Origin of the sequence: Flavilitoribacter nigricans DSM 23189 = NBRC 102662 (assembly GCF_002646595.1) — a bacterium.
In the GTDB taxonomy this organism is placed as follows: Bacteria; Bacteroidota; Bacteroidia; order Chitinophagales; family Saprospiraceae; genus Flavilitoribacter; species Flavilitoribacter nigricans.
This window is the reverse complement of the sequence record NZ_PDUD01000024.1, coordinates 230,687-288,357: the sequence shown is the minus strand read 5'-3', so window position 1 is coordinate 288,357 and position 57,671 is coordinate 230,687. Positions and strand designations below refer to the sequence as shown.

Genomic DNA, 57,671 nt, shown 5'->3' with positions numbered 1-57,671 from the left:
AATACCTGGGGTGGATCTATGAATTTCCCAGAGACGGAGAATGGATAAACTTTTTCAAGGAAGATTCAACGAAAGTGGCCAGTGTTTTCCATGTTAGAGATAGTATGCTGAATGGCAAATCGATTCAGTACTTCCTGAGTGGACAAAAACAGAGTGAGTACGAATTTAAAAATGGACACGAAGTCGGATATGTAAGATATTGGAATGAAAATGGCGTATTAACCGTAGAACATCAATATGGTTACCAAGATTACGGACATTTCTTCTCGTCAGAAAGGATTGGTGAATGGAAGGATTGGAATGATCAAGGAAATCTAATTAGCGTAAATCAATTTCAGGACAATGAGTTGCATGGAAAGCAATTAGAATTCTACGAGAATGGTGAAATCAAAGTCGAAGAGTTTTACAAAAATGGAAAGAGGGATAGCACCTGGACAATATATCATTCAAACGGTTAGCTATTCAAACGACTTAAATACGGAGAAGGGGAATTTGTTGAAGATAATCCAGCTTTTGAATATCACCCAAACGGTCAGATAGCTGGAAAAGGGAATTTAAAGGACGGACGAAAGGAAGGTCTGTGGAGTTATTTCTACGAAAGCGGAGAAAAGGAATCCGAAGGGAAATATGGTACTTATGTTCTTTCCCATGATCATGGAGACATATATTTTTATCATAAACAGGGCGTCTGGAAATATTGGTTTCCGAAGGGAAAACTAAAAGCGTTTGGAACGTATGATAATGTGCAGATTCAGGATATGAGTTTTGGAGACGATCCGCAAACAGGAAAAGGGGTAAGAAAAAACGATTGGAAGTACTTTGATGAAAAAGGAGTTGAAATTACGCATAAGGAATTCATCGCAAGGGGATGGGAGATAATTGATTATTGAAAGCGTAAAACGGGAGCAAAGACTATGATGTTCAAGGACCTGAAGTCGCATAGTGTGTAGTCAGACAATTGCAAGTCTGGTTTATAGAAAAATTGGTGGATAGAATATTTGCTTGCGTCTATTGCATTTCCGGTAGTCACTGGAATTTATCAATTTCGGCCTCGCTAAAACACAACGATCATGATCCGAGAAAAAATCCTGGCCGCCTACGAAACCATGGCTGAGCGCTACAACGAACTCATTGACCACAAACCGCACAACGCTTACTACGATCGGCCCAATACCCTGAGCCTGCTCCCGGAGGTAAATGGCAAAAGCGTTCTCGATGCCGCCTGCGGCCCGGGGAAGTATGCCGAAATATTGTTGTCCCGGGGAGCCGAAGTGACCGGTTTCGATCTCAGTCCCCGGATGGTGGAGCTGGCGAAAGAGCGTAATGCGGGTACAGCCGGCCGTTTTTATGTGCATGATCTGACCCGGCCGCTGGATAAGTGCGTCGACGGATCATTCGATGTCGTACTCTGTGCCCTGGCTATGCACTATATCGAGGACTGGACTGCCACGATCCGGGAATTTTATCGGGTGCTCAAACCCTCCGGACAATTGATCCTCTCCATCGAACATCCCTTTTTTGAATACCTGTATTTTAAATCCGAGACCTACTTCGCCACCGAGGCGGTCCGCTGCACCTGGTCGGGTTTTGGGAAGCCCATCGAGGTCAATAGCTACCGTCGCCCCCTTTCGGCCTGTATTGGCCCCCTGACGGAAAATGGATTTTACCTCGACAAATTGCTGGAGCCCAAACCGGTGCCCGAATTCGAAAAGCTCGACCCGAAACATTTTAAGGAACTCAATGAATTTCCCGCCTTTATGTGTCTGCGGGCCATCCGTCGGGACTAATCGTATAGCGCCGAGACCCAAAGGGTGATCGTTTGCTCCGCCCAGTTGACGACCACCGGCAGGTCTTCCGGACAAATGCCAGATGGGATGATCCCCTTGTTCCGGAATCCCTTGAAAAGATACAGGTCCATCAGCCAGGGATAGGTACTGGCATTGTGTTCGAAATAGGCGATCGTTTGCTGCTGGATGCGCTCCCAGGAAAACCAGTTGTCGGCGTCGAACTCATAAAACCACAACGCGAGGGCGTAGGCGGCAGCCGGAGTGGAGTTGCTATACTGGTCTATGTAGGCGGTCCGGATATCGGTGAGCATCGCTTCGGCAGCTTTCGCGCCTACAGACCGTTCCTGCAGCAGGTCGGTCAGTTTTTCGAGTACGAATTGGCGCAATTCCTTTTCATCCCGGGCTATAGATTCAAACTCCTGCTGATCTTCCAGCGGGAAACGGAAGAATTCCAATGCCCAGTTGCCTTCGTAGATCGTACCGCTTTCGTACATACTTCCGCGGAAGGCTTCAGCCGCACTCACCCCAAAACTATAGACGAGATCCTGCAGCGTACCCGTTCCCACCCCGGCGATCCGGTCAATTTCGGCCAGATCGCTGAAGCGGCGGCGCGGCAGCTCATTGCGAACGCGCAGGATCCGGGCGGCCAGTGTGCGTCCCATAGTTTTACCGGGGCCGTCCGCCGGATCGTCACGGATGGTGCCATCGAGGATCATATCTACGTTGCGGGCCCGGTTAAAAAATCCGATGATGCGGTTTTGGATCCAGAGGGGAATATCGGGATGGGAAGTGGTGGACATTTTTTTAAAGGAAGATAGCGGTGTTTGGGTATAAAAAGCCAGAAAAAAGTGAGAATTAAAGGTAATTTAATATTTGTCGGCGCGATTGAAAAGGTGATCACTCGCTTACATCGAAACAGGACATTAACTTTGATCCCAGCTAAAAGTATTAAACATGAAACTCCTTGCGCCGTTCTTAATTTTTCTAGCCTTACTCATCACCAGCTGTAGCGACCCGTCCGCTTTTTCCGGAACGATACAAATATCCGGTGAGGACGATTGGAAACGGATGGTATATCTCATAGATCCTATAGGTTTTGACGGTATTGGCAAAAGCTATACCGGCACTATCATCGATTCGGCAGTCATCGCGTCCGACGGTAGCTTCGCCTTCCAATCCATGCCCGATGCCCCGGAGCCCATCCTTCTGCAAGTTGCGATCCAGCAGCAAGGGGAGCGATTTCTAAATAAACTGGGACACGAAAATCCCGATACGGACAACTACTTTCCGATCCTCTGGAAGAACGGCGGTCAGCTTCGCATCTCCGCCGAAGCCGCCCATTTTCAGCGAAGTTTTAGTTTGGAAGATCCCACTCCCGAGAATGCGGCACTCCTGGAACTGAGAAACATCCGGCAGCAGGCGCACCAAGACTTTTTGGCCAGAGCGGCGGACGAACACGATGAGAGCGGACTGCTGGATGCTGAAAAAGCTCAGATGAACTATCGCCAGGCCCTGATGCAATTTGCGCAGGAGACCGACCATCTATTGCCGGCGTTGACGGCCATCCGCTGGGCGAGTATCGAGGGAGACTACGAAAGAATACCGGAATTTATGGTCGCGCAATGCGAGCGGTGGCAGGCGGCCCGGCCGGACCATCCCTGGGTAAATCAGTTGTGCCGCTACGGCAACCGGGAGATCCTGCCCGTGTTGAAGGGCGATATTGTTCCGAATTACGCCATGCCGATGCTTTCCGGCGATACGGTTCAGCTACATAGTTTGCTGGGCGCACGACTCACCATCTTGGACCTTTGGGCTTCCTGGTGTGCACCCTGTCGCCTGGAAAACCGGAACGTTCTGGGGCCGCTCTGGGAGCAATACCAGGAGCAGGGCCTGCAGATCATTGGCTATGCGCTGGATGCCAGTCAGAAGGTCTGGAACGGAGCTATCGAGAAGGATGGTGTCGGTCGCTGGCTGCACGCGTCTCACCTGCAGGGAGATGATTCCCCGTTTTTTGAGGTACTACGCATTCGGACCATACCAGCCAATTATCTGATGGATGGCAGCGGAAAAGTTGTCGCTAAGAACCTGCACGGCGAAGAACTCACCCACTTTGTGCAGGACTACCTGGGAAATGGAAAGTAATCGAGCGCCGCAAAGCGGATCACCGGCTAATTCACATTGAATTAGCCGGTGACCGGTATTGCCGCTTATTCGTATTTCAAAGCCCGCACCGGATTACTGCGTGCTGCTTTCAGGGCGTGGTAGCCGGTAGCCAGAATAGTGATCAGGGCTACAATACCAAAGGCTACGGCATACAGCCAGAAGTTCATGGAAGTGTGGTAAGAGAAAGTCTCCAGCCACTGGGACATGAAATACCAGGCGGCTAGGAAGGCCGGGATAGTCGCCAGCGCCACCAGGAATACGAAGTTCCGTGTCAGCAGGTAAATAATATCCGAAGTTTTGGCACCCAGTACTTTGCGGACGCCGATCTCCTTGGTCCGCTGTTCGGCGGTGAAAGAGGCCAGGCCTAACAGACCCAGACAGGCGATCAAGATCATCAACACGCTGAACAGGGTAAAGATGCGAGCCCGGATCTGATCAGCCTCGTAGAGTTCCATGAAGGACGCATCGACAAAATCAAATTCCAGGGGTTGGTTGGGGAATACGTCCTGCCACTGGGTTTGAATGAAGCCCAGGATCTCCGACATTTCACCCGGGGTCTGTGGGTTGATCCGGATGTGCATTTCCCGGTTATTGGCTCGTGGGATGAATAGCAGGGATTCGATCGGATCGTAAAGCGATAATTGATGGAAGTCCTTCACCACGCCGATCACCTGGAGCATCGGCAGGGTATCATTGGTGCCAAACTGGACGCGCCGACCAATGGGATCGTCCCACCCAAAACGTCTGACCATCGCTTCGTTGACCAATATGGCCTGGGTACTGTCGGTGCGATAGTCCGGGCTAAAGAACCGGCCCTCCGCCAGTTCAACGCCCAGGGTTGGGAAAAATTCGTAGTCCACCGCGTAGAGGTCTACTCCGAAAGTTTCCATGGTGCCCTGTGAGGTCTCGACGTTCATAACGTTTTTACCAAAACCATCCCCCGGGGTAGTGGAGGCCGTACCGATGGCCGTGATCTTTGGATTTTTCAGCAGGCTTTCGCGCAGGGTAGGATATTTTTCCCGGGCTTCGGGGCCCTGCAGCGAAAAGGAAATGACATTCTCCTTATCAAAACCCAGATCCTTCTGGCGGAGGTAACTCATCTGATCGTAAATGATCCCCGTACCGATGAGCATGAAGATGGTAATGGCAAACTGGACGGATACCAGCGCTTTTCGCAATTGCGGATTGCCGCTGCCTTTACCCAGCGATCCTTTGAGCACCGCAATGGGCCGGAAGGAAGACAGGTAGAATGCCGGGTAGCTGCCCCCGATAATGCCGGTCAGGACCATCACGCCCAACGCACCGAGCAGTACCGGTCCGGAAAAGAGCAGGCTCCGGCTAAGCTCCATGTCGAAAGCATGGTTGAATACCGGAAGTACCAACAATACCAGCAGATAACTGAGCACAATGGCCACCAAAGTAAAGATCAGGGATTCCGAAAGGAACTGAGCGACCAATTGTTTCCGGTCGGACCCGAGTACTTTGCGCACCCCCACTTCCGTAGCGCGTTTGGTGGCCCGCGCCGTGGCCAGGTTCATGTAGTTGATGCAGGCAATGAGCAGAATGAACAAAGCTACAGCCCCGAAAATATACAGGAAGCCGATCTCACCGGTTGGCTCCGGTTCTCCCTCGAAATCAGATTTCAAATGGATATCGGTCAGGCCGATCAGTTCGTAGCGGACCTTAATATTGAGTTCGTCGAAAATGACCGCCACGTACTTTTCGATCACCTCGGGTAGTTTGGCGGTAAATGAGGCCGGACTGATCCCTTCCCGCAGCAGTACATAGCTGTAAATACCGAAGCCACCCCAGTTGCCGGAGTTCGGATCATTCAGACTGGGAATGGAATTGCTGGAGATCATCGCGTTGGCGATCAGATGGGAATGACGGGGCATATCTTCGTAAATGCCGGTAACCGTGTAGGCCCGGCCGCTCTCCGTTTCCAGCACTTCTCCCATCGGATCGTTATTTCCGAAAATGCGTTCGGCGGTTGTCTGGGAAAGGGCGATGGACATGGGTTCCTTCAGGGCCGAGGCCGCTTCTCCGCGGAGGAAATTGAAGGTAAATACATCCGTGACGGTGGTGTCTACCAGAAACACTTTCTCTTCAAAGAAGACCTTATCCTGATGTTCCAGCTGAGTGCGGCCGTTGGGAATGAAGCGCACGTATTCTTCCACTTCCGAGTAGTCGGCTTTGAGTTGGGGAGCCAGTGGGGTCTGGGTCGTCGACCAGCGAAAAGCATCGTCGGGCTCGGTAATATCCGTGGAGACCCGGAAGATGCGATCTTTCTTTTCGTGGTACTGATCGAAGCGATTTTCCTCGGTAATGTAAAGTAAAATGAAGAGGGTGGAGGCAATGCCGAGGGTCAGGCCCAGGATATTCAGAAAAGTATAGCCAGGCTGACGCAGCGCATTACGCAATGCGAGTTTCAAATAATTTTTGATCATGTCGTCGGGTGTGTTTTAGGGTGCACGGAGCACCGATATTACAGTAAGGACGACACAAATTATCAAATAGTTGCAAACAAAACGAATTAATTACGAATTAATTCGTAGATGATTTAAATTTTGTTTCTGCTATTGCTGCCTTAACATTGGCAACACGTTTCACTTAGCCGGCGCTTTCATAGATAAACTCCTGTGTATAGTTGAATGGGAACGGATCCGGCAGTGGAGTTGGGTATGTAAATTGTTGCACGGTAAGCTCATCCAGCTTGATTCGCCAGATTGTGGGATGAAAGAATTGCTCGTCCCCCTGGTGCAGGCCGGCGATCACGACGGTTTGGGCATCTTCCCAGTAGCCGTCCTCAAAGCGGCAGGGTGTGCCGCAGAAAAGCAGGCGCTGGCGGATGCCCCTGTCTAGGTCCTCGATCGCAGCTTCCGAATCCGGACTCATGCCGTAGATGGTCTGGGTGCCGTCATCATTCTTTTGCATGATCACGTCCCGGGCGTAGATGTCGAGATTAAAGCGGCCGCCGGGAGCGTAGATCATCCAGTTATCGGGGCGATCTTTGAGCGGAAAGATATCGGCAAACGGTACTTCCAGCAGGCTGTCTATTTTCCACCGGTTCGACAGACTAAATGCGCTCAGTCGCCAGTCCTCAATATGCGGTGCGTAAAAGTTAAACCAGCTTTCCAGTTGGTTTCTGGCTTCCGGCGTCAGACTGATCTTGGGTTCTACTACACTGATCTCTTCACCCACCACCCAGTAGGGGACCGGGCAGCTCAGCAATAATTTGGGAACTCCACCTTCGATTTGTCCTTCCAGTGCCTGGGCATCGCGGATCTCTCCACCGCTCAGACGGATACCCGCATTGGTACGGGCAACTTCATTGCCGGCGGCATTGAGAATAACAAAAGTGGAATCAGTAGTTAGCTGGTAATCAAAATCCGGCGGCCAGATCGGGGTGATCAATTCATTGGAGCCTTCGCTCTGTATGCGAAAGCAGTTATTTATTAACAACAGTTTTCCGATCAACAGCGCTTCCATTTGTGCGGTTTCCCCGGGTTGGGCAATCCGTCGCGGAAAGTAGGGACCTTCCGTCTGTACATCTGTACTTTCAATTTGTTGTCCGCAATAGGCCAGCAATAAAGCCAGGGCAATTAATACAAAAAGTGGGGTCCTGTTTTTCATAAGTCGAGTATTTGGGTGTATTTTTAGGGTTACCAGAAAGTGTCTGGTAAAGGTCGGCCGTACCCGATCCGTATCTTATAAACCTGAAGTTTAACCCATTAAGTTCGATCAAAAAACAAATCATGCAATCACCCGAAGCCCTGGTCAATGCGGTGCAGTCCGGAAATATGGAACAGGTAAAAATGCTCGTTGAGCAACAACCGGAACTGATCCATTCCCAAACCAACGCCGGTATCCCCATTACTCTGCTGGCCGCCTATTATCGAAAGACACCGATCTTTGAATGGCTGATGAGCCGGCGGGATGATCCCAATATCTACGAGGCGGCCGTTGCCGGGCAGCAGGAACGGGTAGAAGCGCTACTGGAGGCATCACCGGAACTACTCGATGCCCACGGTTCGGATGGCTTCACTCCTTTGGCACTCACCTGTTATTTCGCACAGTATCCGATAGCCAAATTGCTGGTGGACCGGGGCGCCGACGTCAATCTCATCGCCAGTAATGGAAGCCGGATCGCTCCGCTGCACTCGGCGGTAGCGGCCAACAGTCTGGAGATCACCCGACTGCTGCTGGAAAACGGCGCTGAGGTTGGACTCAGTCAGCACGGAGGGGTGACGGCATTGCACACGGCGGCACATCGCGGCAATGTTCCCATCGTTGAGCTACTCCTGGAACATGGCGCTGATCCTACACTTAAAATGGATGACGGCCGCACGCCGCTGGATTTTGCCCGGGCCGATGGCCACCAGGAGGTCGTGAAAATACTCACTGCGGCTAGTGAATGATCATTACTTTTTGTCGGAAGGTCCGGGCTTCGGTGACCAACTCCAGAATGTAAAGCCCGGGAGGAATATTTCCGAGATCTAGAGAAATATTCCTTCCGGACGAGTTCGATACATTATGGGTAATTACTGGTTTGCCCTTCGAATTGAATATTTTGACTATACCCTTTTCCCCTAGCGGAGCGGGCAGTAATAAACTAAATCGTCCCCGGCTCGGATTGGGGTAGAGTTGCAGCTGTCGGTCAATGACCGCGTTTGCTACGGCATTGGTCAGGTCGACCGTAATTTCTTCACTCGCCCGGCTGCAGCCCGCAGCATCCACAATCGTGACGGTATAATCTCCCGGTTCCAGCCCACTGAGGTCTTCTACTACCATCCCATTGCTCCAGAGATAGCTATAAGGCGGTGTTCCACCGGAAACAGTAAGATCGATCGCTCCGTCCGGACCGTGCTGTACTTCGGAAGTAATGCGGATATCTTTCAGTTCTACCTTAACCGATTGGAGATAGGCACAACCGTTGGAGTCCAGCAAATGCAGTGTATATTCCGTGCTTTGCTCCGGTCTTGCTGTGGGCGCGGGGCAATCGGTGCAACTCAGTCCGGCCGCCGGTGACCACTGGTAAGCGATATCGTAATCCGATGCGAAAGTAATACTCCAACCCGTAAGCCGGCCCCTGGCAGTAGACGGTCGTGCCGAATCATCAATCACCACCAGTCGGTAGGTCCCATTGGTGCGAAAATTTCCGGATAAAAAAGCGGACCAGTTTGCTTCGGGTAAATAATTGCCAGTAAAAGGAATGGAATCTGTAGGGGCAAATTGCCCGGGGGAATCGATGCGGTGGCTAGCCGTCGGGGTAAAGCAGGTATGAATATAGGCATCTGTTTCTAGCTCGTTGCCGCCATCCTCTCCGTTATCGGTAGATAATTCGAGGATCTGTCCATCCGGGCCGATCAGAAAAATATCCAGTTCTTCGAGTCGCTGGTGTTGCAGAGTATCTATGCAGACTGATCGGATCAGTCCTGGTTTTAAGCGGTCCGGAAAGATACCGCTGACCTCAATGTCAGAAAAAATACTGCCGGTATAATTACCAAATACCCCCGGGGTGAGCAGGAGATCAGCATTCCTGAATACCGTATCAGTCGGAATGGCCAGTGGACTACGGCCATTCAAAACGACGGAATCTCCCGGACACAGTAGTAACTCAGCCGGTAGCTGATCCGGAGCCGGTAAATTGGGATCGTCAATATAAACGGTAAAGGATCTGCTGAAACATTCGTTCAGAAAGACTTCAAAAGTGATACTTTCCCGGCCTTCGTCCCCATCGTCCTGGATCGCCTGGATCGGGATCAGAAGTTCTGTTGTTCCGGCCGGGATGATCAGTTTAGGTGGCAGTGCTTCGTAATCCACTACGCTTTGGGCCGTACCGGAAAGCTGATATTCCAGCACCAGGTCCTCCTCCAAGGGTGCGGGGATCCGGAACGCTACTACACCCGGCTCACAATTTTCCACGATCAGATCATCGAAGCTGATTACCGGCAGACGGGCCGCCGTCGAACTGGTCCCAAAGCTTTTGGCTTCCAGAAAGATCCCAGAGTCGAAAAGAGAATCACTAATATCGGCGATCACCAACTTAATGGTATAAGTTTCGCAGGGTACGACCACCGCTTCGGCGGTAAGAACGGTGGTTAAGCCGTCAAAAACGGGATAGGTTTCGGCCTCATAATGCGGCCGGAAATACTGGCTGTTGGCTAAAGAGCCATTGTCTCCTTCGCAATAGGCCAGATCTACGCTGTTCGCAGTGCCGATCGTGCCGTCATTTACCCTATTGATGGAGACGGGCAGGTTCGTTCCCGGGATCAGTGCAATATTTTCGGCCCCATTTTCAAAAGGACCATTGAATCCCGGCCCGGAAATGAAAAAGCCAAATGCATCATTGTACCGGCTACACACGAACAGGGGATATTCTTCCGAGGCAAATACATAGCGAAATTGCAGCGTATCCGCTATGGGAATGAACGTGATCGTAATCATAGCGATGTCGAAAGCCAGGTCGGAGCCGCCAAGTTGTTGTATATCGGAATCGGAAACTTCACCGTTTGTGTCAGAGTTAGCCTTGGTTCTTCCCGGAGCCGCAATACCCGGATAGATATTGGTGTTCAGCATGCTATTGGATACCACTCCGGTACTCATAACGATACCTCCTTCCAGCCCGATGTCTACCATTCCCGATTTAAAATAACCGAAAGATTCTGGTGCTCCCTGGTAGTCTATATCCAGGACTTTTATACCCTCACCCAGAAAGAAACTGGAGATCAGATCCGCCGGGTCAAATGGATGTGTATTACTCACTTCGAGTTGCTGGCCCGTAAGAGGAGAAACTGCGATAAGCAGGAAGAAGATGCCCGGCAGGCACCATCGAAAGGATTGCATAGTATAAATCACAAAGAGGCGTTTTTTAGGAACATCTAGAGTTCCCGGGTATTCGTAATAGGCGCAGATCGGATAGTAAACGGTAAAGACCTTAACCAGGGTAGGGTTGTTCAGTTCCCAAATTATTGAATATAAAAAATGGCAATTTCAATGGTAATAGCAATTTCAATAACTCAAAATCAGGCGAAAAGGTCAAAATCGGCGCAGAAAGCTGCCTTTTGCTTGCTATTGCTATTGTACTTGACATTGTAATTGAAAAATTCGCATTGCGTTTTTATAGAACTGAACAACTCTGCCGAACCAGGGGACTTACGTTTCGAATTTAAGAGAGCAGAGTAGTACTGCGTTTTCCTGCGCGCTTCCACTTTACAATCTTATCCGATCAATTAATAATTCTTAAAAATAGAGATTTTGCTGTGTTTCAGACGCTAGGGTCGTACTTACTTTAAAATTTTCACATTTCATTTATGTAATCTGCCGCCGGTCTGCATCTATTGGTAAAAAACACAAATGATGACTAAAATCCGTTTTCTACTAACCGGCCTTTCCGGCATCTGCACCATCCTTTTTTTTGTATCCTGGCTGACACCCGTATCCACCCAGGTGGAGATCCGGGGGATCGTTACTGATTCCATTACCGGAGACCCGCTTCCGGGAGTGAATGTTCTTATCCATGGAACCAGTCAGGGCACGGTAACCGACTTTGACGGCAAATTTCAGATCGAAGTGGCGGAACTACCAACTGTTCTGGAAGTAATATATATCGGGTACGTAACCCAAAAAGTATCAGTAACTGCTGCGCAAAAAGAACTGCAAATTGAACTCTCTACCTCTCCTGAAGTATTGGAAGAGGTAGTTGTTACCGGTTATCAGACTCAGAAGAAGCGCAGTAAGCCCGCAAAAGTACAGAGCCGGGAAATGGCGGCCGGTGCCCGACTCCAGGGCCGGGCTCTGGGTATTATGGCGAGCCCTGTACCTGCGTCCAGACCCAAAGCGGACCGATTCAATACCGAAGACTATTCCACTATAAATGAAAATCGCTTTTTACGTCCCTTGAACGCGCCACGCTCTACTTTCTCCATAGATGTGGATGCCGCTTCTTACAGCAATCTGCGCCGTTTCATCAATGAAGGCCAGGTGCCGCCGAAAGACGCCATCCGCATCGAGGAGATGGTCAATTATTTTGAGTATGACTATCCGCAGCCCCGCGGTTACGAGCCGTTTACCGTCAGTACCGAGATCGGCGCCTGCCCCTGGCAGCCGGAACATCGGCTGCTGCATATCGGGCTGCAGGGGAAACGTCTGCCGACGGCTCAGATCCCGGCCTCCAACCTCGTTTTTCTGCTGGACGTATCCGGTAGTATGAGCGATCCCAACAAATTGCCGCTGGTGCAGGAAAGCCTCAAAATGCTGACGGATAATCTGCGCCCGGAAGATAAAGTCGCCATCGTTGTGTATGCGGGAGCGGCCGGGGTGGTGCTGCCGTCTACTTCCGGTTCGGACAAACAAAAGATCAAAGATGCCATGACGGCCCTGGAAGCGGGTGGATCTACCGCCGGCGGAGCCGGTATTAAGCTGGCGTATAAAATTGCCCGTGAAAACTTTGTGGAAGGCGGGAACAACCGCATCATCCTGGCCACGGACGGTGATTTCAATGTCGGTGCCTCCAGCGACAGTGAGTTGGTACGCATGATCGAAAAAGAACGGGAAAGCGGGGTTTTCCTAACCGTGCTGGGTTTTGGCATGGGCAATTACAAGGATAATAAAATGCAACAACTCGCCGATAAAGGCAACGGCAATCACGCCTATATCGATAATCTCAATGAAGCCCGGAAGGTGCTGGTGACCGAATTCGGCGGTACGCTGTTCACGATCGCCAAGGACGTCAAACTGCAAATCGAGTTCAATCCGGCAAAAGTGGCGGGTTACCGGCTGATCGGTTACGAGAATCGTCTGCTCAACGATGAAGATTTTGCGGATGACAAAAAGGATGCCGGAGAAATGGGCGCCGGGCATACGGTCACCGCACTTTACGAGATCATTCCGGCGGGTGTGGAGAGTACCTTCCTGGCTGATGTCGACCAGCTGAAATACCAGGAGGTTAAAACGAAAAATGACGGTATCGGTGATCTGTGTACGGTCAAACTGCGCTACAAGCAACCGGATGGGCAAAAGAGTCAGTTGATCGAGCAGCCGGTAGCCGATGTAGCTACGGCGGATGGATCACTCAGTAATAATTTTCACTGGTCGGCGGCCGTTGCCCAGTGGGGCATGCTCCTGCGGGATAGTGAGTTCAAAGGTAATGCCAACCTGGCTGATTGCCGGGCGCTGGCCGAGCGGGCCAAAGGTTCGGATCGCAACGGATACCGCGCCGAGATGATCAGTCTGATGGACAAAATGCAGCAGTTGACCGCCGGATTAGCAGCGGAAAAATAACAATACGGCACCGCCGGGTAGCTCATCATCAGAGTGGCCGGTGGTCCTGTTTTAAGGAGTGCCTATCGACCAATCGGCTCCGTTTCAGCGCATTTTCTAAAAAAGTCAAAATTTTCGTATGTAATCCGATGCCCGACCGCATCTATACCTATAAAAACCAAAATGATGCTAAAAATACGCTTTACCCTAATCCTTATTTTCGGCCTTCATCTACTCGGTTTTAGCCAGCCATTTACTATTTCGGGGAAGGTCGTAGACGATTTTGACCAACCGATTATCGGTGCAGGGGTTTTTGAAAAAGGTACGACCATTGGAACGGTTACGGATCTGGACGGTCGCTTCGTGTTGCAGGTGAAAGATTCCCTAACGACCCTGGTGGTTACCTACATGGGCTACGAAAATGCCGAACACCGGGTAGACGCCAAGAAAAAAGACCAGGTAATTTCCGTCGGTAAATCCGAAGTGGTGCTGGACGAGGTCGTCGTAACCGGATACGGTAGAGAAAGAAGAAGCAGTATCAAAAGATCGAAGACCATATTGGCCACGCCGGGTTTTGCTCCCGCTTCGCCACCTCCGGCACCACCCCCACCTCCGGCCACGGCCTACATGACTGCCCCGAGACGCGATGCCGCTGTAATGCGGGCGGAAAGCGTCACCCTCCGGGGCGTGGCCAGTAGCGGCGGTTATGCGATGGCTGCCGACGTGAATGCCATAGCCGGTACCCTGACCGCCGGTGAGATCCACGATTTCAGCAAGTGGGACCTTTGGCAGGATGTCGCTGCGGAAGACCTGATGAACTGGCGCGAATACTGGCGCATCTATCCCTCCCAGCGCTATCCCCTCCAACTGACCAATCGCGAAGGCAGAGCAGTAGTCAATGCTACCGTTAAATTACTGGATCAGGATCGTAATGTCGTGTGGGAAACCCGGACGGACAACACGGGTAAAGCGGAGCTCTGGGATGATCTCTTTACTGCCCGCAAAGGACCGAACCGGCAATTGCGGATGCTGGTCGAATACGAAGGCCAGCAGTTTCCGCTGGAACAGATCTCCTCCTTTCAGCAAGGCTACAACTTTATGAGTATTCCGGTGGCCTGTGAGAATAAAAACGCGGTAGATATTGTATTTGTGGTGGATGCGACCGGTTCTATGCGGGATGAGATCGATTACCTGAAAGCGGAACTGGCGGATGTGATCCAGCGGGTAAAGGATACTCTGCCGGACGCTGACCTGAGCCTGGGCTCCGTTTTTTATCGCGATCAGGGAGAGGAATACATCACTCGTAAAACCCCACTGAGTTCTGCGATCAGCCGCACTACGGATTTTATCCAGAAGCAGGAAGCGCAGGGTGGGGGAGATCATCCCGAAGCCGTAGAGGCTGCCCTGAAAGTGGCCGTAGAGGAAATGGAGTGGCGTTCGAATGCGGGTACCCGACTGATGTTTGTCGTGCTGGATGCACCTCCCCACCAAAGTCCCGAAATACTCGCTACTCTGGAAAGTGTCACCCGACTGGCCGCGGCCAAAGGTATCCGTATTGTGCCGATTGCCTGTAGCGGTATCGATAAAAGTACGGAATACCTGATGCGCTCGCTGGCACTGGCCACCAATGGTACCTATACCTTTCTGACCGACGACAGTGGTGTGGGTTACAGTCACATCGAGCCGACAACCGATAGCTATGATGTGGAAAAACTGAACGGCCTGCTGGCGCGGGTGATCTATCAGTTTGCCTATACCCGCGATTGCAACGAAGCACCGGTCATCGCTCTGAACAATCCGGTAGATACCGGTATGGTGGTGGCCCAGGTAGAATTGCCAGAAGATAAGAAACCCGATCATCCGGAACTTAGCCTGCGGTTTTATCCTAACCCGAGCTCGGGCCCGGTTAACGTGGAAGCCAACGGTATCGGCGAACTGTTTCTGGCGGATTTTTCCGGTAAGATCCTGGAACGATTCACTATTGCGGATAGCCGGTCAACGATCGATATCGGCCGCTACCCGGCGGGCACTTATCACTTGCGTTTCCGGACGGAGGATGATCAGTGGCTGGGGGATGAACTGGTGCTGACCCGTTAATGTAAGCGGGAAAGGACCGAACACTGGCGAATGGCCAGTGTCTCAGGTAAGTTTACAAAATATTATGGATAGATTTTGGAGCAACGGTAGTTCACTTGCCGGTAAAAGGCACAACTGAACGGACTGCAGTTGCTCCGAATTTTTTTGCTAATGGCGGTGGCGTTATGAGGCGGTCTAAACAGGGGCCAAACGCTAAAAACATTTTCCTTTCTCCACGGTGAGCCCATTGCAGGTCCATTGTTCCCCGTATACGGATTCGTAACAAATGCTGTATTCCAGTTGATGCTGCTGCAGTGTAAAAAAGAAGTTGGAAGCCAGTATTGGATCACCGATCTCCAGCGGCCGGATCGTTTTCCCCGGAGGGATCACGCGGTTTTCCAGAGGATTAGAGAGGTGCGGAAAATTTTTCCCTCCCATCAGTCTGGTATAGGTAGAATCCAGATGATCCAAAGTCTCACCGTCTAACTTTATCGCTATAGACTTTATGAGTGCCGGACCGATACCGTTGTTGGTCACCTCCAGGGCAAATTCCTCATCCTGAATATAACCGATCTCCCATTCCAGTCTGGGCCAGGCCGAAGCCCGTTGCTGACTCCGCATAATACTGGTCTGCGAAATATAGATCGTCACGGTGATAATGTTGATCAGCAGCGCGATGATCCCTAGGAGCAGGCCGGTCTCAATTTTTCGCTTAGGGGGCTTGGTCTCCGGAGACGTTTCTTCCGGTTCGGGAGACTGTGGTGGAACGATCTCTTCTTCCGATGGCATATTGGGCTCTTCCATCCATTCTGATTTTAGCTGATTACCGGACTGGACTTGGAATAGCCAGCACCTTGGGACTAAGGTCTTAAAACCAACTCACCCAGCACCCAAAGTGCTTTAGCCGAACGTCCGGTCAATCGGGATTCAAACCCTAAAATATTGCATTAGAATCGTTTCCAAAGCATGAATTGCGAAAAAACAGTGATACCCACCAGACTAAACAGGCCCACCGGTAGCATATAGAGGCCCAAGGCAAAGATAAAGATCACCGTTATCCAGTTGCCCAGCCAGCTTAAACGGTCATTTTTTCGGATCAATCCCAGTAGGAGCGATAGGATCAGGGGGATCGACGCCGGTACAATTCCCGCCAGGGCCGGGCCACTGCCGGCCAAAGTAAGCCAGAGCAACCGGGAGGAAAGCGCTAACATCAGCAAAATGTACATCCAGCGATAGGTAAGGTTCCGGTCCGGGGCACAGTCCAGACCGGAGGCGTGAGCCCGGCTACCCGCGATGATGCGCCGGTTGTAAGTAATGATCCAGTAGATCTGCTTCCAGAAGAACCGAAAGGCCCGATTGCTCAACAGTGGTTTCAACCAGGGCAGATGTGTACCGATAATGAGGAACAAAGCATCCAGACCATAAACCGTCTGGCCACTAACGGGATCAAATAGGGGAATTTCGTGTCGGCCACGATCTACATCGATCTTCTGCAGGAGTTCCGGGCTAACCCGGCTGAAGGGGAGTCGCTTTTCCAGCCATCCCAGCCGGATAAAGGCGCCAGTGTAAGCCGTACACATCGGGCAGGCATCATCGTAAATGATCGTTTGGTTTTTTAGGGTATTCATGGTATTGACGTTTATCTATCCATAAAGATAAGTCGAAAATTCATTATTTTCAATAATAATTGAAAATAATGAATTTATTGCCACCGCTTCAATCGGATTAAGCTTTTTAGCCGGTTAAAACTTATCATTTAGAAACGTCAAAAGGCAAGTTACTGGCAAAGATGAGAGCAGAAAAGAGCTAGGTTGGTCATCGGTCCGGAAAGACCAGATCATTCGGAAACGTTTCGGGCTTACCAGCCACTGTTCGCTTTGCCGGGAAAGGAAAGTGGATCAGTCGCCCCTCCAATTACAAATTATCTATCTTTGCCCCGAGGCAAAAACTATCTGATGATTTATTCCTCTATTCTGGCAGCCAAGACGGCCGGTGAGAAGCAACTAGCAGTGTTGATAGATCCCGATAAAGCCAACGATCAGCAACTGGATCAACTGATCCGGACGGCAATCCTCGCAAAGGTGGATTATTTCCTGATCGGTGGAAGTTTATTGATGAGCGATCGTCTGGGTCTGTGCCTGGAACAGATCGGCCGTTCCTGCAACATCCCAAGAATTTTATTTCCCGGCAATGCGCTACAGGTGCATCCGGGAGCAGATGCTATATTACTGCTTTCCCTCATTTCCGGGCGCAATCCGGAATTTCTGATCGGGCAGCACGTTATTGCCGCGCCTTCCCTGAAGAAAAGCGGACTGGAGATCATGCCTACCTCTTATTTGCTGATTGACGGCGGAGCCCCCACTTCGGTCTCGTATATGAGTAACACGACGCCTATCCCCGCCGAAAAATCGGATATTGCCCAGTGTACGGCGATGGCCGGCGAGATGCTGGGGCACCGGCTGGTCTACATGGATGCGGGCAGTGGGGCCCGGCGACCGATCCCGACGGAAACGATCCGCGCGGTGAGCCAGAACGTCGATATCCCACTGATCGTGGGTGGAGGTATCCGGACTCCAGAGGCTGCCCTGAACGCCATTCGCGCCGGAGCGGATGTGATCGTAGTGGGTACGGCCAGCGAGCGGGACCCGCTGGTGCTGGTGGAAATGGCGGAAGCGGTAAGATCGGGTAAAACGCTGGTGCCGTAGAGCCGGAGCAGAAAAAGCATGGAACTTTAGCCCGGTCATCGGGGTTACACTGGAAAAACAAACAAACTGAATGGAAGAAGGCATTGTGATCAAGTCGACGGGGAGTTGGTATCAGGTGAAGCTTTCGGATGGGCGTACGGTACCCTGTAGGATACTGGGTAAATTTCGCCTGGAAGGTCTGAATCTTACCAATCCGGTGGCGGTAGGTGATCAGGTAGAGGTCATTATGGAAGATGGAGAGGAAGAGACCGGTTTGATCCGCAATATCAAACCGCGTACCAATTATGTGGTGCGACAGTCGCCACGACGGAAACGGGATATGCACCTGCTGGCCAGTAATATTGACCAGGCCATGGTGATCGTTACGATCAGAGAGCCCATGCTGAAACCGGGTTTCATCGATCGTTTTCTGCTCATGACCGAGCCTTATGAAATACCCACGCTGATCATCTTCAACAAAGCAGACCTTTACAGTGAGGACGACCTTGAACTGTACGAAGCTATCGAGTACATGTACGAGGATATCGGCTATCAGGTGTTTCTGGTATCGGCGGTAAGCGGACAGGGCATCGAAGAATTGAGAGGCGCGCTCAAAGATAAAATCACCCTGGTTGCCGGCCAGTCCGGAGTAGGTAAATCGACCCTGGTGACCGCCATCCAGCCCCAACTGGAACTACGCACCCAGGACCTTTCCGGGCATTCCGGAAAAGGGCAGCACACCACTACTTTTGCCGAAATGTTCGACCTGGATTTCGGAGGTGCCATCATCGATACGCCGGGTATTAAGACCCTGAGTTTTAATCACCTGGAACCGCAGGATGTGGCGCACAATTTCCGGGAATTCTTTGCACTGTCCGAAGACTGCCGCTTCGGGGGCAGTTGTCTGCATCGCGACGAGCCGGGCTGTGCGGTAAAGGAGGCGGTGGAAGAACAGCAGGTAAGCGAACTGCGATACATGAATTACCTCATGCTGCTGGAAGAGATCGAAGAACAGAACTATTGGGAAAGAAATAAAGGATAAGAAGTGGGCCGGTTACCGGTAGCACTGCTACCGGTAACCAACCTATTGGTATTATTCTACTACCGTAATTTTCATCATATTGGTCCGGTGCCGCCGGTGCAGCGGCATACTGCCCGTATTGACGATCACATCTCCCGGCTCCACCTTCTTGGCGCCTTTCAGGATCTCCGAAACATCACTGATCGTATCATCCGTAGTGGTAAAGCGATCGTAGTAGTAACAGCGAACGCCCCACACCAGATTCAGCGTAGCGAGCATGTGCATGCGGTCGGAGAAAATATAGATCTTACTGTTCGGCCGGAAGCTGGACAGTTTGAAGGCCGTATATCCGGAACTCGTCATACCCACCAGCGCTTTGGCTTTGATCTCTTCCGCCATCCGGGCGGCATTCAGACACAGGGCATCCGAGTAAAACGTTCTGGACTTAGGGGAAGTAATGGGGCGGCGTTTTTCCGTATTCGTGTAAGATTCCGCCTGATCAATGATCTTGTTCATTGATTCTACTACCTTGACGGGGTGTACTCCTACGGAAGTCTCTCCACTGAGCATTACTGCATCGGCACCATCGAATACCGCATTGGCTACGTCGGTGATCTCCGCCCTGGTCGGGCTCGGATTGGTGATCATACTGTCCATCATCTGGGTCGCTACGATCACCGGACGGGCGCGCTGGATGCATTTCTTGATGATCTCCTTCTGGATCACCGGCAGGCGTTCCATGGGCACCTCGATACCGAGGTCACCGCGGGCAACCATGATACCGTTGGAGTTCTTGATGATCTTGTCGATATTTTCTACGGCTTCCGGTTTCTCGATCTTGGCGATGATCTTGGCCGGGTGGTTGACCGCATCGATCCGTTTGCGCAGATCTTTGATGTCCTTACCCGAACGTACGAAAGACAGGGCAATCCAGTTGACGGGTTGCGTCAGCATGAATTCCAGGTCCTTCAGGTCCTTTTCCGTCAGAGAAGGCAATGAGATCTTGGTGTTGGGCAGGTTGACCCCCTTATTGGAAGAAAGGGTGCCGCCGAATAAAACCTTCAGCTTAACCTGATCCTTCTTATTGGTCTCTACTACTTCGAATACCAGTTTGCCGTCGTCAACCAGTACGCGCTCGCCCACTTTCACATCCGTCGGGAACTCCGGGTAGCTCATATAGATCTTCTCCATATTGCCGATGCAGGGTTCGTTGACGAAAGTCAGAATATCACCTTCCTTTATTTCCAGGCCGTTATTTTCCATCTTTCCTACGCGCAGTTTCGGTCCCTGCAGGTCGGCCAGAATACCAATGTGAAGGTTATACTTCTTATTGATGTAGAGGATGCGGTTGATTACCTCCAGATGGTCCTCGTGACTGCCGTGCGAAAAGTTGAGACGGAAAACGTCTACGCCGGCTTTTACCAGAGCCAGCAGGTTATCGTAAGCGCTGGAGGCCGGGCCTACCGTAGCCACGATTTTGGTATTTTGATGATCAGTAATATTCATATACGTCGTAATTATCTGGTTGATAAGTTTGGAAGGATTAGGTTTAAAACCTGAACTGGTTTAATCTTTTTGGCTGCCGATGAAGTCAAGCCCCGAATTTACTGGCGAAGCTCTTTTTGAGTTTCATTCCTGACCATACGGGCCCGTACTGGGGAAGGTCTGGGACGAAAAAAAGCTGATGTCCAGGAGATTTGGGAGCTTAGACAGCAGTCCGGCATTAAAAGTTTAAATCAATTCCCTGGTAACCGGGCGTACCCGGCTGGTACAGTAGATTAATTTGGTATGAGGGTATCGGCCGTTTCCGATGCGGCAAAAATAAGCTTAGCAGGTCAAAGTTTTATGCTTAATCGGGAATAAGTGTAAAAATTACAATAATTAGGTGCGTAAAAGTACGGTTATCTGAAAAAATAACAAATGGGAATCAACTAAATCCTGAAAAATCCTCCCTCCGGCCGGAGAAACTGGCCCAAAAAGGGACCCGAAAAAGGAGAAAATGGCCCGGAAATAAGATTTGGTTGAGGGTGGTATTTACTTTCCTTTCATTTGGCCAAAGATACTTAATCCTTTCAATCGTACGCACTTATAAGGGCTTGTGTCCTAACATCCAAAAATCCGCAGTGCTGCCTTCGACGACAAAAATTGATAAAAAACTTTGGTTATCAAGGTACTTCTCATTTACTTTGCAGCAATATTCGTATAACTAAAAAGCGAATTGACTATGTCAAGCATTGCAGAAAGAGTAAGTAAAATCATCGTTGATAAGTTGGGTGTCGACGAATCAGAAGTTACCCCAGAGGCTAGCTTCACCAACGATCTTGGCGCCGATTCCTTGGATACGGTTGAGCTGATCATGGAATTTGAGAAAGAATTCGATATTTCCATCCCCGACGAGCAAGCTGAAAATATTCAGACTGTTGGTCATGCCGTAGAATATCTCGAGGCACAGGTAAAGTAATAAGGGTTCTAAACTACCCTTAATGGATATCCACAGGCCGGAAACTAACTGGTTTGTGGATATTTCCATAATTAGGAGGCTGGTTATTCTTTTACTCCGGGTTTCAGCCTTCCAGCTCCCCAAATCCATTACAGGCGCACCGCTTCACGTGCAGCGTATTGTTCAGGAACCCGATTTTCCTGATCCAAGAAAAATCTTCTCTAGAAATAACGGCTTATGAAAAGGGTTGTAATTACAGGCTTAGGTGCATTGACTCCCATTGGCAACGATCTGCAGGCGTATCTCGAAGGCCTGAAGGCAGGAACCAGTGGCGCTAATCTGATCACCCATTTTGACGCAGAAAAATTTAAAACCCAGTTCGCCTGCGAATTAAAAGATTTTGACGCTTCGGCTTTTCTGGACCGTCGGGAAGTTCGTCGATTTGACGATTTCTCCATTTATGCGATGGTCACGGCCATGGAAGCTATGGAAGATTCCGGTCTGGATCTCGAAAAGATCGACCTGGACCGGGCCGGAGTGATCTACGCTTCCGGTATCGGCGGACTCAGCACGCTGGAAAAAGAGATTGAAGATTTTGAAGCCGGGGACGGCACTCCGCGTTACAATCCGTTCATGATCCCCAAGATGATCGCCAACCTGTCTGCGGGACATATCTCCATGAAGTACGGTTTTCGGGGACCGAGTTTTGTTACCGTTTCGGCTTGCGCTTCGGCCGGCCACGCTATGAATATAGCCTTTGATTACATTCGTCTGGGACGCTCCGATCTCATTATTACGGGCGGTTCCGAGGCCAGTGTAACCAAAGCGGGTATCGGCGGCTTTAACGCAATGAAAGCGCTATCTACCCGGAACGATGATTACAAGACTGCTTCTCGACCCTACGATGCCGAACGCGATGGCTTTGTACTGGGCGAGGGAGGCGGTACCCTGATCCTGGAAGAACTGGAGCATGCAAAGAAAAGAGGGGCCAAGATCTACGCCGAGCTGGTCGGTTGCGGCGCTACTTCCGATGCCTACCACATGACGGCTCCCCACCCGGAAGGGATCGGTGCGATGAACGTGATGCGTTTGGCGCTGAAAGACGCCGGCCTGGAGGTGAAGGATATCGATTACGTGAATACACACGGGACCTCCACTCCGCTGGGAGACATTGCCGAACTCAAGGCCGTGCAACAGCTGATGGGAGATCACGTATACAATATCAACGTCAGTTCCACCAAATCCATGACCGGGCATTTGCTGGGCGCTGCGGGTGCAATTGAGGCAATTGCCTGTATATTGGCAATAAATCATAACTTTGTACCACCGACGATCAATCACTTTAATGATGATCCGGAAATTGATCCTAAAATTAACCTGACCTTCAATAAAGCCCAGGAGCGCGATGTCAAGGTAGCACTGAGTAATACCTTCGGCTTCGGCGGACACAACTCCGCTACGATCTTTAAGGCCTACGAAGAATAAGATAATTCAGGTTGCGTAAAATGCAGAAGCCTGCGCAGAGCCAGCACGGAGGGACAAGTGACCATTCGGGAGCGCTGCCGGAACTGCTGCAACAGGTACGACAACTTAGACAAATAGATAATTCCTAAGCATCCAAATATGGATCGTTCCAATTGCTGCTTTCTGAGTAGCAATTCGTTGAACATTCATCTGGATAACTGGTGATCACCGGGTTGCGGGATCCGGAGTGTTGGGATGGCAAATCCGCTGCCCCGCATCCCGCAGCAACCGATAATTTCACGGGTGATCTTCAGTTGCTGATCTTACGTCAGCGAAATTTTGGACGACCTTCGTATTTGTGTGCTAATAACTATAGTTCTTTCTTTGATTTGTCGATCGTGGAGTACACCGGAAAAGTGGCCGGATACGGTACTGGTCTGATCTGGGCAATTGAATATTGATTTTTTGGGATTTTGCTGTGAAATTAGAAATGCCAAAAAATCGCTATGATCAATTCCTCCTATGCCATTTCGGACTGCTGATCCGTTAGCATTTACCGATCCATCCGATTTCTGGAATACTCCTGCCTTATCGCGAGTTTTCGATTTTTCAAAGATTGATTTATGACCCGGCCGACGGTCGGTGGAATTTTGAATGACTCCGGTCATTCAGTGCTTATGCCTTTAAGTAGGTACAGTGGGTACACCAGCGTTGACGGGAGTGCCGCGTATCTACTTATAGGTGATCTATTCATCTACAAATCGTTGATTTTGCGATTCATTAAAAGGATTTACAACTATTATTTCTCCCCGGACAAGCAATTAGCCAGAAGACTTCGATCCCTGATCGGTTTTACGCCGGCCAACCTGGCTATTTTCAAGCTTGCCTTTTCCCACAAGTCCAATAATTCCGAGCGGGCTTACGCCATTCAGAATAACGAACGGCTGGAATATCTCGGGGATGCGGTACTGGGTACCATCGTGGCCGAATACCTTTTCAAAAAGTATCCCAACAGCAATGAGGGCTTTCTGACCAAAATGCGCTCCAAGATCGTTAAGCGTAAATCGCTCAACAAGATCGGAGACAAAATGGAACTGGACGTTCTGCTTTCGGAATACACCAACACCCGCCTGAGCCGCTCTATGCTGGGCAATGCGGTGGAAGCACTCGTCGGGGCCCTGTACCTGGAATCGGGCTATAGCGGCACAAAGCGCTTTGTGATCCGAAAGGTACTGCGCAACTACGTGGATGTGCACGAACTGGAAAGTTACGATGACAACTACAAAAGTCAGTTGCTCGAATGGTGCCAGAAGAACGGTCAGACGGTCAGCTACAAACTGTTGGCCCGCTACAAGTTCGAAAAGCGCGATCGCTTTAAGGTAGCGGTCATGGTGAACGGTAAAAAACTGGCCACGGCCGATGACTTTAACAAAAAAAGCGCCGAGCAGACCGCTTCCGAAAAAGCCATGTCCGTTTTGGGTATTATCAGTGAAGAGGATGACGATTAAATAATGATGCGATTATTTGATCTAGTGCTGAACATTGAAAATTTATAAAGCTTGGATTCACCGCAAAGACGCCAAGCCGCTAAGTTTTTGTGATCTTAACCGTGAAGACCGCTCCGGGCAGGGCCCGACTGGGAAGGACTTTGAAAAATTTGCCAATGCAAATTTTTCAAAGAAAACAGCCCTAAATCTTTGCGACTTAGCGCCTTTGCGGTGAAAATCCAGTCCCTTCTGGTTATCGATTATTAACAATTAATGTTCTTCCCTACATTAGATAATCGCATCACCAAGTCATCAGATCAGCAAAAAATGGACCTCTGGAACTATTCCGATCTAGCCCGTCTCGCTCCCGATCCGGAAACCTTAAAACGTGCCCGGGGGATATCCTTTGCCCTGAAGAACTGGCTCACCCTGGCCGGCAATGAAAAACTGGTGTGGGGGGAATACGAAGGTGGCGGTCACCAGCGGTACCAGGTCGCTGTCGATCTGGAGCAGGCCCGTTTTCATTGTACCTGTCGCAGCCCGCGGCATCCCTGCAAGCACGCTTTGGCGATGCCGCTGTTGCTGATCCGCAGTAACGAACATTTCCGGGTCGCTTACGACCTGCCCGACTGGGTTAAAAAAGCCTGGTCGAACGCTTCCAAAACGAGAAAAAAGCCAAAAGTATCTACCGGACCCAGTGACGATCGTCTGCTACGCATGCAGGGCGGACTCCTGGAACTGGAGAACTGGCTTACACAGATCATCGAGAATGGTCTGGCTACCATCGATCCGGAAGATCAGCAATTCTGGGAAGACCTGGCCGTGCGCATGACGGATAGCCAACTGAGCGGACCGGCCGCCCGGCTGCGTTCTATTTCGCAATTGCCGCGCGACGACGACTGGTACGAAGCCGTACTGGCCACCCTGGCCGAACTCTATCTACTTATCCGGGCTTTCAAACGCTACGAACAATTGCCGGAGAACCTGCAACAGGAACTACTGAATGTTGCCGGAGTTTCCGTCCGGCGGGATCGGGTACTGACCGAGCCGGCCGTGGCCGATCGTTGGCTGGTTACGGGGATCAGGGAAGAGGAGGAGAGTGAAAACCTGGCCTATCGGCGCACCTGGTTGCTGGGAGAAGAGACCGGACAACAGGCCCTGTTGCTCGATTTCAACTGGAACCAGCAGGGCTATCGGGAAAACTGGCCATTGGGTATGGTCTTTGACGGGAAGCTGCACTTTTATCCCGGCAGCTACCCTCTGCGGGCCCTGGTCGGCGATTTCCGGAAAGTAGAAGAACCCTTTGTCGGACTGAGCGGTATTTTCAACTTCAGCGAATGGCCGGAATATTTAAGCCGCGCGCTGGCCGGGAATCCCTGGCTACAGACCTTACCCTGCCTGCTGGCCGCCGTTCGCCCGGTCTGGCGGGAAGAACGCCAGTGGCTCTTGGACACCGAAGAGCAGGCCCTTTCCATCGCTATAGACGATCAGGCCTTCTGGAAGATCATGGCAGTCAGCGGCGGCCATCCAGTCAGTGTGTTTGCCGAATGGGAAAACGGCCGCTTCCGGCCTCTGGCGGTAGTGATGCCCGATCGGGTGATCGAGCTGTAAAGAGCTCTTTAGACGATAATCAGTTTCCGGGATTGTCGGAACCTTCCTTCCGGATTATCCACCATCATATCAAATAAATAGGTGCCGGAGGGCAGAAAGAAATCCGGTGCGGCCCGGTTGAACTCCACCGTATAGTCTCCGGTAGGTAGCTGACGGCGCATGAGCTGAGCCGCAAGTTCCCCGGACATGTTGAAGACCGAAAGGGTAACGGTACCCGCCGAAAGCATCGCAAAACTGATGCTGGTTGTTTCCGAAAATGGATTGGGGAGGTTTTGATTGAGCCGGAAATGATTCCGGCCTTCGAGGTTTTTCGTTTTGGTTGGTGTACCGGCCATGTCCAGACCGATGGTGAATTCGGCGCTGAGCGACTCCGGATATTCCGTCTCATCGAAGGTGAGCATCAGCGCTTCGGGCGCACCGGCATTCTGAAACAGGGAATCATTATTCGTTCCCGTCGGATTGTCTCCCTTATCGGCGTAAGCATCGTGATCTGCGTAAACTTTGGTCTTGATACTGTTGGGAAGATACATCTGGGAATAAAAAGTGGAACTTGCATCGTGGGTACCGTCCACTTCTCCTCCGGCTTCAAAACCGAGATGAACGTCAAAATGGATATGGGTGGCCCGGCCGGGATACCAGCCGGGGAAAATGGTTTCAAATTCGCAGATGCCGTTGACATCCGTAGTCTGATACCCACGCAGCCAGGAAGCATCGGATGCATCATCCGGATTGCCGGCAACCCGGCCGAATTCCGAATAAACACCACGGGCGTCACAGTGCCAGATATTGACCAGCGCATTGGGTACCGGTTCGCAGTTGGAGACGCCCAATACCTTCACTTTCAGCTTCAGGGGCAGGCCCGGCTGTTCTTCCGTAATATTTTTTCTATCGTATTGTGGGTCCAGATAAAAGGGACCACCGGTCTGAGTGGGCGCCAGAACGCAGTTAAAGGGTGGGGGAGTGGCTTTCAGTAGCGAGCGGGTCTGAAAATAGCTGCCGCCTTTGAGGGCAAACGGTCCGGAGATCAGGCCCAGGCCCGCTTTTTTTATGAAATCTTTTCTGGTCATAAGGTCAGGGATGATAGTTGCGTGTAATATTAGAACGCAACTTAATTTGATTTGGTGTTATTAATTAGAGGTTTAGGGACAGTTCGTTTGTTAAAGTTAAAGATTTTAGTCCGAATCATCAATGGGGCTTCTCAAGAAACTAAAATTTATTTTTGATTTTCTACTATAAATTGAAATTTAATTGGGATTGAGTGTGCTTTGCAAGGTGCAGATGGAGATAAATTCTGCATCGATGCAGGAATGTAAAGGAAATTGTAAATTTACCACTCAAACAAACCTCGACACTTATGAGTGAATTCCAACAAGTGGTTAAAAGCGGCGGGAGCAAGGTATGGGCCTGGATCAAAAAATTTTTCCTGGTACTCTTGCTGGTGATCGTTGCCGGTTTCGGCATTTTCGTTTGGGTAAGCGGCTGGACCTACAGCGACGGCACCCGGGCCGGTGATCTGATCAAGATCTCCCGCAAAGGCGTAGTATTCAAAACCTACGAAGGGCAACTGAATCTGGGTGGTTTCCAATCGGATACCAATGACGGGCTCAGCGGCAACATCTGGGCTTTTTCCGTTACCAGGAATGAGGTTTACGAAAAGCTGCAACAGTACGAAGGCAAGCGGGTAAAACTGCACTACAAACAACGATATCGTTCTTTCCCCTGGCAGGGTAAGACGGAATATTTTGTCGATGATGTGATACCGGTGGAGTGATCGCCGGCGCGGCTACGGACGTCGGGAAAATTTCATACGCACGCCCGGATAGGGCCGGAGCGTGACCAGCGCCTTCATCTGGATCTCCTGACCGGGCACCAGCTCAAAATTATAACGTCGGATCATTTCCACCAGGATCAACTGCATTTCCATGATGGCGAAATTATTTCCGATGCATAGTCTGGGGCCGCCGCCAAAAGGCAGATAGGCATAGGCGGGTATTTTCTTGCGGTTTTCCGGACTGAAACGATCCGGATCAAAAGTCTCCGGATCCGACCAGGTGGCCGGATTGTGGTGGGCGCCGTAGATATAGGGCACCGCTATCGTACCGGCCGGGATCTTCACGCCTTTTATTTCATCGGTTTCCAGTGCGAGCCGGTCCGTGATCCAGGCCGGTGGGTACAGGCGCATACTTTCTTCGATCACCTGGCTGGTATAGGCCAGTTTGGGCAGGTCAGAAAAAGTCGGTCGCCGATCTTCCAATACCGCCCGGATCTCATCCCGGATCTTTTGGGTCACTTCCGGATGCAGGGCCAACAGGTACCAGGTCCAGGATAATGCATTAGCTGAAGTCTCATGGCCCGCCACAAAAATGATCTTGCTTTCATCCAGCAGTTGTCTTTCGCCCATCGGCTCGCCGGTATCCTCGTAGCGGGCATCCATCAGCATCTGTAACAGGTCGTCGCCTTTCTCCTGATTGGCCTGTCGCTTCCTGATCGTATTTTTGATCACGCTATCGGCCTGGCCGGTTAGGCGTTCGTGCTTTCGGACCTGGCCGCTGATCCTGAACCACGGATTGAGGTATGGTTGCCGGATCTGCCGTACGATGAATTCCTGCAGTGTGGTGATCGCATAGCTCAGTTTTTGCAATTCCTCCTCCGTGAGAGCGGTACTGAACAGGGAAGCGGCAACTACCCGAAAAGCCATTTCCATCATTTCGGTATAGGCATCGACCTCTCCGTCGATCCGTTGTTCAAAACGGTCGAGTTGCTGCTCAATGGTATCCTGCATGATATCGGTAAGCGCAGCGAGTTTCTGGCGGTGGAAGCCGGGCTGGATCAATCTCCGTTGCCGCAGCCAGTAATCTCCGGTGCTGGTGAGCAGGCCATTCCCGAGGAAATAGGCCAGTTTCTCAAAGTGCATCGGTGACTTGGGATAGTTGCGGTGGTTCTTTTGCAGGATCTGCTGGATTATCTCCGGTTCGATCGACAGGATGCCGGCCTTGAGGCCGCCCAAATACATACCGTAGGTCGGTCCCAACTGTTGGAGGTTACCGTTGATCGCACTGATGGGATCTTTTACGAATCGGAAGGAGTTGGCAAAAGATCGTAAACGGGAAATTTGCGGAATCATACCTGAATTGTAAAAAGGATTTTGGTTCCAATTTACAATTTATTCAGTACCCGGGTAACTAATATGCGTCCGTCCCGGTCCTGGAACTGTACGAGATAAGTGCCTTTCGGCAGATTGTCCATTCGGTACAGGTCGCCGGGGATGTAGGAAAATGATTTGAGCTCGCGTCCCAGAAGATTGAACAGTACGACCTTACCAACGGCTTCACTATTCGTTACCTGGAAAATATTTCGGGTAGGATTGGGGTACACCTGGAGGTTCTTATGGCGTTCTCTTTTTCGCGTACTGCTCGGCGAAGCGTTGAAATAATAGACGGCGCTGGCCGAAACCTCGGGATTGGCTACATCCACGACTTTCACTTCCACGACGGCGCTACCTTCCAGTTCGTTGGGATAGACGTAGACATTCATATTGGCCTCCAACTGGGCGGAAAGCTCAAATTCCATGCTGTCGACATAAGGAAGATAACAGAGATTGGTATCGCATACTGCCGTTTCCCAACCCTCGGAAATGGAACGGATCGTTCTTACCCAACGGTAAGTGCGGGTTTCGTCGGCATTATTTTTGACCCGACCGTAGCCGATAGCCTGGGTACTATCCGGGCTGACTTCCGTAACGACGATCTGTTGTGGTTCGAGGGTCACCTGGGCGGATAACTGCCCGGCCGAAAGGAAAAGGATCAGGAGGAGTAAATAATGCTGCATGTTCTGAGATTGGGATTATAGATAAAATTGAGGGGCGAAAATAATTCACCGCAGCAGTCGGAAATTTAACCACTGCGGTGAATTATTGTGCTAAGGTCGTATCGTAACACTCCGATCCTGTTTCCATTTCTGGATGATCGGACAACTGTCGTACATCGGGTCCAGGTCGATATAAGTTGCTTCGGCTTTTTCCAAAACCCATTCGTTGACGTAGTCGTTCTTCTTAGCCTGGATGGCCGCCTGCTGGATCTTGGAATAATCCTGCTGCAGGTTGGCCAGGTGGGGTTTGGTACGCGATTGCAGCTTGATGATGCGGTAGAAAGTCTCTCCCGTAGGACCGGTAAACTCAAAAGGTGCTGAGATCTGGTCAACTTCCATGGTATCGATCGTGAAATAGATATCGGCATCCAGATCGCCCACCTCAAAGAAGGTGTTACCCGTAGCCGGGTTCACCATCCGGCCGTCGTTGTTATAGCTCTGCACATCCTTATTGGAGTGGCGTTTTACGGCAACGGAAAAACTCAGCGAATCACTGATGACGAGGGTACGGATGGAATCCAGATGATTGCGGGCCAGGGTAAGGTCATTCTCGGTGATCTCCGGCTTGACCAGGATGTGGCGCACGTGCACAGAGTTACCCCGGCGCTCCAGCATCTGAATGATGTGGAAACCAAACTCGGTTTCAACTACCGGCGAGATCTCATCTTTTTCCAGTTTGTACGCGGCTGCTTCGAAGGCCGGTACGAAGTTACCGCGTTTACTCCAGCCGAGGTCTCCGCCAACCCGGGCGCTGCCATCGTCCCCGAAACGGGCGGCCATTTCTTCGAAGGTAGCTTCTCCACTAACGATCTGTTCGCGAATATTTTTCAGTTTGTCGATCGACTTCTGGCGCTCTTCTGCGTTTACTTTCGGTTTGTAAACGATCTCACCCACCTCAACTTCCGAACTGAAATACGGTAAACTGTCTTTAGGGATCTGATTGAAGAAATTTCGCACTTCCGAAGGCGTTACCGTCACATTATTGATGATCTCCGACCGCATTCTTTCGGTGAGGATCTGATTTTTCAGGTCTTCCCGGAATTGTTCCTTGACCTCGCCGATCGTCTGCCCGTAGTATTCCTCGAACTGCTGAATGTCGTTATTCATGTAGGTCAGAATACGGTCGATCCGGGCGTTGAGTTGCTCTTCAACTTCGCCGTCCGCCACGATGATACTGTCCAACTTGGCCTGATTGAGCAGGAGTTTAGTCAGAATGGCCTGATCGAGAATATTGCAGCGGGCATCCTCGGGAAGTACACCCTGCTGGGCTTCCATCAGGGAAAATTGTTCCTCCACTTCGGAAAGCAGAACAAATTCACCGCCAATAGTAGCTATTATCTTATCGATGATCTGTCTCTGGCCGTTAGCCTGAGTGATCAGTAAGCCCAGAAAACAAACACTTAACCAAAATGATTTCATATATCTCTAGTAATTGTATATTTCCACATTATTGCGGCGCATCTCCCGTTCCAGCATCGTTTCCCGGGTATCCTCCAGCAATTCTAGTTTTCTTTTGTGCAGAATGACTTTGCGTGCCTGATCTTCAATATACGATAAAGGAGCGATGTCCTTCCGGTTCTTGAGTTCAAACAGCCGGAAAAAATACTGGAATTTATCATCCTGCTGGGTAAACTCCCGCTTAGAGTCAATATTGTTGGCCGTTAAGGTTCCCGGAGGAAGCTCGGCGGCAATATCCTCTACATCGTACCAGGTACTGTCTTCCAACAAATGCGCAACGGCAAATTGAGAACAATAAGCCACCAGATCTTTCAACTGATCTGGGTCCTTGGAGTTCCACATCCGGCGAAGCTCGTTCTGTCGCGGTACCGGAAGCGGTACTTTGAGGAAGTAGCAGCGCACAATGGGCGTTTCCAACTGGTACTGTTCTTTATTCTTTTCGTAGAACTCCTGCAGTTCCGTTTCCGCAATGGTGGAATCCAGCAATTCTTCTACGAGGATCTTTTCGTAATTGTGCTTGATCAGCGAAGCCCGGTAATCCCGTACCAGTTTGTCAATATTCAGATCACTGGGAATATTCCTTTCGGCTTCGTCCAGCAGGACCGCTTCCCGGATCCACCGCTGGGTGAAGGCATCAATGATCAGGGCACTGTCTTCAGGAACGGTTCCCGGAGGGAACATTCCGTCCATATCTGCCAGGTAAAGCGTCTTGTTGTTGACGCGGGCCAGCAAACGGTTTTCTGATTCTTCGTTATCCGAAGAACAGCCGGTTGCGAGCAGCAGCACCATCACCCCACAAAACAGGGTAAACAAGACACCGGATTGCTTAGTTGGCATGCAACTTCTATTCTTTAATTAAGCTATCAAAAACTTTGCGATTGACCTTTACGCGGTACTCATTCTTCAACTCCTCCACCCATTGCTTTTCCAGGTAATCCTGGTAGTCGGCCACTACGTATCCGCGGGCTTCCTGCAGGGTTTTGGTGGTCGGGGGCATCACCTCTTCAAATTTGTAAAATTTAAGGGTGTTCAATCGCGTCGGTTCGTTCGCACTCAGGGTGCCGGCTTCCCACTTGGCCGAAGCCATTGGGGGCGGCACATTGCGATTCTTTTCGTACGTAAATTCTTCGTACTTCAGGATCTTGTTCTCAGGTGTATTGTATTTCGCCAAAACTTCTTCCGGCGTATTTTCAGCGGCAAAATTGCGAATATCCGTCAACATATCCTTATGCTTGCTGTGGACTTCGTATACGCTGGTGCGGACGCGATCCCCCCAGCGGTATTTTCCGCGGATCGTATCGTAGAACTTCCGCAATCCAAGAGTATCCTGACCGGCTTTATCCCACACCAACATTTTGGTTGCTTCGAAAAGCAGAATGCCTTCCCGGTATTCGCGCATCAGCGCTTTGAATTCCGGATAACGCTCTTCCAGCTGCGTTTCTTCAAACTCCATCAGCTTTTCGTTCACAAAGTCTGCGTAAAGACTCTGAACGGCGGCCTGTACATCGCTGCTTCCTCCTCCCATACGCAGGCGTTTGCGGGAAGCGCGTGTGAGCCAGTCGGTAAAGTCACCCAGGGTAACCTTGTAGTCGTCCAGAGAAAACAAAGTCTCCTTAGACGGTTTAGCGGGTGCCTTCCAGCGGAAAGTGAGGAAGGTATCCGTCTGCATCTGGGCAAAAGTATTCAATACCTTAGCGCTCTCCTTGAAGTCGTTTTCCATTTTGATCCGGTTCAACATAGCCGTTTTGGCGATCTCAAACCGGGGATCCTGACTGATCCGTGCCTCTAAACGACCTTTTTCTACCTCAAAAGGTTGTATGGTCTTCCGGGAAATTCTTTTGATCAGGTGGTATCCGATGTTGGATTTTACAACCGGAGAGATATCTCCATCGTTCTCGATCGCAAAAGCAGCGTCTTCAAATACCGGCTCGTAGCGATTGATGCCGAAGAAACCGATGTATCCGCCTTCGTTGGCAGTAGCCCGGTCTTCAGAGTGTTCGCGGGCAAGTTGCTCGAAGTCCGCACCATCTTCCAGGGTGCGGCGCATGCTGTCCATTTGTTTTTTAACGGCGGCATCATTCCCGTCTTTTACCCGCAACAGGATATGTGCGGCTTCCATTTCACCGCGGGCGGGTCTGCGGCTGTGGATCTTCAGTAAGTGATAACCGGCATCCGAACGGATGGGACCGAGCAGTTGATTTAACGGACCCGTATAGGCGACCGTCTCCAACTGGTACAGCCCTTTGGGAAATAAGGCCGTAACGAAGCCGATATGCCCACCGTTTCGCTGAGCTGACTTGTCATCGGAAACGGACTTGGCGATCGTTTCGAACGACCCTCCGGTGGAGAGTTGTTGTTTGGCCGTCATGATCTTCTGGTAAGCGGCCATGGTGTCGGCCGGGCTGGCATCGGGAGCCACACTGACCAGGATGTGGCTGATGTCCACGTCCTGCTGAATGCGTTCGTAGGCCTCCTGAACCAGTTTGTCCGTAACGGTCCGGTCAATGAGGTAGGCGTCGGCCAGCTGGCGGCGGTATCCGGCCAGTTCTTCCTTCAGCGCCGGGATGGTATCCAGTTTCAGATCGTGGGCCTTCTGTACTTTCAGCTTGAATTTTATATAAAGATCGAGGTACTCTTCCAAGGATTTTCTGGAGTAGTCCGCGTTATTACCGTTCGTTTTGCTGTAGATATAATCGAATTCATCTACGGTAACCGGCGTACCCGCAACGGAAAAAAGTACGTCGTCTCCATTTTGGGCAATTACCAGGCCGGAAAGGCCGAATGTCAGTAACAGAATTGCAAAAAGTTGTTTCACTGGTTTATCCTTTTTTATCAAAGTAAACTCACAAAATACGCAGGGGTTAAAAAACCCTGCAAAGGTAATGAATAATTATGGTTCCAGGTATCCGGAAGATCATACTCCTTTTCCGTATCGGGGAGACCGAAAGCCGGATCTTCCGGGAAGGGGGGCTTCCGGATTTTTTTCTGTCATTCCATGATGTACACCCGCTTTACCCGCCCCGAAATTCCCGTCAGCACTTCGTAGGGAATGGTTTCGTAAACGGCTGCAAGTCGTTCAATGGGAAGCTCTTCCCCGAACACCAGCACTTCGTCCCCCTCGCGGGCATCCGGGATATGGGTTACATCGATCATGCACATATCCATGCAAATATTACCGACAGTAGGCGCCAATTTGCCGTGCAGGCGGAACGAATACCGACCGTTGCCGGCTCGCCGGAGCAGTCCGTCGGCATATCCGATGCTAACCGTCGCGATCTTTCGGTCTTTTTCGGCACGGCCCCGACGGCCATAGCCGATGGTTTCTCCCGCCAGTACCGGACGGATCTGAGAAATACGGCTGCTGAGGCGAAAAGAAGGCCTTAGGCGACCCTGTAGTTCCCCGCAGACCTCAAGCCCGTACATCCCAATGCCCAAACGTACCATATCCATCTGGTATTGTGGGAAACGGGCAATCCCGGCCGAATTGAGCAGATGTCTCAGTGGGCAATAGTCCAGGGCGGCGCAGAGCCGTTCGTAGAAGTCGTTGAATCGCATGGCCTGATCCCGGGTGAAGGCGTCTTCCCCTTCATCTTCACTGGCGGCGAGATGGGAGAAAACGGAAGCCAGCGGGATCTGTGGGTGTTCCTGCAGCAAACGGATCAGCTCGTCCAGATCCGTCGGCATAAAACCCAGGCGGCGCATGCCGGTATCGACCTTGAGGTGAATGCGGATCACGCTTCCCCGCGTACGCGTATACTGGGCGAGGGCCTGTACCTGGGCCAGGCTGTATACTTCCGGTTCCAGATCGTATTCGGAGAGGGAGGAAAAGGTCACCGGTTCCGGATTGAGCACCATGATGGGAAGGGTGATCCCGGCTTTCCGGAGTTCTACTCCTTCGTCCACGTAGGCAACGCCGAGGTATTCGATCCCCTGAAAACTTAATAATCTGGCTACCTCGGCACTTCCGCTGCCGTAAGCGGCGGCCTTGACCATGCCCATCATCCGGGTGTCGGGATTTAGGAAAGCATTGAAGGTCCGGATATTGTGTGCAATGGCACTGAGGTTGATCTCCAGCAGGGTCCGGTGCGTATAGGGGAGCAGCCGGAGCGCAATCGTTTCAAAGGCGAACGGTCGTGCTCCCTTAATGAGAATGGTTTCGTTCCGGAAGGCCAACTGGTCAAGTTCGGCCAGCAAGCCGCCGGTGCTTTTAAAGAAGTTCCGTTTGATGGCCGGCTGAAGATAGTCATCAATCAAATGGATCTTTTCCCCCACTCCAATCAGGCGATCCACGCGGTATTGGTGGAGCAGCTCAGCTACACTGCGATACAGTTGTTTCGGGCCGGTGCCGCTTTGGAGGATATCGGAAAGAATAAGACTGAGTTGACTTTCGCCCCTTTGCTGCTGGGCGTAATCCAGGGCAATGGCCAGTGATTGCAGGTCTGAGTTGTAGCTGTCGTTGATCAGGGTACACCCGTCCCGGCCGTCCTGTAGTTCCAGCCGCATGGCGATGGGACTGAGTTGCCCGATGCGACCGGCCAGTTGCTCCGGGGGCAACCCCAGGTACAATCCGGTAGCCAGGCAGTGGATCGCATTCTGTACGGCTGCGGCATCGGAAAATGGGATCCGGAGGTGTAGGGTTTCTCCCCGGAAGTGAGCGGTAATCCGGGTGTCACCCGGGTTCCAGTCGATCTCCCGGATATAAAGGTCGGCATCCTGATGCGTAGACCAGGTGAAGGTGCGGAGGCCGGATTGCGCGATGACCCGGTCCAGTTCTTCCAAACCGGATTGGTAAATGAGTACCTCGACATTGCGGAATAGCTGAAGTTTTTCCCGGAGTTTTTGTTCCCGGCTGGAAAAACCTGCATCGTGCGCGGAGCCGATATTGGTGAGTATACCGATAGTGGGGTTCAGAATAGCGGCCAGTTTTTGCATCTCTCCGGGTTGGGAGATGCCGGCCTCGAATATACCGAGTTCGTGAAAGTCGCGCATCCCCCATACGGAAAGCGGCACGCCCACCTGGGAATTATAACTTCGCGGACTGCGTACGATCCGATAAGATTCCTGTAAGATCTGGAAGAGCCATTCCTTGACCGTCGTTTTCCCGTTGCTGCCGGTGATGCCGATCACGGGAATTCCAAATTCGGCCCGGTGGTGCCGGCTGAGTTGTTGGAGCGCAGCCAGCGTGTCGTAGACTTTTAAAAAAATTGCATCGGCCCCTTCCCAGTTTTCCGGTAGGCGACTGATCACAAAAACACGTACCCCTTTCCGGTAGGCTTCCTCCAGAAAGGCGTGGCCGTCGTGCTGGGGCCCCGAAATGGCAAAAAACAGGGACTGTCCGGCAAAGCGAACCTGCCGGCTGTCCGTCAGTAGATAAATGATCTCGGGATCTGCATCCGGTGGCCCGTGCTTTTCAGCCCGGATGATCTCTGCGATCTCCCCGGTGGAGTAAGGTGGTCTGGCAGTTTGTGGTTTGGACTTCATAATCGTTGCACCGTCCGTGAGGGACGAGCGCCGGGGCAAAGCTAACCAAATGGTATGGAATTGGGCTTAAAAGTGGTGGGCCAGATAAAGCCGGATGAAAATGGTAATGATGAGGACAATTGAGACGGAAGGAAAAAAGATTGGGGCCGGGAGATTGCCGCGGGGCATAAAAGATAAACGGCCGCATACGCGGCCAATTGACATCGGAAAGGGAGGGGTGTATTTAATCTACCTCCTGCTGCTTTCTCAGTTTGTAAGCGGCTTTCAGTAACTGATTTCTACGTTCGATCGAGGGCTTTGTATAGTGTTGTCTGGCTCTGATCTGTTGCATTACTTTTGCGTCCCGGTGCTTGCGCTTGTAGCGCTTCAGCGCCCGGTCAATACTCTCGTTGTCTTTGACATCAATAATTAACATGGTTCAAAATATTTGGTAAAGAAATGGTTTGCTTAAAAAATAAAATCCCCAGGACCTGGACTCAACCAGGAAGGAGAAGCTCAGCGATCGCAAATCAAGATCGCTACTATATTGGTATTAAAAGTTGGGAACGCATACCTGTTGTATGCCGTCCCAACTTTCAGGAGTACACGGAGGAAGAAATTTACATCTTAACTACTTCCGCCTGAATGGGGTAATTGTTCAAGATCCGATTGGTGAAAGCAAGATTACCGTGAGGCACAACCAGAAAAAGCTTTCCGTTTTTAAAACTAGCCAGGTTGCTCAACAACTTCCACTTGGTGATCACTTCCTGAAGATCATCGGTCTTTTGGGCTAGTTCGAAATAACTTTTCTTACCGTTGAGCACTCCGGTGGCGTCCGGAATAAATGCTCCTTCTTCATTAGGACGACTAAGTTTGGAAGGAGTGTCATATCCCTCGGTATTCGCTTTTACGTTTTGATAACCCCTGGGCAGTACGACCTGCTCAATCAATTTGCGAACCAATACCTCGTCTTTCGCATCGGTAAGGATACCATTCTCCATTTGTAAAATAATTTTTAAATGAGCTAGAAAAATATAGTCAAAACCTTAAAATGTGGCTTTAAGCATGGCGATGAAAACCTGTATCCGATAGTGGATAGACAAATCCCGTGAGCCCGTCAATAAGCGGGCACTACTGTAGAAGCATTGACAAGGCAGCAGTAAACGGCGCTGAAACGCCTGTGCGTGAGGATGCGAAAATGTTAGAACTTTCGCAATTTTGCCAAAATATACCTAAGGGGATATTGATCAGATTTTTTTGCATCTATTTATAATAACATAATTTTTGGTCGAAAAGTTCCAAACAAAATTGAGATTCCGGGTGTTCTATGTGATTTGTTTGGTTCGTACAGGCAAAAATAAGTCTTTTCCGCTACTGAAACCAACCTCTTTTGCTTCTGCCTACTCCTTATTTTTGAAATCGATTTCCATACATTGCGTAAAGTCATGGGAGCTCCCTTTTTCCCAATCGAATCCAGATTTGTGATTTTGTCCAATAAAAAAAGATGGTACAGTAGTTAACCGTACCATCTTTCCTGGGTGTTTAATTGCATCCAAATGGTGGGATCAATTAATACGCTGATTCTACCATTTGGGGGATGTTTTCATCAATTAGTATGCTTTTGAGGTGGATTTACGCCAATACGGGGTATATCCATAGTGGTTGTAGACGCTGTCCAGGTAGTCTTGGTGGGTGGCGCGGTTCGGCCAGTTATCTTTGTCAAATCCCGGAGCGTTTTCCAGGCGTTCTTTTTCTACGTTCAGGACAAACTTTTCTTCTTCACTGTCGATCTTGAATGCTTCCCAGGGCATGGCGAAATATTTGTCGCCCAAACCGAGAAAACCACCGAAAGACAATACGGCGTATGCTACGCGGCCGGAATCGGTGTCGATCATCAATTCCTTGATGTTACCCAGACTCTCACCTTTAGCATTTACAACTGTTGTTCCTGAGATACTGCTTGACGATAATGTTTGTGGTGTCATTGTTAAACGATTTTTGGTTTTTAAATGGTTGTACTTAATTGGGGTATTACCTTTATTTATAACTATTTGTATACAAGTGTTGTAGGTGCTTTTAAAACACATTTCGTAAATGCCGTGTTCGATGGATCAACAGAGAAAAAGTGTTAAAGCCGACTAGAGGATGGGGCTAAAAATCTTCGCGATCCCTTCTTTGATCTTATCGCCGACCGGGCGTTCTTTAAATTCTTCCAGCTTTAATTCTTCACAGTTTTCAATGTCTTCCATGAAGTAGGATTTTAACTCTTTTGCCAGTGATTCGTTGTAGACCAGGGCATTGACCTCAAAGTTTTGTTCGAAGCTTCGCAGGTCGAAGTTGGCAGTACCTATGGAGATCACTTCATCGTCGGCCACGAGGGTCTTGCTGTGGAGAAAATTATCTTTATAAAGGTAGATCCGGACCCCGGCGCGCAGCATTTCTTCGAAGTAGGAACGCACGCCCCATTTCACGACTACACTGTCCGAAGTTTCCGGTATGATCAGGCGGACGTCCACCCCGCTGAGCGCGGCTGTCTGGAGGGCCGTCAGAATGGCTTCTCCCGGGATCACGTAGGAATTGGTAATATAGACGTAATCATCGGCCTGGGTGATCAGCGAAAAGTATTCCTGGCGGATGCTCGAAAAATCCGAGTCCGGGCCACTGGCCACGATCTGAGCAACGGCGTCACCCTTAGGTTCGGATTTAGGGAAGTATTTATCCTTTAACAGATCACCGTTCTCTTCCCGCTCCGTAGCAAAATTCCAGTCGGTCACAAATACCGCCTGCAGGCTGTTGACGATCGGACCTTCCAGTTGCAGGTGCATATCGTGCCAGATCCCCAGCGGCCCCGCATCCGAACGAATGTATTTATCCGTTACATTGATGCCTCCGGTGAAGCCGATCTTACCGTCCACAATAATGATCTTCCGGTGATTGCGGTAATTGAGGGTAGAAGTGGGACGCATATTGGCGATCGGCAGGAAACAGCTGTGATTGCCACCCAGTTCCTGCAATTGATTAGTGTACTTATTGCTGAGAAACTGGCTGCCCACCCCGTCGTACAGCAGGCGGATCTCAACTCCCGCTTTGGCTTTTTCCTTAAAGATCTTCATCATGCGGTCGGTAAGCTCTCCTTCCTCGAAGATATAGTACTGGATGTGGATAAATGTTTCCGCCTTTTCCAGCGCGTCGAAAATAGCGTCGAAGGTAGCCGGTCCGTTGCGTAGGATCTTGGCTTTGTTATCCGGGTAAGGAAGAAAGCGGCAGTTTTTGGAGATCAGTTCGGGCGTCTTGCGGTAGATGTCGCGATTTTCCGGTAGAATGGCCTGTTCCGTAAAATGATCTTCGTAAAAACCATCTACCCGGCTCAGGTATTTTTTTACTTTCTGGGCCTCCTTGATCTTGTAGAATTTGTATTTGCGACGGTTTACACCAAATACCAGATAAAGAATGATACCTAATACCGGCAGCACGATCACCACCAGCAGCCAGGCCATGGTCTTGGTGGGGCGTGCACCCGAGATCAATAAATTGAGAACCACCCCGATGGTGGCCAGGATATAAGCGATAAACAATAGCGTGAAAAGCATGGTAGCAGGGCTTTGTGTGTTTAGGAACGAAAATTAATCGGAAAAGCCGGCACGTTCGGTGGTTGCCGCAGTGGGCTCCGGTCCGTTTGGCCGCACTTTTAGTGCTAAAACCTTCCCGGAGTGATCCAAGTTGGCTTTTAGCGATATTTCCTAAACATTTTTAGCCCCGAGCCTGCTTTTGGCAGCTCCGGTAAGGGAAGAAGTCCGGGATTAGCGCAGGTTACGAGCAATACGGGCAGCCTGGACTTACCGGTTAGATCAATAGAATAACAGGCGGAACCAATCCCAGATGGCCACCCGGTTCTTGAGAATAATAATGAACAGTGCAATGCCCGCAAAGATCAGTACCGTTCGGAACCGCTTGCCGGCAATGGCGTTTCGCTCGCGTCTACTTTTATAATTACGTTTTCTACTCTGATATCCCATAGACAAATTTAGATTGTGACACCAACTTTGACGTTGGCGATGAGTTGATCCAATTGTTGGAGAACGATAGCCGGGATCTCTCCCCCTTCGATCCAGGTATGGCAATCACCCCGGTAATGCATATCCAGATAGTCCGCCGTACGGGCAAAGGGCATAAAAAAACCGGGGTAGGCTTCTTCGTCCGAACTGCAGCAAATGGCCGCCATACTTTTTCCCGCGAGGCTTCGGCCCAGATCTTTGCGGATCGTCATCAGATCGGTCATGCGATCAAAGAAGATCTTCATGGGGCCGGCCATACTGTACCAGTATACGGGAGTAATGAAAATAAAATTCTGGTACCCGGCGATTTTTTCAAACGTCGGAATGAAATCATCGTGACGGTTGCGGTGCTCATAATCGTAGGCACTGATGTTCAGATCGCTGATGTTCAGAAAATCGGCGCCGGACTTCATCCGCACGGCTTCCGCTATTTTTCGGGTATTGCCCTGCTCCCGGGAGCTGGCAAAGATAATCAGGGTGTTAGTCATTGGTTCAGGATTTTGGGGTATAATACTGTTCCAGCAAATTTGTGAACTGATAAATTTCTTCAAAGGTGTTGTACATAGCCGTCGGCGCTACCCGGATAACGCCTCCGCCCGAATGGAAAAGATTGTCTTCGCGCCAGTCACAGATCACTCCGTGGCGGCTGAGGTGGTCAAACAGGTTCTTTCCTTCTTTTTCCAGGTAGATCGATAGCTGGCTGCCTCTGGCGGACAATTCCGACGGGGTCAGGATCTGAAAGCGGTGTTCCTGCCGGTTGAGCCGGTCCAGTTGCCAACTGAGGTAATCGGTCAGCAACTCACTTTTGGCGTGCAGGCGGTCCATACCCGCCCGATCGAAAAGTTCCAGGCTTATCCGGTGCGGTGCCATGCTCATGATCGGCACGGTACTGATCTGCCAGCCGGCAGCTCCGGGAATCGGGTGGAAGGTTTTCTGCATCAAAAAGCGTTCCTCCTCTTTTTGTCCCCACCAGCCGGCAAATCGCGGGAGATCCGGATCATTTCCGTGCCGGGCGTGAATGAAGGCTCCGCTGGGACCACCCGGTCCCGAATTGAGGTATTTATAACTGCACCATACCGCAAAATCTACCTTCCAGTCGTGCAGCTGCATCGGGACGTTACCCGCCGCGTGGGCGAGGTCAAAACCTGCATAAGCCCCGGCGCGATGGGCCGCTTCGGTAATGGCCGGCAAATCGAAATACTGACCGGTGTAATAATTGACACCTCCGAAAAGCACCAGCGCCGTTTCTGCTCCGTTTTGATCGATGGTTTGCAGAATATCTTCTGTCCGCAGGTGGATCTCTCCTGCCCGCGGCTGGACCTCCACGATGGCTTCCTGCGGATCGTATCCGTGAAAACGAACCTGACTGGCCAGCGCGTACTGATCGGAAGGAAAGGCACCGGCCTCCATAATGATCTTGTATCTCCGGGAAGTAGGGCGGTAAAAGCTCACCATCAGCAGATGCAGATTGACCGTAAGGGTATTCATGACGATTACCTCCTCCGTTTCCGCCCCGACTACCCCGCTCAGCGGTGCCTGCAGGTATTTATGGTACGATAGCCAGGGGCGATCTCCCTCGAACCAGCCTTCCACGGCTTTTTCCTGCCATTGCCTGAGTTCTTCTTCCAGCGCTCCGGCCGTGGCTTTCGGTTGAAGCCCTAGCGAATTGCCGCAGAGGTAGATCGCCGGATTACCCCCATGCGCAGGGATGTGGTAAGCTGATCTGAACTCCGCCAGTTGGTCTTTTTCGTCCAATGCACGGGCATAAGCCAGAGAAGATTGGTGGTCCGTTTTTAGCATGTCGGTGGTTATGAATGTTTTAAAGTCTCCGGACATTCTCCGGGAGCTCGAACTTATATCCTACAAATTTGACACTATAAGGTTGAGTTCTGTTTGCGTTTGTTCCATCTTCGCATTACCGGGTAGGAGAACACAGCGAGTAAAATGACCAGCGCTCCCCAGTAAAATCCCGGGTCGAGTTCCTGCTTGTCGTCCAATAGTAAAAAGGCCAGGACGATGCCGTAAACCGGTTCGAGATTTACCGTCAGATTAGAGGCAAAGGCGGTAAGATGACGCAGCGAACGCAGCGCCAGTACGTAAGCCAGGGTGGTACACAAGAGTGCCAGGATGGTCAGATAGAGCCAATCCGTACTTTGGGGCCAGAAGTCCAGCGACCGCCCCTCTTCCGAGAACCAGTAGTACACCGGAATGACCAGAGAAAGGAATAGCCAGGCCGAGCCCAATTCCAGGAAACTGACACTTTTTTCGTCCAACTTACCTACGAGCAGTTTGTTCAGCGTAGCAAAAAAAGCGGCCAGAAGTGCCGCCGTTAATCCGATCCCAATCCCTAGCAGCATGCCTACTTCCGCCCCGTTCACGATCAGGATCATGCCGGGAACGATCATTAATCCCAGAACGATCTCGTAGGTCTTGATCTTCTTTTTGGAGAAAATCGGTTCCACCAGTGAAGTGAAAAAAGAGGTCGTAGCCATGCAGACCAGTACGATGGATGGGTTGGATAACTTGATGGCCCCGAAAAAGCAGACCCAGTGCAGGGCCACGATCAACCCGATCCCCATGAACTTGAGCAGCGTTTTGGTGGGGGTAGTCCGGAACAGCCGGATCACCGGTACGATAAAAGGAAAACTCAGGGTGGTAAAAAATACCCGCCACCAAACCAGACTCAGTGCCGGCAGGCTGATCAGGTCCCCCAGAATAGCGGTAAACCCGAACAGGAATACCGCAATGTGGAGTTCGACGTACGAGCGTTGGATTGGCGTCATGACTTTGCCGGATCTGATGATTAATTAGTCTAAGTTGCGATGCAACTTAGGTAGAGGGAATAGAGTAGAGGGTAGAGGGGGGGCCTATCGTTAAAATGGAACAAAATCGCTCATTTTAACGGTTGCAGTCTCTCTACGCTCTACCATCTACTCTCTTCAATTCAAGTATCGCAACTTAAATTAATTAGCAGTTTTCAAGATCGGGCGAAAATAATAAAAATTAAATCGAGCGCGTCTCCAGATCCGGTGCGGCTATGCCGATGCGATACCATCGTGTTTTACTTCATTTGTTCCTCCACGCGTTTGGCATCTTCAATGCGCCATTGCAGCTGCCGGCCGTACTCCCGGGAGCTTTTGTTCCCGAATTCCAGGTAAGCTTTGTTGGCCCAATCGAGAGCGGAATCCAGATGTCCGGCTCTTTCGGAGGCTACGGCCATATTGTGGGCCGCTTTTCCGGCGGTTTTAGCATCTCGGCCCTTTTCGATCAGTTCGCGCCAGATCTCGGCGGCCGACTCCCACTGGTTGGCTTTGGCGTAACGTGCGGCCCGTTGCATGGGTTCTTTATCTGACCCTTTGGCTTTGGTGTAGAATTGCCGGTTAACGGACACCCAAACCGGAGCGATCCGCATGCCGTATAATGTCCCCGCTTCAAAACTGATGTCCCGGGCCATATCCGATTGATTGGTGAGGCGGCGCAGCGCTTCCTCTTCGGAGGAGCCGGTAGCGGAATCATTACCACCCTCGGTCACTTCAAATTCATCGATGATCACCTGCCGGTCCGTATCGTAGAGCCGCCAGCCGATGTGCACCCGCATATCGATCTTGGAATCATACACCGTTTCGGTATATTCCTGACCGTCCTTTTTGCGCGTCACCTGGCGACTGCGGGTAGAGCTGCTTTGATCGGTATCGTATTTTTCGATGGCGAGTACGGCATCCACATCGTACTGGTCGGCGATCATGCGCACTTCCGACCAGGGCAGGGGCTCGATCATGCGATCTCCGGATTTGCTGCCGGTCAGTTCCACCGCACTGGAGCGTACTTCAAAACGGGGCGTTCGGGTCAGTGCATCGGTTACCCCCCGCAGCGCATTTTCGCGGCCGCGTTTATCCTGGCCCAGCCCTTCACCGGTTACCACGCCTTCCAGAAAATTCAGGAATCCTTTGCTGGGTTTACTGCGGTCGATGGTAACGATGCGTTCAATATTGCCGGGAACGGAAAAAGCCGCGGGCTGGAGTACGTCGATCTGGGTAGTAGTGGTACAGGAAGACCAGATCAGGCCAATGATCAGACCGTATAAGGGTAGTGAATACTTATTTTTCATTTGTTTGTTTTAGGTGTGTTCTGAATGGAAGAAGGACAAATTTCGTCAATTCTTTCCATGCGTCCGGAGTAGAAAGTGAGAAAATTCCGAACCCGAACGGAATTTTGTCTGTTATCAGAGTTTAGCCATTCCATTTGGTCACACCTATGAGATCTTGTAATAATCTGTTATTATCTGGGGGATCGGCCAAAAACATCTCCCGGCAGGATTTCATAATCTGCGACTTACACCGGCCACTTTACGCCGGGGTATTGGATAAGGTTGTAGAAATGCCTAATTTTGATGTAATAAAAGTACCCGAAGAAAGATCGTGTTATGCGATCTTGCCGGATGCATCAGACCGCAATATCAATGCGCTCTATTTAGATCAGATCAGAAAACAAATTGAATAGTGGGAGTGAATAAATTTATCGAGAATGGATCGGAAAATCAATTTAATAGAACACCCTATTACGTTGATCCTATTCGGTTGTCCACCCACTTTCAGCAGATAGACTTTAGCCGGTTCGGTCATTTTTCCGAACAACCCGAAGAGGATGTTCTGGTTGAAGATGAAGTGGATACCGGTTCCGGCGAAGTAGCTCATCTATTAGTATACAACGATGACCACAATTCCTTTGATTGGGTGATCGAATGTTTCATGGAGATCCTCCAACACACCAACCAACAGGCCGAACAACTGGCCTTGCTCATTCACCTCAAGGGGAAAGCGACCGTCAAAACGGCCCCCCGCAATGTCCTACAGCCGAAAAAGGAAGCGCTGGTCGACCGCGGCCTGAGTGCCGTGATCGAGGGGGAGCGCATTTAGAACCTACAATCTGGTATTTACAATATTATTGAAGGCGGAACCGAAAGTGTAACTCAGCCCTACACCCGTGTAGAGTTCAAAACTGGTGGCGATCTGGCGCTGACGCAATAATATATCTTCGATGGATGCCTCTCCGGCCGGAAGGTTGATCTGATCGCGGATCAGGTCCAGATTGGCGGAAAATTGGACCGCCAGCCCTTTAAAGACCCGTACGGATACCCTGCTGTAAAATTCAACGCGATTCTTAGAAAAATCCTGGAGAAAAGTAGATAATTCCAGATTGGCGTAAATATCTCCCCAGGGCTGCCGAAAGCGGGTTTGGACATTTAGGGTGTGATTGGGAATAAATTCCCGGTTCTGGTCGAAGATCGTGGTTTGAATATAGTCATTTTGAAAAAAGCCGATCCGGTAAGCAAATACGATCTCCCGGCGAAGTACTTCCCGGTAGGGATAAATATTATATTCAATAGCCGGATGTAAGAAATAAGCATAGTTCAGATTATTGTAGGTATTATGCTGAATACCACTAAAGACTCCGGCTGACCAGTGATTTCCCAAACTGTGCACCACACTTGCCCGAATGTAATGCCTTTGCCGTTTACTCAAAAATTCTTCATTCTCTCCGCGGAATTCGCTTTGTGCGTAATTCATTTCAGCATCCGTTCGGATACGCCAGTCGTCGGTAACGCGGTCTCCCTCAAAACCAAATTCGAGATCTATACCCGAACGGCTGGTCTCCTTATTGATCTCTCCTTCTCCCCGGATTTCGAATATCCAGTTGTTCCAGGGATCATCCGTTGGGGTGATTGCATCCGCTGTTTCCTCTTCTTCACTCTGCACGGAATATTGGATCAGATCGACCATATCCGTTTGTACCAGGTAAGGAAGTAATCCGACTGCGATCTTACGGGCCAGTCCTTTACGCACATCGTCATTCGTAGCGGTAGGACCGGTTTCGTAAAGTAATTCCTGATCCAGATCCTGAAAATCATTGCGCCCTTTAAAACTCAGGGTATAAGAACGCCCGCCACTACCCAGGCGGATATCATAAACGAAAAGTTGTACATCGGATAGTCCCTGATCCCGCACGTGATTGACGTAGGGAAGCGCTTGTCGAATATAATTCTGGTCACAATCGCAATCCGTAAACAAATTGATCTTTTCGGTCTGACCGGGTAAAATGGAGGTAGCAAGAAGCGAAATCAGGAGTAAAGAGAAAGTTCGAAACCAAAGTTTGCAGGGCATTTTTTATTTTTAAAACAAATAAAACTATGGCAGATGTTCGCCGACGGGACGGAAGTAGATGCTTGTAAATCAGGGTGAAATGATGTTTTGTGGGTAGTTTCCGGGATTATTTCAGGACCGGGGAACCGTTTTTTTGCCCAACTTCTATTCGATGAAATTTCAATAAATGTTGTGGGTCCAACTCGTTGTAGAGGTGCAGTATAAGCGTACTGCGTTTTCGCCGGTCGATGGGAAAAAGGATCTTGATGGGATTGTGGACATAGCCATTGTCTTCAAAAAGCAGGATCTGACGATTGCGGGTATGCAGGCGAAACAACAATAGCTCATCGGCATCTTTGGGTACGGGAATCTCTCCGTAACCTTCCTCCTGCAAAAACTGCCGGATCATGTCGTAACTGGTCTGCAGGGAAGAACCGGCAAAGGTGGTACGGTATTCGTACCCATCGCTAGAGCCGCCCAGATAATCGGAGCCGCAGGGTGGGAAAGACGTTCGCAGTGCCATGACTTGCCGTTTTTTGCATGATGCTTGTCCGAGTCTCTCCCCACAACCGGTCAATAAGCGGATCGGCGATTTCGGAGGAAGCTCATTTTAAGAGACTGTTTGAAAACCTCTCACTGGGTTACCCGTACGGGCCCCCACTTTGCACCTATTTTTAACTCCGTAGCTGGGCTATGCAGTAAAAAATAGCTTTCAATTGACTGCAAAATCCGGGTTTTTCTCCGGCAGCAGAAGTTTTCAAACAGTCTCTAACAGTTACCCGATGGACCGAGGGGAATAGGGAGGGATAATAACCCACCCTCACTTCCAGCACACCGGTGTGGATAAACGCTCCCATTGCCAAAGATCGGAACCTTTGGGTCGGAGTTGGTATCAATACTTGTCGACAAAGTCTGATTTGGCAAATTTACAAAAAGTTTTAAAAATTAAAATAAAAAACATTTTTTAACTTGGGACTTTTTGCCGGCCTAAGGGGAATACCCGTTACAACTGCCCGGATGGCGTAAGGATTTCGGCCTGCATAAAAAAAGACCTCCCCAAAATCTTTTCGGGAAGGTCTTTCTGATCTCCTGCTTGTCGATCCGCTTAGGGCCGCACTTCTTTTCCGATAGAGATCATGTTGGCGAACAGCCGGAATGCTCCGGGAACCCCGGCCGGCAACTCCCGGAACCAGGAATAGCCGGTATAGATATAGTAGCCTTCACCGTATTTCGCAACCAGCAGGCCTCCGTCCCTGGGATCTTCTCCCGGATCGTTACTGGAGAGTACTGGTGTGAAAGCCTCATCCCATTTGTTGGGGAAATAAAGGCCCCGCTCCTGGACCCAGCCGTCAAAATCCTTGGCCGTGATCTCATTCGGGTAGTTGAGTACCGGGTGCTCCGGTTCCAGGAAACGCACATTGGCTTCTTCCACGGTAACCCGATCTCGGGAGATCTCCAGCGGATAGGGGGCCAGTTGCTCTTCCGGGATTTTCAGCCGGCCGCTGGTATTGTACTGTACGATCATGGTGCCACCGTTCTTGACGTAATCCAGTAATTTCTCCTGGTGGAATTTCAGGCGATCCTGGGTGTTGTAGGCCCGCACTCCCATGATGATCGCATCGAAGGTCTGCAGGTTGGAAGGCGTCATATCCCGGTCGTCCAGCAAAGTAACTTCGTAGCCGATCTCTTCCAGACTGGCGGGGATCTCATCGCCGGCTCCCATGTAGTATCCGACCCGGCTACCGGCTTTGTGGATATCGATCTTTACTACTTTGACGCTGGCGTCCGCAAATACGGTTTGGGTTGGAATGTGGTCGTAGTCGATCAGCTTGATCGCCTGGGTATAAGATTCTTCACCGATCTTCACCAGCGGTACGATCATGGCCTCACTTTGCTCTTCCGGTGGGAATAAGGTGAAAGTGAAGGTCTGTTCTTCTCCTTTCTGGGTCAGTTCAAAGTCCACTGTTTCCGGTTCCGCCCGCCAACCTTCTTCGTGGCAGAGTTCCAGCGTGCCTTTGAGGTCCGCCTTTCCGGCTTTCAGTCGCACCGTTACCGGTTTGGGAGAGGTGCCGGCGAAAACGTATACCGAGTTGTCGATATTGGCGTAAACGGGTGGGGTGATCTCAAAGGGGCGGTATACTTCTCCGTCTACCGGGTCGGTCCGTTTGTACACCACATCCCGTTCGATACTCATCGGTTCGCCCTGAACGAGCAGGTTAAACCGGACTTTTAGTTCACGGGGTGTTTCGGGCAGGCCACGTAGTTCCTGAGCTTTGACCGTATACATGCCCAGTTCGGATTTCTCATTCAGCCAGTACGGATTGGTGAGGTCAAAATCTTTGGGCAGTTCAACGCTTTTCTCGTAGGTGAGCGCTTTATTGTTTTCCAGTTGCTGATCAAAAGTCGTATCGATACCAAAGGGCAGGATCTCCAATGACTGGAGCGAAACATCTGCCGCCGAGCGGTTGATCAGCTCGATATCCAGGGTGATGTCCTGACCACGGGTAGCGGAATAGTCGTTGCTAACCGCTTCGGCGTAGAGGGCCATACAGGCAGCGATCACTTCTTCGATCTCGGCCTGCTTGATACGTTTCCAGTAGCCGTCCGGTAATCTTTTGATCAGTTTGTAGGCGTTGATCAGGCCGGTCAGACTTTTGTGGGGCTCATCGTAGCGGAAAGTATTTTCCACGGCACCCAGGATGTGTCCGATCGGTTCACCGCCTTCCACCCGGGTCCAGGTGGTATTGATACCGTCGAAAATGTGATCTCCATTCGGCATGTCGCCTTTCAGCAATTTGATGTATTCGTCGGCGCTTCCCCGCGAGCCGCTGGAACCAAAACCCTGGCTTTTGTGCATGCTCCGGCTTTCGGCGGCAATCTCAGTATTGGATTTTCCCTTGATGGGATAGTAGACACCGACATCCACCGTGAGCATATCGGATTTATCCACTTTTTTGAAGGCTTCCTCACTGCCGTAAAACCACCAGGAAGTGTTGAAAAATAATCTTCGGGGTTGCCAGGTATCAACGTATTTCAATTGTTCCGGGAACTTGGAGGCATCGGCGGCCAGATCAAAGGCCTTCACGGAAAGCATGGCCGAAGCGGTATGGTGACCGTGCATGCGGCCGGCGAGGCGTTCTTCGTATTCGTGCCAGAAGCGGTTAATGATTACATCGGGTTGCCATTTGCGAATGGCCCAGACCACATCGGACAGCACTTCATCTTTGTTCCAGATCTCCAGCGTTTCGTCCGGGTGTTTGGAAAAACCAAAATCGTTAGCGCGGGTAAACATCTGCTGACCGCCATCCAAGCGGCGGGCACCCAGCAACTCCTGCGTCCGGATGATCCCCAGGTATTCGCGGATCTCGGGACCGACCAGGTTCTGGCCACCGTCGCCCCGGGTCATGGAGAGGTATGCCGTTTCCGCTTTTACTCCATTAGAGAGATAGGCGATCAGGCGGGTATTTTCGTCGTCCGGGTGGGCGGCCACATAAAGTGCCGAACCCAGAAAATTTAATTTTTTAATGGCTTCGTGGATATCGGCAGAAGTCCACTTCTTAGGTTGTTGGGCAAAAAGCCCGCTAGCAATGGTCAGTACCAGCAGTACGAGCCCATAGCGCCATAGAGGTCTAATCATGATCGGTGGTTTTTCCTTTATTAAGTGATCTTCAAAGATTTTCTAAAGATACATTACAAATATAGGAAGGATAAAGTTGACATCCAGGCGAGCTTGCAACTATAGAAGGTTAAATGATCCGCGGTTTCAGGCAGGGAAAGTACCCTTAGCGAATGATCAGGCGTTCCCAAAACGGCTTTCGGTTGAAAAACTGCATTTCGAGATAATAGATTCCCTGGGGAAGATCCGGCAGGTCCAGATAGTGCTGCGAGCCGGATAATTGCCGCCATTCGTGCACCGCCCGACCGCCAGCAGACCACAAGCGAACGGAACGCAGCGGCGTATCCAGACTGAGACGAAAATGATCGGCAGCGGGATTGGGCGCCAGCCGGAAGCCGGGAGGGACCAATCGTTCGACTGCATCCAGGAGATCAACGCGAAACGCCAGGGTATCCCGGTAAAGGGTATCCAGGGCGCAGGTATCAGCCAGCATGCCTTCTTCATCTATGGCCACGACGTATTCGGAAACGGTGCAAACGAGTTGGTAGTCGCCTACCGGAAAAACGCCGAGTTGGACTGTATCTTCCCGCACATCGATTGCCGGTAGGGTACCGCCACAGAAATGCAGGTCCAGATAAACGGTGTCATTGATCAGCGTGTCTTCAACAGCAAAGAGGTTCTGCTGGGTAGAGAAAATGGTAGCGACCAGGGCCCGTACGGAATCCTGCTCGTTGGGTGCAGCAGGATCAATGGCCAGTCCGGTAATTCCGTAAGGCTGGGCCTGTACAGCAGTTAGTAAACTCAGGGTGCACAAAAGCAGAAAGAGGTGTTTCATGGCAGTCGGATTTTAGTTCTGTTTGATCCACGGAGGGCCGAAGATCTTTGGGTGAATGGGCTCCGCGGTATAAGAACCGAGAAGCATCTAAACTTGACCCGAAGTGGCTTGGTCCTGACGCGCTGGTCACCGTCGGGATTCCCAAACCGCTTCGGTCAGTATATAAAGCTACAGTAAATCCGCCAGATTCGCTATCGGCTGCTGAGGGCAATTGTCCCGAATTTCCTTAGGTATAGCGAACATCGTAATCCAGCAGGAGCACGCCCGAATGATAAACGGTCGTGTCGGTAAGGATTAGATTGATGGCCCGCTGACTGCTACCGAACAAGGGGATCCCCTTGCCAAAAACTACGGGATTCAATTTGATCCGTAGTTTATCGAGCAGTCCCTCGTCCAGCAACCAACCGGCAAACTCGCCGCCACCACACAGGTAAATGTCCGTACCCGTTCCGTCTTTTAGCGAACGGATCAGATCCAGGGGCTGTTCGGCGATCACTTCTACCTGATCGGAAAGATCGGGCAGTTGCAGGCTTTTGGAAAAAATGTAGTGTTGCATGTGGGGGTAGGCCGGTCGGCCCGGTTCCAGTCCGAAGTCGTAGCCAAATTCGTAAGTGCGCCGCCCCATGATAACCGTGTCGTAATCCTGCAGATGTGCCAGATAGGCTGCGACGTGATCTCCTTCTGGTAAAAATCCACCGGCCGAACCGTCTTCGTGGGCAATATAGTGATCGAGGCTGGTGGCCACGTGATAAGTTATATTTCGCATAGAAAAACTTTAGAGGTGCAAAAAAAGAATGAGAAATGGGAAGAAAACAGCGATACTATGCAGGCAGGGATAGAGCTTGAAAAGCCCCAGGTTAAAAATAAAAACGGCTATTGGTCAGCCGGAGTGTAGCGGTATTGCCAACAAAGTATCAGGCAAATGAAATCATGACGATTCGGATTGAACAGGTAAAAAGATATGTAAATGAAGTACCGGAAACGGTACGATAAGCATACAAGTGCAATCCGCTTTTAGTTCCCGGATCTAAAGAAAAAATGTTAAATACTATAAATCAGGTAGTTAGAATTTGAGGATATGCAACTTTGGAGCGCACCTCCTGTCATTTTAAAAAAACTCCCCGTATGAAAACTGCCACCTTCCTTTTTCTGCTTCTCATTCCGCTATCCATTTTCTCCCAGCGAGGCTACTGTCCCTGCATGGAGCGGGAAAAAAAGAACGAAGGGATTGACCTGACCGAAGTACTCCAGCAAATTGATCAGCAGCAGGTCGATCTCAGTACCGCCAATCGCGTGCCGGCTACGGCACAGACCATTCTTGTCGGATATCATCCCGAACCGGCGGCAATGCCTCCACAGCAAAACGTGGCACCTCCTCCGCAGCAACAGCTTGTGCAAGCTACGGTAACAACGCCTCAGGCGGTAGAGACTTCAGCGAGTACGGTAAGTGTTCGATCCGAATCCAGCCGAAATAGCCTGCAACAGCGAAAAAAGAAGAAGCGGAAGCGCGTGCGATTGCGGGCGCGGAAAAAAGCCAAAAAGTACCGCGGTGGATGTCCGGTATTCAAAAATATTTAATTGCTTGCGACTACAGGCTCAATCCTCGCTTCGATCAATACTCCGCCACAACTGGAGCAGGTCTTTGACCGTTGGGTCCGTTCCGGTACTGAATCCGGAAACTTCCGTCAGCCAGCTTGCGGCCTCTTTAACCGGTACATTGGCCCGGTGGTGGTCCCGGATGAAATGGACATATTTCATCAGCATAAAAGCATCAAACCAGCGAAAGAACCGCTTGTAAAAGGCGTTTGGACTACTGGTGTGGGTGCGCATCTCGGATAATCGCTCCTCGAAATTTACGGATTGCAGAAATGTAGCCAGGGGCGGGGCGATATTGATCGAAAAGTCGGCCTGGAACAGTTGTGGTACCTGGCGGACCAGCTGTCGCAGCATGACAAAGCCGGCGGGAGCATAAGTGTCCGCTTCCAGCTGATTGGCCAGCAACTGGCCGATCGCTCGACCCGTACCGAACGGTACCCGGTGTGACGGTCGCGGTGACGGGATAACCCGCGTACTGTTGATCACGCCGAATTCTTCGAGCATGGTAAATTTGTGCAGGAAATAAAAATCTTCTCCGGCCTTGCGACGGTTCATGCCCCCCTGCTTCTGATAGGAACGGCAGCGGACGGCCATACTGGAACCGATGGTCTGGTAGGCGTAAGGCAATCCCGCCCAGGCCTGGGCATTTATGAAGTAGCGCAAATGGAGCTCATAGAGGGTGATCGCCCGGTAGGTTGCGGCGTTAAAATCTTCTCCTTTCAGCGGATGTTCAAAATAGATACTGGCCGCCTGGGTCCTGGAATAACGTTGAAAGTACCGCTCGATCTGCCGCAAGAAATTGGAGTCGCACCGGCTATCGGCATCAAAACAGACGATCAGTCCGTCGGGATTTCCCGCCGCTTCCAGTCGACGGCAGGCTTCATCCATCCCGATCTTGCGCGCCATACCCACTCCTGCGTGTTTTTCCGGCAATTCCGGGCAGTACAGAATATGAAAATGCAGCCAATCGGATCGTAGGGTCCGGCTCCAGCTCATAGCCTGTTCAAAACAGCGGTAGTTCCTTTGCTTTACTTCCGGTTTTTCCTTTTCAGAATGATTGATGATCACAATAACTTCTACGGTCTGGGCCGGAGCCTGGCAATGACGGAGCCCTTCCAGACTGTCGATGAGTTCGGGTTCGTCGTAAGCCGGTATTACCAGTACCATACCGAGGTCATCCGGCGGCTGGGTTTTGATCAGTGGCGGATAAAGTGTTCGTTTTTGCAGGTAAGAGGTCATGGCAATACAGTGATAATCTAGTTCCGGGATGATTTTTGAGCGGGGCCGGTAGGATCAATAATGTGTAAAAAGGGAACGGTCTTAAGGGACGGGAAAGTGGTAACGGAATCCGCTTCGCTGCAAGCGGTTAGGGAAAAAGATGGAATAATCCCGCTGATGATCGTTATTGTTCGATGAGCTTTTCTGCTCCGTACGGTGGCGGAAGACGCCAGGCTCCCCGTCGTACAGACAGCCGGCAGCCGGGATAAGGATTGACATTATCGGAGAAAGTAGCGATGACTTCATGTGTCCACGTTCTTGCTTCTTCCCAACAAATTATAAAAAACTTTTCCAAAAGTGTAAGAAAGTCCCGACGGTGAGCACTAACTAAGCAAAAACAAAGTATCATGACAATTAACACCGTATTCGAACAAGTAAAAAATCTGTTTGCTCCCGAAGTCAAAGTAGAGCAGTCCGTACCTTTAGCCGATGGCGCTGATCGCTGGTTCGCATTAATAGAGGATCTGATCGACACCTTTAACCTGGAACTGTTGGAAGAGGACGGTCAAAGCTGTCTCTTCAAATACCCGGGGAGCCCGGTCGTCCACCTCAGTCAGTTGAAAGTAGTCTGGGGCGCTACTCCGGATGAAGCACCCTATCACCGGCTACAGGCCTATCTGCGGGTAGAGCGCACCACTGACGGACAAATGCACCTGAGCTTCTACGAGAACCTGATGGGCAGTCCGGCGGAGCACCGGGTATACCGCAATGTGTTGCAGCAACGGATGGAAAAGCTGGTTAGCCATCTTAGGAGCGGGCAGATTACTCCGCAGTAAAGGATCCATTTCGGAAATATTGAATAAACAGCAATGTCGGCAGAATTCTATCAGGAATACATTGAAAATAACCGGGCGATCATCGCCCGGATCTGCCGGGCCTATACCGATAACGAAGTGGATTTTCAGGACTACTTCCAGGAAGTCTGCCTGCAGTTGTGGAAGTCGAAAGACAATTTCCGGCAGCAGGCAAAACTCTCTACCTGGATCTACCGGGTTAGTCTGAATGTTTGCCTTTCGCTGGTGCGCAAAAAAAGGCAGGATCCCAAGGAATTGGGACCGGCAGTGGAGAACCTATCGGTGCCACCCCGCCCGGTGGAAGATCCCCAACAACGGCAACTGGAATTATTGTACCGGCAGATCCGGCAGTTAAAGGAGGTAGATCGGGCCCTGATCCTGTTGTACCTGGAAGAAAAGAGTTACGAAGAAATGTCGCAGATCCTGGGCATCAGTGTGAGCAATGTGGGGGTTAAGATCAATCGGATTAAAGAAAAATTAAAAAAACAGCTACATGGAAAAGTTTGATCTACAGGCCATCTGGCAACAGTCGGCTACGGAGGAACCGGAATTGCCCTCCTTTGTCGCCGCGAAGGAGCTGGTCGGAGACCGCTCGCTCAATCTCGTGGAGCGGATCAAAAGAACGGCCCGCCGTGAACATCGTACTTTTCTGATCGCAGCGGCTATCGGGTGTCTGCTCCTGTTGGCTTTTCAACACTTCCTCTGGGCGGGCGGACTGGTTATTTTTACCGGACTGATGATCTGGAAATACGAAGTGGAGATGGGAATGATCAACCGGATCAAACCCGAACACAGTACCCTGGAGTACTTACGAGCGGTGAGCAGTCTGCTGGAAAGGTTTATGCAAAATTATCGTTACGGTATCCTTATCTTCATCCCGCTGGTTGCCATCGGCGGTGCCCTTTTGGGGCAGTACCGGGTCATTGGCCGGATAGACTGGACCTTTTGGTTGCGGCCGGTGATGATAGGCTATCTGGCTGCGGCCATTGCGGTAGCGATACTGTTCTCCCGTTGGTGGCTCAAGACCTGGGTAAATACTTTTTATGGAAAAAAATTACGGGAAATGAGGATTGTTATTGATGAGTTGGAGGCGATTTAGGGGGGGACGGTGGATGGTTGACGGTCGAGGGTCGAGGGTTGACGGTCGACGGTGGTTGAGGGCAAACGGTTGACGGTGTCTGGCCGCTAACCGTTTGCCGAAAATGGATGGGATTGATGAGGTGTCAACCGCCTTGAAATCTTTATGATACCGGTTCGGTCTCGGTTTCCTGCTTCAGCGAAGGTCTTTCTTTAGGCTTCGGATTGATCAGGAGGCGGAAAGATTTGTCAAAGGTGAAATAACTCCACGCCCAGTTGATAAATACCAGTACCCGGTTGCGCGCGCCGACCAGGGCCATCAGGTGGACGAACAGCCAGAGAATCCAGGCAAAGAAGCCCTGGAACTTGAATCCCGGCAGGTCCGCTACGGCCCGGTTCCGTCCGATGGTGGCGAGGGAACCCTTATCCTTGTATTCAAACTCTTTTCCACTTTCTCCACGATCCAGTTTGGGTAAATTAGTGGCCAGCAGGTCCGCCTGTTGCAGCGCTACCTGAGCTACCTGCGGATGTCCTTTAGGATATTTTTCGGTTTCCATATAAGCCTGGTCACCGAGGCAGAAAATATATTTTTGTCCCCTTACCCGGTTGTTCCGGTCTACTACCAGTCGGCGGGCCTTACCGTAGGCATCGTCCGGCAGACCGGGGATCTCGTTCGCTTTTACCCCCGCCGCCCAGATCACATTGTGGGAACTGAGGCTGGAGCCATCCTTGAGTTGAACGGTTTCCCCGTCGTAATCCACCACCATCGTATCGAGACGAACGTCTACGCCCAGTTCTTTCAGGTATTCCCTGGATTTGTCCGACGCTTCGTCCGAATATCCGGGAAGTACATTGGGGGCGCCTTCCAGCAGGAAGACTTTCATCTGGCTGAAGTCGAGTTCGGGATAGTCCTTCGGGAGAACGAATTTGCGCATTTCTGCGATCGCTCCGGCCAGCTCAACACCGGTCGGTCCCGCTCCGACGATCACTACGTTCAGCAGACCCTGTACCACTTCCGGGTCCTGCTCGTTGAGTGCCGCCTCATAATTGGCCAGTAAGGTATTGCGCAGGGAAAGGGCTTCGGGCAGCGATTTCATGGGTATGGCGTGCTGCCGGATCTGCTCGTTGCCGAAGTAATTGGTGTCCGCACCGATCGCTAGTACCAGATAATCGTAGGAAAGACTGCCCAGATTGGTGTAGATCATTTTATCCTCCGGCTCGACGCGGTCCACATTACCGATCCGAACGTGCAGGTCCTTGGTGGACTGAAAGATCTTGCGCAACGGGAAGGCGATGGCACTGGGCTCGAGGCCGGCGGTAGCTACCTGATAAAATAAGGGCTGGAACTGGTGGTAGTTATGCTTGTCGAAGAGGACAACCTGAAAATTGTCCTTGCTCAACTTACGGGCAAGTTTGAGCCCGGCAAAACCGCCACCGACAATGACCACCCGGTCTTTGTCGATATCGGGAATGTTGGGGATCGTTTTCATATGATGGTGTT

The 57,671-nt window shown here is 50.8% G+C and carries 48 protein-coding genes (1 of these 48 cut by a window edge); 18 read left to right on the top strand and 30 right to left on the bottom strand.

Features of this window, described 5'->3' with window-relative positions; translation table 11 throughout:
* Both CRP01_RS20390 and CRP01_RS20385 read left to right on the top strand, forming a co-directional pair.
* A protein-coding gene (locus CRP01_RS20390) for a toxin-antitoxin system YwqK family antitoxin (protein WP_099151935.1) crosses the window boundary here: on the top strand, positions 1-458 show its 3' portion. 172 nt of this gene lie to the left of the window's left edge; only the last 458 of its 630 coding nucleotides appear in the window; its start codon lies beyond the left edge, outside the window; it ends in the stop codon at positions 456-458.
* Positions 459-1,070: 612 nt separating this feature from the next.
* The gene (locus tag CRP01_RS20385) at positions 1,071-1,787 is read left to right on the top strand and encodes a class I SAM-dependent methyltransferase (protein ID WP_099151934.1); all 717 of its coding nucleotides are present in this window, start codon (positions 1,071-1,073) and stop codon (positions 1,785-1,787) included.
* Here the strand turns inward: CRP01_RS20385 and CRP01_RS20380 are convergent.
* Complete coding sequence (locus CRP01_RS20380) at positions 1,784-2,587, bottom strand: hypothetical protein (RefSeq protein WP_099151933.1); 804 nt, start codon at positions 2,585-2,587, stop codon at positions 1,784-1,786. The genes CRP01_RS20385 and CRP01_RS20380 overlap by 4 nt on opposite strands.
* Positions 2,588-2,741: 154 nt before the next feature.
* Here CRP01_RS20380 and CRP01_RS20375 point away from each other — a divergent pair, with 154 nt between their 5' ends.
* Positions 2,742-3,929, top strand: a complete 1,188-nt coding sequence (locus CRP01_RS20375) for a TlpA family protein disulfide reductase (RefSeq protein WP_099151932.1) — start codon at positions 2,742-2,744, stop codon at positions 3,927-3,929.
* 65 nt (positions 3,930-3,994) lie between these two features.
* Here CRP01_RS20375 and CRP01_RS20370 read toward each other — a convergent pair whose 3' ends face one another.
* Both CRP01_RS20370 and CRP01_RS20365 read right to left on the bottom strand, forming a co-directional pair.
* Entirely contained in the window at positions 3,995-6,397 is a 2,403-nt protein-coding gene (locus CRP01_RS20370; RefSeq protein ID WP_099151931.1) for an ABC transporter permease, read from the bottom strand.
* A 163-nt stretch (positions 6,398-6,560) separates the two neighbouring features.
* Positions 6,561-7,583, bottom strand: a complete 1,023-nt coding sequence (locus CRP01_RS20365; protein ID WP_099151930.1) for a hypothetical protein — start codon at positions 7,581-7,583, stop codon at positions 6,561-6,563.
* 122 nt (positions 7,584-7,705) lie between these two features.
* Here CRP01_RS20365 and CRP01_RS20360 point away from each other — a divergent pair, with 122 nt between their 5' ends.
* The gene (locus tag CRP01_RS20360; RefSeq protein ID WP_099151929.1) at positions 7,706-8,368 is read left to right on the top strand and encodes an ankyrin repeat domain-containing protein; all 663 of its coding nucleotides are present in this window, start codon (positions 7,706-7,708) and stop codon (positions 8,366-8,368) included.
* Here the strand turns inward: CRP01_RS20360 and CRP01_RS20355 are convergent.
* Complete coding sequence (locus tag CRP01_RS20355) at positions 8,358-10,808, bottom strand: choice-of-anchor L domain-containing protein (RefSeq protein ID WP_143473465.1); 2,451 nt, start codon at positions 10,806-10,808, stop codon at positions 8,358-8,360. The genes CRP01_RS20360 and CRP01_RS20355 overlap by 11 nt on opposite strands.
* A gap of 501 nt (positions 10,809-11,309) precedes the next feature.
* On the opposite strand from CRP01_RS20355, the gene CRP01_RS20350 reads away from it, so the two are divergent.
* Together CRP01_RS20350 and CRP01_RS20345 are read left to right on the top strand one after the other, a co-directional pair.
* Positions 11,310-13,232, top strand: coding sequence for a vWA domain-containing protein (locus tag CRP01_RS20350; RefSeq protein WP_099151927.1), 1,923 nt, complete (start codon positions 11,310-11,312; stop codon positions 13,230-13,232).
* A 162-nt stretch (positions 13,233-13,394) separates the two neighbouring features.
* Complete coding sequence (locus CRP01_RS20345; RefSeq protein WP_099151926.1) at positions 13,395-15,308, top strand: carboxypeptidase-like regulatory domain-containing protein; 1,914 nt, start codon at positions 13,395-13,397, stop codon at positions 15,306-15,308.
* 192 nt (positions 15,309-15,500) lie between these two features.
* Here the strand turns inward: CRP01_RS20345 and CRP01_RS20340 are convergent, their stop codons facing one another.
* Entirely contained in the window at positions 15,501-16,091 is a 591-nt protein-coding gene (locus CRP01_RS20340; protein ID WP_099151925.1) for a hypothetical protein, read from the bottom strand.
* A gap of 143 nt (positions 16,092-16,234) precedes the next feature.
* The gene (locus CRP01_RS20335; RefSeq protein ID WP_099151924.1) at positions 16,235-16,915 is read right to left on the bottom strand and encodes a thiol-disulfide oxidoreductase DCC family protein; all 681 of its coding nucleotides are present in this window, start codon (positions 16,913-16,915) and stop codon (positions 16,235-16,237) included.
* A gap of 327 nt (positions 16,916-17,242) precedes the next feature.
* On the opposite strand from CRP01_RS20335, the gene CRP01_RS20330 reads away from it, so the two are divergent.
* Both CRP01_RS20330 and rsgA read left to right on the top strand, forming a co-directional pair.
* Complete coding sequence (locus CRP01_RS20330; RefSeq protein ID WP_099151966.1) at positions 17,243-17,992, top strand: geranylgeranylglyceryl/heptaprenylglyceryl phosphate synthase; 750 nt, start codon at positions 17,243-17,245, stop codon at positions 17,990-17,992.
* A 70-nt stretch (positions 17,993-18,062) separates the two neighbouring features.
* A complete protein-coding gene (gene rsgA, locus CRP01_RS20325) occupies positions 18,063-19,013 on the top strand; it encodes a ribosome small subunit-dependent GTPase A (protein WP_099151923.1) in 951 nt (316 codons plus the stop codon).
* Positions 19,014-19,064: 51 nt separating this feature from the next.
* On the opposite strand, the gene pyk is transcribed toward rsgA, so the two are convergent.
* A complete protein-coding gene (pyk, locus tag CRP01_RS20320; RefSeq protein ID WP_099151922.1) occupies positions 19,065-20,498 on the bottom strand; it encodes a pyruvate kinase in 1,434 nt (477 codons plus the stop codon).
* 718 nt (positions 20,499-21,216) lie between these two features.
* Between pyk and CRP01_RS20315 the strand changes: the two genes are divergently transcribed.
* From CRP01_RS20315 to CRP01_RS20290, 4 genes are all read left to right on the top strand, one after another.
* Positions 21,217-21,453 (top strand): acyl carrier protein, encoded by a 237-nt coding sequence (locus tag CRP01_RS20315; protein ID WP_099151921.1) that lies wholly within the window; start codon positions 21,217-21,219, stop codon positions 21,451-21,453.
* Positions 21,454-21,669: 216 nt separating this feature from the next.
* Positions 21,670-22,917: a beta-ketoacyl-ACP synthase II gene (gene fabF, locus CRP01_RS20305; RefSeq protein WP_099151919.1), complete on the top strand. Its 1,248-nt coding sequence runs from the start codon at positions 21,670-21,672 to the stop codon at positions 22,915-22,917.
* A 749-nt stretch (positions 22,918-23,666) separates the two neighbouring features.
* Positions 23,667-24,404 carry a ribonuclease III gene (rnc, locus tag CRP01_RS20300; RefSeq protein ID WP_233752722.1) on the top strand — a complete coding sequence of 246 codons (738 nt, stop codon included), beginning with the start codon at positions 23,667-23,669 and terminating at the stop codon, positions 24,402-24,404.
* 306 nt (positions 24,405-24,710) lie between these two features.
* Complete coding sequence (locus CRP01_RS20290; RefSeq protein ID WP_099151917.1) at positions 24,711-25,994, top strand: SWIM zinc finger family protein; 1,284 nt, start codon at positions 24,711-24,713, stop codon at positions 25,992-25,994.
* Between the two features lie 8 nt (positions 25,995-26,002).
* Here the strand turns inward: CRP01_RS20290 and CRP01_RS20285 are convergent, their stop codons facing one another.
* Positions 26,003-27,061 (bottom strand): dioxygenase family protein, encoded by a 1,059-nt coding sequence (locus CRP01_RS20285; protein ID WP_099151916.1) that lies wholly within the window; start codon positions 27,059-27,061, stop codon positions 26,003-26,005.
* Between the two features lie 287 nt (positions 27,062-27,348).
* Between CRP01_RS20285 and CRP01_RS20280 the strand changes: the two genes are divergently transcribed.
* A complete protein-coding gene (locus tag CRP01_RS20280; RefSeq protein WP_099151915.1) occupies positions 27,349-27,765 on the top strand; it encodes a 6-phosphogluconate dehydrogenase in 417 nt (138 codons plus the stop codon).
* 12 nt (positions 27,766-27,777) lie between these two features.
* Here CRP01_RS20280 and CRP01_RS20275 read toward each other — a convergent pair whose 3' ends face one another.
* The 15 genes from CRP01_RS20275 to CRP01_RS20210 all read right to left on the bottom strand — a co-directional run bounded on the left by CRP01_RS20275 (position 27,778) and on the right by CRP01_RS20210 (position 44,942).
* Positions 27,778-29,118: a cytochrome P450 gene (locus CRP01_RS20275; RefSeq protein ID WP_099151914.1), complete on the bottom strand. Its 1,341-nt coding sequence runs from the start codon at positions 29,116-29,118 to the stop codon at positions 27,778-27,780.
* A gap of 32 nt (positions 29,119-29,150) precedes the next feature.
* Positions 29,151-29,822, bottom strand: a complete 672-nt coding sequence (locus tag CRP01_RS20270; RefSeq protein ID WP_099151913.1) for a T9SS type A sorting domain-containing protein — start codon at positions 29,820-29,822, stop codon at positions 29,151-29,153.
* A gap of 90 nt (positions 29,823-29,912) precedes the next feature.
* Complete coding sequence (locus tag CRP01_RS20265) at positions 29,913-31,280, bottom strand: peptidylprolyl isomerase (protein WP_099151912.1); 1,368 nt, start codon at positions 31,278-31,280, stop codon at positions 29,913-29,915.
* Positions 31,281-31,286: 6 nt separating this feature from the next.
* A complete protein-coding gene (locus CRP01_RS20260; protein ID WP_233752721.1) occupies positions 31,287-32,156 on the bottom strand; it encodes a hypothetical protein in 870 nt (289 codons plus the stop codon).
* 7 nt (positions 32,157-32,163) lie between these two features.
* Entirely contained in the window at positions 32,164-34,134 is a 1,971-nt protein-coding gene (locus CRP01_RS20255; protein ID WP_170110466.1) for a peptidylprolyl isomerase, read from the bottom strand.
* Between the two features lie 173 nt (positions 34,135-34,307).
* Complete coding sequence (locus CRP01_RS20250; protein WP_099151910.1) at positions 34,308-36,800, bottom strand: bifunctional UDP-N-acetylmuramoyl-tripeptide:D-alanyl-D-alanine ligase/alanine racemase; 2,493 nt, start codon at positions 36,798-36,800, stop codon at positions 34,308-34,310.
* A gap of 223 nt (positions 36,801-37,023) precedes the next feature.
* The gene (gene rpsU / locus CRP01_RS20245; protein ID WP_099151909.1) at positions 37,024-37,215 is read right to left on the bottom strand and encodes a 30S ribosomal protein S21; all 192 of its coding nucleotides are present in this window, start codon (positions 37,213-37,215) and stop codon (positions 37,024-37,026) included.
* Positions 37,216-37,399: 184 nt separating this feature from the next.
* Complete coding sequence (locus CRP01_RS20240; protein WP_099151908.1) at positions 37,400-37,780, bottom strand: hypothetical protein; 381 nt, start codon at positions 37,778-37,780, stop codon at positions 37,400-37,402.
* A 609-nt stretch (positions 37,781-38,389) separates the two neighbouring features.
* Positions 38,390-38,764: a PRC-barrel domain-containing protein gene (locus CRP01_RS20235; RefSeq protein ID WP_099151907.1), complete on the bottom strand. Its 375-nt coding sequence runs from the start codon at positions 38,762-38,764 to the stop codon at positions 38,390-38,392.
* A gap of 153 nt (positions 38,765-38,917) precedes the next feature.
* Complete coding sequence (cls, locus tag CRP01_RS20230; RefSeq protein WP_099151906.1) at positions 38,918-40,369, bottom strand: cardiolipin synthase; 1,452 nt, start codon at positions 40,367-40,369, stop codon at positions 38,918-38,920.
* A gap of 258 nt (positions 40,370-40,627) precedes the next feature.
* On the bottom strand, positions 40,628-40,795 hold the full coding sequence (locus CRP01_RS42375) for a hypothetical protein (protein WP_170110465.1): 168 nt from the start codon (positions 40,793-40,795) through the stop codon (positions 40,628-40,630).
* 8 nt (positions 40,796-40,803) lie between these two features.
* On the bottom strand, positions 40,804-41,322 hold the full coding sequence (locus CRP01_RS20225; protein ID WP_099151905.1) for a flavodoxin family protein: 519 nt from the start codon (positions 41,320-41,322) through the stop codon (positions 40,804-40,806).
* Between the two features lie 4 nt (positions 41,323-41,326).
* Positions 41,327-42,634, bottom strand: coding sequence for a kynureninase (gene kynU, locus CRP01_RS20220; protein ID WP_099151904.1), 1,308 nt, complete (start codon positions 42,632-42,634; stop codon positions 41,327-41,329).
* A 74-nt stretch (positions 42,635-42,708) separates the two neighbouring features.
* Complete coding sequence (locus CRP01_RS20215) at positions 42,709-43,617, bottom strand: DMT family transporter (RefSeq protein ID WP_099151903.1); 909 nt, start codon at positions 43,615-43,617, stop codon at positions 42,709-42,711.
* 278 nt (positions 43,618-43,895) lie between these two features.
* Positions 43,896-44,942: a DUF6340 family protein gene (locus tag CRP01_RS20210; RefSeq protein ID WP_099151902.1), complete on the bottom strand. Its 1,047-nt coding sequence runs from the start codon at positions 44,940-44,942 to the stop codon at positions 43,896-43,898.
* 397 nt (positions 44,943-45,339) lie between these two features.
* Between CRP01_RS20210 and CRP01_RS20205 the strand changes: the two genes are divergently transcribed.
* The gene (locus tag CRP01_RS20205; RefSeq protein ID WP_233752720.1) at positions 45,340-45,750 is read left to right on the top strand and encodes an ATP-dependent Clp protease adaptor ClpS; all 411 of its coding nucleotides are present in this window, start codon (positions 45,340-45,342) and stop codon (positions 45,748-45,750) included.
* Between the two features lie 3 nt (positions 45,751-45,753).
* On the opposite strand, the gene CRP01_RS20200 is transcribed toward CRP01_RS20205, so the two are convergent.
* The 5 genes from CRP01_RS20200 to CRP01_RS20180 form a co-directional block, all read right to left on the bottom strand.
* Positions 45,754-46,995 (bottom strand): DUF481 domain-containing protein, encoded by a 1,242-nt coding sequence (locus CRP01_RS20200; protein WP_099151901.1) that lies wholly within the window; start codon positions 46,993-46,995, stop codon positions 45,754-45,756.
* A gap of 106 nt (positions 46,996-47,101) precedes the next feature.
* Positions 47,102-47,497, bottom strand: a complete 396-nt coding sequence (locus tag CRP01_RS20195) for a hypothetical protein (protein ID WP_099151900.1) — start codon at positions 47,495-47,497, stop codon at positions 47,102-47,104.
* Positions 47,498-48,079: 582 nt separating this feature from the next.
* Positions 48,080-50,611, bottom strand: a complete 2,532-nt coding sequence (locus CRP01_RS20190) for a PIG-L family deacetylase (RefSeq protein ID WP_099151899.1) — start codon at positions 50,609-50,611, stop codon at positions 48,080-48,082.
* 145 nt (positions 50,612-50,756) lie between these two features.
* The gene (locus tag CRP01_RS20185; RefSeq protein ID WP_099151898.1) at positions 50,757-51,425 is read right to left on the bottom strand and encodes a T9SS type A sorting domain-containing protein; all 669 of its coding nucleotides are present in this window, start codon (positions 51,423-51,425) and stop codon (positions 50,757-50,759) included.
* 226 nt (positions 51,426-51,651) lie between these two features.
* Positions 51,652-52,191, bottom strand: coding sequence for a dihydrofolate reductase family protein (locus tag CRP01_RS20180; protein WP_099151897.1), 540 nt, complete (start codon positions 52,189-52,191; stop codon positions 51,652-51,654).
* A 359-nt stretch (positions 52,192-52,550) separates the two neighbouring features.
* On the opposite strand from CRP01_RS20180, the gene CRP01_RS20175 reads away from it, so the two are divergent.
* Positions 52,551-53,003, top strand: a complete 453-nt coding sequence (locus CRP01_RS20175; RefSeq protein ID WP_099151896.1) for a hypothetical protein — start codon at positions 52,551-52,553, stop codon at positions 53,001-53,003.
* Between the two features lie 18 nt (positions 53,004-53,021).
* On the opposite strand, the gene CRP01_RS20170 is transcribed toward CRP01_RS20175, so the two are convergent.
* On the bottom strand, positions 53,022-54,260 hold the full coding sequence (locus CRP01_RS20170; protein ID WP_099151895.1) for a glycosyltransferase: 1,239 nt from the start codon (positions 54,258-54,260) through the stop codon (positions 53,022-53,024).
* 386 nt (positions 54,261-54,646) lie between these two features.
* Here CRP01_RS20170 and CRP01_RS20165 point away from each other — a divergent pair, with 386 nt between their 5' ends.
* The 3 genes from CRP01_RS20165 to CRP01_RS20155 are packed head-to-tail and all read left to right on the top strand — an operon-like array spanning position 54,647 to position 56,192.
* Positions 54,647-55,075: a hypothetical protein gene (locus tag CRP01_RS20165; protein ID WP_099151894.1), complete on the top strand. Its 429-nt coding sequence runs from the start codon at positions 54,647-54,649 to the stop codon at positions 55,073-55,075.
* A gap of 33 nt (positions 55,076-55,108) precedes the next feature.
* Positions 55,109-55,600: an RNA polymerase sigma factor gene (locus CRP01_RS20160; RefSeq protein ID WP_099151893.1), complete on the top strand. Its 492-nt coding sequence runs from the start codon at positions 55,109-55,111 to the stop codon at positions 55,598-55,600.
* Positions 55,587-56,192 carry a hypothetical protein gene (locus tag CRP01_RS20155; RefSeq protein WP_099151892.1) on the top strand — a complete coding sequence of 202 codons (606 nt, stop codon included), beginning with the start codon at positions 55,587-55,589 and terminating at the stop codon, positions 56,190-56,192. The genes CRP01_RS20160 and CRP01_RS20155 overlap by 14 nt, the downstream gene beginning before the upstream one ends.
* 142 nt (positions 56,193-56,334) lie before the next feature.
* Here CRP01_RS20155 and CRP01_RS20150 read toward each other — a convergent pair whose 3' ends face one another.
* Entirely contained in the window at positions 56,335-57,660 is a 1,326-nt protein-coding gene (locus CRP01_RS20150) for an NAD(P)/FAD-dependent oxidoreductase (protein ID WP_099151891.1), read from the bottom strand.
* Positions 57,661-57,671 lie beyond the last annotated feature (11 nt).

Bases quoted from the DNA above. Each gene is read 5' to 3' on its own strand.
- kynU (WP_099151904.1), bottom strand. From the start codon at position 42,634: ATGCTAAAAACGGACCACCAATCTTCTCTGGCTTATGCCCGTGCATTG.
- CRP01_RS20380 (WP_099151933.1), bottom strand. From the start codon at position 2,587: ATGTCCACCACTTCCCATCCCGATATTCCCCTCTGGATCCAAAACCGC.
- rsgA (WP_099151923.1), top strand. From the start codon at position 18,063: ATGGAAGAAGGCATTGTGATCAAGTCGACGGGGAGTTGGTATCAGGTG.
- CRP01_RS20375 (WP_099151932.1), top strand. From the start codon at position 2,742: ATGAAACTCCTTGCGCCGTTCTTAATTTTTCTAGCCTTACTCATCACC.
- CRP01_RS20275 (WP_099151914.1), bottom strand. From the start codon at position 29,118: ATGATTCCGCAAATTTCCCGTTTACGATCTTTTGCCAACTCCTTCCGA.
- CRP01_RS20215 (WP_099151903.1), bottom strand. From the start codon at position 43,617: ATGACGCCAATCCAACGCTCGTACGTCGAACTCCACATTGCGGTATTC.
- CRP01_RS20330 (WP_099151966.1), top strand. From the start codon at position 17,243: ATGATTTATTCCTCTATTCTGGCAGCCAAGACGGCCGGTGAGAAGCAA.
- CRP01_RS20200 (WP_099151901.1), bottom strand. From the start codon at position 46,995: ATGCCCTGCAAACTTTGGTTTCGAACTTTCTCTTTACTCCTGATTTCG.
- CRP01_RS20285 (WP_099151916.1), bottom strand. From the start codon at position 27,061: ATGACCAGAAAAGATTTCATAAAAAAAGCGGGCCTGGGCCTGATCTCC.
- CRP01_RS20350 (WP_099151927.1), top strand. From the start codon at position 11,310: ATGACTAAAATCCGTTTTCTACTAACCGGCCTTTCCGGCATCTGCACC.
- CRP01_RS20170 (WP_099151895.1), bottom strand. From the start codon at position 54,260: ATGACCTCTTACCTGCAAAAACGAACACTTTATCCGCCACTGATCAAA.
- CRP01_RS20360 (WP_099151929.1), top strand. From the start codon at position 7,706: ATGCAATCACCCGAAGCCCTGGTCAATGCGGTGCAGTCCGGAAATATG.
- CRP01_RS20260 (WP_233752721.1), bottom strand. From the start codon at position 32,156: ATGCCAACTAAGCAATCCGGTGTCTTGTTTACCCTGTTTTGTGGGGTG.
- CRP01_RS20290 (WP_099151917.1), top strand. From the start codon at position 24,711: ATGGACCTCTGGAACTATTCCGATCTAGCCCGTCTCGCTCCCGATCCG.
- CRP01_RS20195 (WP_099151900.1), bottom strand. From the start codon at position 47,497: ATGGCACTGCGAACGTCTTTCCCACCCTGCGGCTCCGATTATCTGGGC.
- CRP01_RS20345 (WP_099151926.1), top strand. From the start codon at position 13,395: ATGATGCTAAAAATACGCTTTACCCTAATCCTTATTTTCGGCCTTCAT.
- CRP01_RS20235 (WP_099151907.1), bottom strand. From the start codon at position 38,764: ATGACACCACAAACATTATCGTCAAGCAGTATCTCAGGAACAACAGTT.
- CRP01_RS20165 (WP_099151894.1), top strand. From the start codon at position 54,647: ATGACAATTAACACCGTATTCGAACAAGTAAAAAATCTGTTTGCTCCC.
- CRP01_RS20240 (WP_099151908.1), bottom strand. From the start codon at position 37,780: ATGGAGAATGGTATCCTTACCGATGCGAAAGACGAGGTATTGGTTCGC.
- CRP01_RS20185 (WP_099151898.1), bottom strand. From the start codon at position 51,425: ATGAAACACCTCTTTCTGCTTTTGTGCACCCTGAGTTTACTAACTGCT.
- CRP01_RS20270 (WP_099151913.1), bottom strand. From the start codon at position 29,822: ATGCAGCATTATTTACTCCTCCTGATCCTTTTCCTTTCGGCCGGGCAG.
- pyk (WP_099151922.1), bottom strand. From the start codon at position 20,498: ATGAATATTACTGATCATCAAAATACCAAAATCGTGGCTACGGTAGGC.
- CRP01_RS20385 (WP_099151934.1), top strand. From the start codon at position 1,071: ATGATCCGAGAAAAAATCCTGGCCGCCTACGAAACCATGGCTGAGCGC.
- CRP01_RS42375 (WP_170110465.1), bottom strand. From the start codon at position 40,795: ATGGGATATCAGAGTAGAAAACGTAATTATAAAAGTAGACGCGAGCGA.
- CRP01_RS20365 (WP_099151930.1), bottom strand. From the start codon at position 7,583: ATGAAAAACAGGACCCCACTTTTTGTATTAATTGCCCTGGCTTTATTG.
- CRP01_RS20370 (WP_099151931.1), bottom strand. From the start codon at position 6,397: ATGATCAAAAATTATTTGAAACTCGCATTGCGTAATGCGCTGCGTCAG.
- CRP01_RS20160 (WP_099151893.1), top strand. From the start codon at position 55,109: ATGTCGGCAGAATTCTATCAGGAATACATTGAAAATAACCGGGCGATC.
- CRP01_RS20180 (WP_099151897.1), bottom strand. From the start codon at position 52,191: ATGCGAAATATAACTTATCACGTGGCCACCAGCCTCGATCACTATATT.
- CRP01_RS20175 (WP_099151896.1), top strand. From the start codon at position 52,551: ATGAAAACTGCCACCTTCCTTTTTCTGCTTCTCATTCCGCTATCCATT.
- cls (WP_099151906.1), bottom strand. From the start codon at position 40,369: ATGCTTTTCACGCTATTGTTTATCGCTTATATCCTGGCCACCATCGGG.
- CRP01_RS20190 (WP_099151899.1), bottom strand. From the start codon at position 50,611: ATGATTAGACCTCTATGGCGCTATGGGCTCGTACTGCTGGTACTGACC.
- CRP01_RS20340 (WP_099151925.1), bottom strand. From the start codon at position 16,091: ATGGAAGAGCCCAATATGCCATCGGAAGAAGAGATCGTTCCACCACAG.
- CRP01_RS20210 (WP_099151902.1), bottom strand. From the start codon at position 44,942: ATGAAAAATAAGTATTCACTACCCTTATACGGTCTGATCATTGGCCTG.
- CRP01_RS20280 (WP_099151915.1), top strand. From the start codon at position 27,349: ATGAGTGAATTCCAACAAGTGGTTAAAAGCGGCGGGAGCAAGGTATGG.
- rpsU (WP_099151909.1), bottom strand. From the start codon at position 37,215: ATGTTAATTATTGATGTCAAAGACAACGAGAGTATTGACCGGGCGCTG.
- fabF (WP_099151919.1), top strand. From the start codon at position 21,670: ATGAAAAGGGTTGTAATTACAGGCTTAGGTGCATTGACTCCCATTGGC.
- CRP01_RS20335 (WP_099151924.1), bottom strand. From the start codon at position 16,915: ATGAATACCCTAAAAAACCAAACGATCATTTACGATGATGCCTGCCCG.
- CRP01_RS20250 (WP_099151910.1), bottom strand. From the start codon at position 36,800: ATGAAGTCCAAACCACAAACTGCCAGACCACCTTACTCCACCGGGGAG.
- CRP01_RS20225 (WP_099151905.1), bottom strand. From the start codon at position 41,322: ATGACTAACACCCTGATTATCTTTGCCAGCTCCCGGGAGCAGGGCAAT.
- CRP01_RS20315 (WP_099151921.1), top strand. From the start codon at position 21,217: ATGTCAAGCATTGCAGAAAGAGTAAGTAAAATCATCGTTGATAAGTTG.
- CRP01_RS20155 (WP_099151892.1), top strand. From the start codon at position 55,587: ATGGAAAAGTTTGATCTACAGGCCATCTGGCAACAGTCGGCTACGGAG.
- CRP01_RS20150 (WP_099151891.1), bottom strand. From the start codon at position 57,660: ATGAAAACGATCCCCAACATTCCCGATATCGACAAAGACCGGGTGGTC.
- CRP01_RS20265 (WP_099151912.1), bottom strand. From the start codon at position 31,280: ATGAAATCATTTTGGTTAAGTGTTTGTTTTCTGGGCTTACTGATCACT.